Here is a 57,671-nt window from a genome sequence, read left to right on the forward strand (position 1 = left end):
GTTCTTCTCCCATATCCCAATCCGCCGTTTCTTCTTCTTTCGTGAACAGCCGGGTAAAGATGCCCCCATCTCTATAAAAAGTCGACTGGCCAAATCTGTTCCGGGATAAGTCAGGTCGATTAATATGAGGACCGGCTATACTATAGGTAGAAGCTGCTTCCCCAGTCATTAGTTTCGTGTCAGTAGCCTTTGCATTTGTATCGTAGCAGTAAAGAATTCCGATTGTTGCTCGATATGCAGATTTTAAATATCTAGTATCATGCAATTCTTCATAAACTTTCAGACATGCTGCAGCGGTCACTCCACCCCATAAAGAATGAATCATATAAGATAATGCCTCCCACCAGCGATCAGGGCTTTGGGCGCGGAAATCATTTGAAAAGCCAATATTCGCAAGTACTAATTCCCCATATTTTTTGGCTCCTTCAATATGATGCGTACTTGCTAAAGCCCCTGCCGCAGGACCAAATCCAGCATTATCAAAGAAATGCTCAGTTACCGCAGCTTTATAAGTTATGCTATCATTCGCTACCTTCTGTGCGATCTTTGACCATAAAGAACTAATTTCATTATATTTATCTATTAATCTTCGTCTTTTAAGTTCAGCCATTAAGTCATCAATGTATAAGAAAAATACCCCTAACATCTCTGCTTCTTCTTTTCCTCTAAGCTTATGATGCAAATCGGGATTAACCCGTAAAGAGAACACATCGGCAGCCCAGGCTAAATAAGTGTCCGGATGATGGTACTGTAAAATGTTTTCCTCAAACTGTGAAAGAAGATAAAATACATGGGCAATGTATTCGAAATCCATGCAACGGTAAAAATCACCATATAAATAGCTTGGATTTGTGAAGTCACCATTTTTAAACCACTTTTGACGAATATAATTGACACAGCTTGCTTCAACCTTTTGAACTTCTTTAACATTCGTATGACCTAATAAATTATTTTTCAGCACTAAACTTAATTTCCCTAAAGATTCCCCCTGTTTGGAAATAGGAGAGTAGCTATATGGGACATCGCTGTTTTGCCCATTGAACAATACATCGCTAATATAATGGGAGCGATTTTCGATTGTTTTTCTAATTGGTTCCATTACATTTAGGATAACGCTATCATATTTCTCGTTATTTATTTCAATTATGATCCTATGTTCTCCAGGTGTTGTGAATATAAGGTCCGCATAATAGCTATTTTCTTTATGATTCATTTTTCTAAATATATTTTCCCTTTTTCCCTTGCCGGATGCATCCAAATAATCGATATACGCATCTGTCAAATACTGATTTTTCGATAGCTTAAAAGCGAGTTTATAATGTTGGTCAATGATGGCAAGTGGTTCGAAATCAAAAATTGGATGTCCGTAATTTTTTTGCCCAATATCATAAAAATCATTTTGATTTTCAAAAGACTGAAACGCATATTCCCATTCTTTTTCACTTAAACCTGAAAGAGTGAATCCCTTTTTTTCATATAACCAATCGGCATTAACAAAATCCTTTGGATATCCCCCCGCTAAAATTAACTGATGAAACAACATTCCATCCAGTGAAGGGGAAACGCTTTCAAAGAATCGGTTTGTATACGCACAATAAGTTCCTACTGATAAAGTGTGCCCTTTCGTTTGGTACATTCCTAAATGAGGTGCCTCATTGCTTCTACGAACGCACGCCAACTTAGAATAGTGTTTTGAAATCGAAGGAAATATAGCAGCAGAATGATTTGTTTGTAAATTGAGATCATTGTTACGGTACATTAAATAAGAAAAAGAAGACCAGATCGCAAAATCTGTAATATTCAATTCTTTTGCTGTACGATTTTTCATTGTGATATTCCATACGAGACGATCCTCTGATTGCGATAGATCATACTTCATGATGACTTCAATTTGTTCAAACACATAAGTAACTGTAGCTTGTACATCCTCTTCTGTTATCGTCGGGATCATATCTGTACTCGTTAAAATTTTTCCATCCATTTTTAGATAGAAATTCCCAAACAATTTCTCCTTTTCGTCATATCCGCTGTCTTCAAGATAGGATGAATCCATCACCCAATTCATTTTGTGTATATCTTCTTTTAAAACTAAATTTGTCAAATTTCCACACGGCGACACTTGCAATCTAAATTGTTTATTTTCCATAAAAAAGACTTCCTTTTTAACAATTTGATAAATGAAAACGGTTAATTTAATGTCCCTAATTAGGTATAATTAGAAGGAAAGAACGCTAACCTTAAGGTTTACTAAAGTGTAGCAGACAATAAAAAGAATAGGAATAAAGGAATCCAATCATTTTTTAAGATATTTCACACGATTTAACATTTAGATGAAGAATAAAGGGAAGACTTGAGCCTCCCTTTATAGCGAGGAATGCTCTCCTAAAACTTGAGCGCTTGATAAGTTAAAGATTTGTGTTTGGAGTGAAATTTTAGAATGAATGATAGGTGATTCGTATGGAAATTGTGTCAATTGCTGTCCCCCCTTTCCCAATTTTTATTGAAGGAAATATTGCAAAATTCAGGAAAGGTACGATGCATCCGAATAGAAGTGATTTGGAGTATTTCGATGTTATTTTTGTAAAAAAGGGAAAACTTTACTTAACAGAAGATGGTAGACATTTTACGGTAAATAAGAACGAGATGTTAGTATTACTTCCTATGAAGCACCATTTTGCGACACGGCCGACCGATGAAGAAACAGAATTTTATTGGCTGCATTTCTATACAAATAGTTACTATATAGAAGGAGATGAACCAAGAAAGTTAACATCAAACATTCCGATTCCATCTTTACACTTTCACAATCACACCTATACCCTGCAGTTACAAAAGAAGTGTAAATTAGTAGATTATAAGGAGATTTATAAAAAAATCGATCAGCTTTTACTAGCTACAACGAATGAAAATGAAGAATTGTCCTTTTGGGATATACAGACTAGTTTTTTCTCCCTCATTAATCTATTAGAGTATCAAGGGATGGCGAAGGACAACGGTTATATGATTTCCCAAAATGTGGCCCAATTTATTAGAGAAAATTATCATACACCTATAACAAACATGATGTTGGTAAAACAGTTTAATATTCATGAAAATACTATTGCTAAGTATATGAAGAGATTTTATAAAGTAACGGCACTTGAATATTTAAATACGTATCGTCTAGAGCAAGCACGAATTTTACTGTTAAAAACAGATGATTCTGTCCAATCTATCGCGGAGAAATGTGGCTTCAGTTTTGGATCCTATTTTTCAAGCGCCTTTAAAAAAGCTTACGGTATTTCTCCACTTCATTATCGCAAGAAACATATGAGGAGAACAAAGGGGGCTCATTAAGACAGTTTTCCGTTACGCATCTAAATGGAGGCTTTATTTCCGCGGCAATCTCAAGAAAGCTATGGCAAGTAGCCACAGCTTTCTTTACTTTCTCCAGATTTTCCACCATCCAAGGCCTTTTTCTAACTATGAAGCTGGAGACAAATGCAGCATAAATTGGCATACAAAGCTTGTGCAAACTAGAGCATTCACGTTAAATTAACAGTTAGTAATTAGAAATTTATCCCAATAAAAAAAGACAAGTTCCAACCTGTCTCGTATGCAAAACTATTCCTTTTTATATTTCCTCTTGAAACTGCGTTTAATAACATCAAAAAACCCTAATGATTGGACCATATGACTCGGATCAACATATTCACGAATCGCTCGCAAAACTTTTTTTGGATCTTTAGAAGAAAATGTATACGTCCCATTTCGTTTAGTTCGAATAGCATAACGTGGAATCCATTTCCCTTTGAACATGACTGAAGCGATCACGTAATCAACTTCTTCCCAAGGAATTTGGATATACTTACGTGCATCCCGATTATTGTAGAATTCAAATCCTTTGTCTCCGATCATGATTTTACCATAATCTGTAAGACCCATATGTGAAGTTGCATCAATAACTAAATCGACTTTTGTATTGATTGATTGAACCATTTAAACTACTCCATTTCTTTTAATAATAATATTATACGGCGTTTTATCACGCTAAGCAAAAAGTTCGAGCATGATCTTTAACATTATCCTAAACCGATTAAGTGTCTGAAATACTAGCTAATAATAGGCGCTAGATAAATAATTTAATCTTTGAAAAAACCTAGGCTATAAAGCCTAGGCAAGAGTCTTATTCATTACATTAAGTGTATTAAGTGGAAGACGATACCAACCACGAACAATCCAAGGATCATAATGATTGGAGAAACTTTCTTTTTAAGCAACCACATACAAAGAAGTGTTAACAACAATCCAGCTAAACCAGGGATTAAGCTATCCAAGTTGTTTTGTAAAGTAGTTACTTTCGTTGGTTCTAATGAAAGACCCGCAGCTTGTTGTTCCAACGCAGTTTTAATGCCTTGCGCTCCTGAAGGTAATTTATCCCAGTCAATATAAGCACCTTTGTCAAGTTTAACTGAAGATACAGTTGGCGTGAATTTTACAGATACCCACCGGTTAACTAATGAACCAAGGATGAACATCCCCAGTATTGAGGCACCTTTCGTAATATCTTGAAGTAATCCGCCAGATAAGTCATCAGTAATTTTAGAACCAGCTTTGTAACCAAATTCTTGCGTATACCACATGAATCCCATACGAATGATATTCCATAAAACGAAGTAAATAATTGGTCCGAGTATGTTACCAGTCATAGCAAGTGAAGCCGCTAATGCACCAAGGATTGGTTTAACCGTGAACCAGAAAACTGGATCCCCAATACCTGCTAAAGGCCCCATCATACCGACTTTAACCCCTTGAATTGCTACATCATCAACTGGTGCACCATTAGCACGTTCTTCTTCAAGTGCTAAAGTAACACCAATAATAGGTGAAGCTACATATGGGTGAGTGTTAAAGAACTCTAAATGCCGCTTTAGTGCAGCTGCACGATCTTCTTTTGTTTTGTACAATCTTTTGATTGCCGGAATCATTGAAAATGCCCAACCACCGTTTTGCATACGTTCATAGTTCCAAGAACCTTGAATAAAAGTTGAACGCCACCAAACAGAAATACGATCTTTTCTAGATAATTTCAATTCTTGTGCCATTTTCTGTCCGCCTCCTTCTTAGTAATTATCAATAATATCGCCTAGTGGATCACCGGTATTTCCGCCTCCACCGTTACCTGAACCGCCTTGTTTAGAAAGCGCTAAATAGATAAGTGCAAGAGCCACACCGATAGCACCTAGACCGATAAGTGTAATTTGTGAAACAGTCGCTAATACGAAACCAATTGCGAAGAATGGCCATACTTCTCTTGTAGCCATCATGTTTATAACCATTGCATAACCAACAGCTACAACCATTCCCCCACCGATTGCCAATCCATCTGTTAACCAACCTGGCATAGACTCAAGCAAACCTCTAACCGGACCTGCACCAATTGCTAAAATTAATGCAGCTGGGATTGCAATACGTAAACCTTGCATACAGATAGCAACGATGTGCCATAGTTCAACTTTTCTAATGTTTCCTTCTCTAGCTGCGGCATCCATAAAGTGTACGAATGCTGTTGCAATTGTACGGCAGATGATTGTTAATAATAAACCTGCAACTGCAAGCGGAACAGCAATCGCAATTGCCGAAGATACACCAGCTTTACCTGCCCCACTTAAAACTAAAATAATAGCGGATGCAACTGATGCTAAAGCAGCATCCGGTGCTACGGCAGCACCGATGTTTGCCCAACCTAAAGCGATCATTTGAAGCGTACCGCCTAAGATAAGACATGGTACTAAATTTCCTGTAACTAAGCCGATTAACGTACAAGCAATGATTGGTTGGTGGAAGTGGAATTCATCCAAAATTCCTTCCATACCAGCTAAAAATGCTACGATAAAGACTAATATCATTTGAATAATATTCAAGTCCATGATTATTAATCCTCCCTTTCTTCTTAATAATTAAGGTTATTTTTGTTTGTTTAACTCCTCTTGAGCCTTCTTGATAATTTCGTCCATGTCGCCTTTTGAATCGTTTGGAACTTTACGTACATCAAAGTTCAAACCAAGTTTCTTTAACTTTGCGAAAGTATCAATATCATTTTGGTCAAAAGCCAACACCTTATTTGGTTGAACTTTACCAGGTGAGTGGGCCATAGAACCAACGTTGATTGTCTTCAATGGAACGCCACCTTCAACCGCTCTAAGCGCATCTTGCGGATTTTCGAAAAGAAGCAACGCGCGCTGGCCGCCGAAGTGTTTATCATCTTTTGCAAGTTCGATCATTTTATTGACCGGAACAACGTGTGCCTTTACACCTGGAGGAGCAGCTTGTTGGATCAATTTCTTACGAAGCTCATCCTTAGCTACTGCATCAGATACAACAATAATACGTGTAGGCTGTGTAGTTTTTGTCCAAGCAGTCGCTACTTGCCCGTGAAGTAATCGTGAGTCAATACGTGCTAACACATATTCAAATTTACCAGGGACGCCTGCATTTGATGGCTGAGCAGCAACCGCAGCAGATGTTTTTGCTGGTTCTAATTCTTCAGGTCTTACTTTAACCCCTTCTTTAGCTGGGCCCAAAATTTGAGCAGCAATTTCATGGGCTGTATTCATTGAGAAACGTGATGCAAAAGCTTCAATCAGCATTGGTAAGTTCATACCAGCTACAATTGCCCATTTATCTTTGTGTTCTTCAAACAAGCTATTGGCCTGATTGAAAGGGGTTCCACCCCAAAGATCAACTAAGAATAAGACTTCGTCTTGGTTATCGAAAGAGGCAATTGCTTCTTTCATTTTTGCCTTTACATCATCAGGTCCTTCACTTGGCATCAATGTAACGGCTTTCACATTTTCTTGTTCTCCAAAGATCATCGTTCCAGATTGCAAGATACCTTTGGCAAATTCACCGTGACTAGCAATGATAATTCCTACCATCTCTTTACCTCCTATCATTATTGTTACAGCTTAAAATAATATAAATAAGTTCTAAAAAACCTGTAACCAAACTTAAAGCATCTTTTCTTTTTTGATCAGTTGTATTAGATCAGTCTTTCGATCTGTAGGCACTTGGCGGATTTCCAACTCGATTCCTAAATCGGCTAACTTCACAAAGGATTGAACGTCCTCATTGTTCATAGAAATAAAATTAGTGACCATCTTTTTTCCTTCACAAAAGCGCATGCCGCCGATGTTGACCGCTTTCAAATCAACACCCGCTTCAACCACTTCTAGTACATCTTTTGGTGAAGCAAACAATAGCATAATCTTCATTCCATCAAACAGTTGATTTCGATAGACTTCAAGCAGTTGTTGCTTAGTAATTACGTGTGATTTGATGCTTGGTGGTGTAGCTTGTTTTAATAAAAACTTTCGCAACTCATCATGGGCGACTTCATCACTGACTACTAAAATTCGTTCGATTCCTGTTGTTTTTGACCAAGCGGTAGCAACTTGACCATGAATCAATCGATCATCAATGCGAGTAAGTCGTATATCCATCCCCAACCGACCACCTCCTACTAAACAAGACTTAGATGCTAAAAGACTTGTGATACATTTGACACAGTAAGACTTTTTTTGTAGTCACTTATACTTATGCAAATATCGTGCCAAAACAAACTGTATTGAAAGCGCTGATTTTATTAGTTTTTCAACGATACACAAAAAAGATACACAAAAAAATACAGTATCATGTATCATTTTGTGTATCATTGAAAAATGATTTCTTTATAACTTTAGTAATTGATGAAATCTGTTCTTTCTAGGCCTTTTTACACGACTAATATACTTTCCAAAATTTAGCCGATACTTTAAAAAAGATTGTGTATCTAGCCTTCATAATAATGAGCACCCTGAATATCAAAATTCCCTATAAAAAACCTCATTTACTTATGATACGGTTCGACGCGATTAATTAAATGAGGCTTTCCAGGTTTGTATATATTACTCTATTGTTTTTTTACCGCCTCAATTTTTTAAATAACAAATATATAGGCATCAATAAAACAGCTACTCTACTAGTCTCTTTTAAGAATTTATAAACTTAAAATAACTACTTCTAAAGGCATGGTAGCCTCTATTTGTGAGTCACAAATAGAGGCTGCCAATCATCCAATTGAAACTTTATTCTAATGTCCCTTCGACATTTTTAAATTGGTTGTCAAACATTTGGTAATATCTACCTTGAAGCTTCATTAAGTCCTCATGACTGCCTTTTTCAATAATTTCCCCATCATCGATCACCATAATCGTATCGGCGTCACGAATCGTATTTAGACGGTGGGCAATAATGAAGCTCGTGCGGTTTTTCATAATCGAAAGCAAAGCATCCTGTATATGAAGTTCTGTCCGTGTATCAATGCTACTCGTGGCCTCATCCAATATAAGTAAGGCCGGTTTTGCCAAGAATACCCTAGCAATGGCTAATAGCTGCCGCTGCCCCTGGCTAAGGTTACCGCCGTTCTCCGACAGTACGGTATCATATCTATTTGGCATCCGATTGATAAAAACATCCGCATGTGCCATTCGCGCCGCTTCTTCGACCTCATCATCCGTTGCATCCGGATTTCCGTATTTTATATTCTCCTTGATGGTCCCTGAAAATAAATATGTGTCCTGTAGAACAAAACCGAAGCTTCTTCTTAGGCTGTCTCTAGTAAACTCGCGTATATCCACACCGTCAATTAAGATTCTTCCTTCCGTTACATCGTAAAATCGGGTCAGCAGATTTACAATTGTTGTTTTTCCGGCACCTGTAGGACCGACTAGCGCTGTACTCGTACCTGGCTTTGACTCAAATCGGATATTTTTTAATATCGGTACATCCGCTCGGTACCCAAAGCTGACATTTTCAAAGACAACATGGCCTTTTGGATTTTCAAGCGCCACAGCATTCTCCGTATCTTGCGGCTCTTCTTTTTCATCAATAATTTCAAAGACCCGTTCGGCCCCGGCAACCCCTGATTGAAGGACGTTAAAAATATTCGCTAAATTATTGAGCGGCTGCACAAACTGCCTTGAATACGTCAGGAAACTCGCGATAATACCAACTGTAATCATACTTTTTATGGCGAGAACCCCGCCGACAACCGCGACCATTGCAAAGCCGAAGTTGTTAATCACGTTCATAAGCGGCATCAGAAACCCGGTCCATATTTGCGCCTTAAGGCCGACCTGAAGCAATGATTTGTTCACTTCTTCAAACTCTTTGATTGCCTTTTCTTCATGGTTAAATGCCTTTACAACCTCAATGCCCGAAATCGTTTCTTCTATATGCCCATTTAACCGTCCAAGTTCCACCTGATTATTTTTAAACAAAACCGATGTTCTACGTGCAATCGTCCGGGTCAGCAAAAATACGAGCGGAACTGTAGCCAGACTTGCAATCGTTAAAACAGGGCTTAAAATGATCATCATGATGAACGTGCCAATAAGGACAATTACCCCTGACATTAATTGCGTCGTAGATTGGGAAATGGTATTGCTGACGTTATCGATATCATTTGACAGGCGGCTCATGAGTTCACCATGGGTTCTCGAGTCGAAAAAAGCAATAGGGAGTTTTTGCAGTTTTTGAAAAAGATGACTGCGCAGGTTTTTCACGATGCGCTGCGAGACTCCGGCCATCAGCCAGCCCTGTAAAAAGGTTAAGACGGCATCCGCAATATAAGCCCCCGCAAGAACGAGAATCATGATTTCGAGGAGATTAAAGTTAACCTTACTGCCTAATGACATGACATCGATGGCCCTGCCAATGAAAAAGGGAATGCACAGCGTAATAATGGAGTCAATCAAAATAAATATAAGGATCATTGCCAATAGGTTTCTTTCTCTGCCAAAATAGGCCCAAAGCCTTTTTAATGTTTCTTTGAAATTTTTTGGCTTTTCGGCAGGCCCTCGGAATCGCGCCGCTCCGCCCCCAGCTGGACGTCCCATCCGTAAAAATTGCGACGCTTGTACTTGGTTTTCTTTATTCCCGCTCGTTTGTACAGTTTGGTCTGCCATATTACAACACTTCCTTACCCATTTGCGATTGGTAAATTTCTTGATAGACCTGGCAGTTCTTTAGAAGGTCACTATGCGTACCCAAACCGACAACTTCCCCCTGATCCATCACAATAATTTTATCTGTATCTATCACTGAGGTAATGCGCTGAGCAATAAGGAGACAAGTAAGCCCCTTAGCATATTTCTTCAACCCTTCTTTTATCCTTATTTCAGTCGCAACATCAACGGCACTTGTACTATCATCAAGAATAAGGATTTCTGGGTTCCTAACCAAAGCCCTTGCAATAGACAAGCGCTGCTTCTGCCCTCCGGAAAAGTTGACGCCGCCCTGGCCAATTCTTGTTTGATAGCCCTCCGGTGTGGATTGAATGAAATCATCGGCCTCAGCCAGCTTAGCCGCGAGTTTGACATCGTCCATTTCTGCCTGATCATTTCCCCATCTGATATTTTCAAACACACTTCCAGTAAAGAGAATATTTTTCTGCGGAACAATCGCAATTTTTTCACGTAGATCATGGGGATTTAAATGTTGGACATCCAATCCGTTGATTTTAATTCTACCGCCAGTGACATCGTAAAAACGAGGAATGAGGTTCACGAGCGTGCTTTTCCCTGCTCCTGTTGACCCGATAATGCCAACTGTTTCACCAGGGTAAATACTAAAATTGACGTTTTTCAAAACCGCATCTTGTTCTCTTCCAGTATAAGAGAACGTGACATTTTCAAAATCAATCCGTCCCTTTTCATCGTTTTTTTCAGGATTCTTGTTATTCCACGTGACTTTATCTTGGGTGACAAACACTTCCCCGATACGGGAGGTTGAAGCCCTTGCCCGAACAAACATATTAAACACCATTGAGATCATCATGAGAGAGGCCGAAATTTGTGTCATATAGTTAATAAAGGCAATAATATGGCCAACATGCATCGTTCCATTGTTTACACTTAAGCCACCTAACCATAAGATGACGATTATTCCAAAGTTGACCGTAAGCAGGATCGCTGAGCTGAAGATGGACATAATCCGGATGGACGAAGTAGATCGCTGCTGCAGGTGCTCATTGGCTGAATTAAACTTTCCTACTTCAAATTGGAACCTATTGAAAGCCTTTACTACACGGACACCAGACAAGTATTCCCTCATCATGCCGTTCACGCGGTCAAGTGCTTGCTGGACTCTCATAAACAATGGAAATCCTAGCCTCATGTTCACAAGTATCAAGATTAAAACAATCGGCACGACCACAGCCAAGATAACAGAAAGCTGGGGATCCAGCCGGACTGCCATAATCAAAGCACCGAGTGCCAAAAGCGGTGCTTTTATAAACATTCTCATTAAACCATTGATAAAATTCTGCACCTGCGTGACGTCATTAGTAAGCCTTGTAATGAGAGAAGCTCTGTCGAATTTATCAATACTTTTGAAAGAGAGCATCTGGATTTTCTGAAATAGATCCGAACGCAGCTCTGCACCAAAGTTTTGTGAAACAATGCTTGCTAGAGTGCTCCTTAGTGAGGCTGCAATCGCCCCGCATCCTGTAATCAGCAGCATCAACCAACCTAACTTCAATACGTACTGCAGGTTATTTGAGGCCACTCCAATATCAATGATTTTGGACATAATTGTGGGTTGCATTAAATCACAGAGTGCTTCACACATTAAAAAGAAAACAGCCGTAAAAAAAAGCTTCCAATACTTTTTTGCATACTTTCTTAAAAAATGCATTTATAATTCCACCTTTAGAACTTCAGTAGATTGCCTCATTTTTCATTATTATTTTCATTTTTGTTGAAGAATGACGCTCTTCCTAATCCATTTACTTATTTTGATCTGACACATCCCTTAAATTTTCAGCCAATTGTTGAAGATATCCAATGAACGTATCTTGCTCATCCTCCGAAAACTTATTTAATCCACTGGCTAACTGTTGCAGGTATGCTGCTCTTACCTCTTTGATAATTGTTTCTCCTTTTTCTGTAAGAGAAACAATTTTCACACGGGCATCATGGGCTGAGGTACCACGCTCTACATATCCCCATTTTTCAAGTCGATCAATCATCTGTGAGACAGTACTCATATTTACGTTAAAATGATCGGCAAGATTCCCCATCGTGCAGTGCTCTGATTTGCCTACATGACACAACAACGTCCATTGCAGTCGAGTAATCTTCTTATCTCCATTTATTAACCGGCCTTCTCGAAGGTGCCGGTTAATAAACCGCCAATGCGTGAGAAACTGTTCAATCTTGCTATCGTCAATCATAGAACCCCTCCAATAAAATTACTTTATTTAGTTTACTAAACTATTTTAGGAACGTAAAGATAAAAGAAGTTAAAGGACAATAAAATTAAAACCTCATAATACGGTCCGTATCATCTTTTAGGCGAAAAATCCAGGGCATTATAAACAAGGTGTCCTGAATGCTTAAATAAAATGATTCCATGAGTTATTTAGTCGCAAGCTTCAGCCATCTTTGTATGCTAATATGCTTCTTTGTTTAAACAGAGGACTTGATTCCTATCTCTGCTTAAAACTATGCAAAATCCCCCATAAAAGCCTTATGTCCACACACTTTCCCATCGGATTTCTCTCGACAGCTGCACGAGCCTGCCTGTGCAACGCTCCTCACCAAGAAGGTCATTCTCCCGCTCCCCGTTGTGCGATTAATGCCAAAAATCCGCCGTTACTTGTGATACGGTTCTCCGTAACGAATCTAAATGAGGTTATAAAACCATGAATATATTTTATTTTTCATTTAAAGTTCTACTTTACCACAGTCAAAACTAATACCTGTTTCATTTTATTTGCCATTTTTCAACGCTGAGTCTTTTACTTTTGAGTAAATAATTTTGGTGTCTAAAAAAGTTTTAAAAATTCTTTTGCTGCTTTTGATAAGTAACTATTCTTCCTCCAAATTACTTTGGGTTCAGATATTAAGGTCTGATGCTTTAGCTGAATTACTCTCAAACCTCCCAATGAATGGAGAGATAATAACGAGAGCGGTAAGATCGTTGCACCAAACCCAGATGAAACGAGACCAAGTAACATAATTAAATCCTGACATTCACACAGTATATTTGGTTCTAAATCTAACCGTTGAAATTCATTGACAATTTGTCCATACGCACCTAAACCATAGTTTGGTCGCAGAAGAATCAATGGTAAATCGATTATTTCCTCTAACCTGCATTGTTCTGATCCATTCCATGTCCATTTTTCAGGCAAAACAAGCACATATGGGTCACTTTCCAATGTCATTTGAGAGATGCTTTTTTCTGTTATTGGACTATTTGTTATCGCAATCTCAATCTGACGTTTAGATAACATTTTTATGAGATGAATCGTTTCACCTTCCCATACTTTGAAAGTCAGACCAGGATTTTTCTCACGAATATCTACCACCTTGGAAAGAATTAGAGATGCACAATAAAGATTGGATCCCACAGATAAAATCCCACTGGCGTCTTTCCTCAATTCTTGAACTTCAGCCATTGTTTCATCAAGCTTATTTAAAAGTTCTTTTGCTCGAAGAAGTAATCTTTCCCCCTCCAAAGTTAAATTAAGACTTTTGTTATCTCGATCAAATAAAATGACGCCTAGCTCTTCTTCCATTTGTTTGAGCTGTCTGCTCAAAGGGGGTTGAGCAATATTTAATTTCTTTGCAGCGGTCGTGATCTTACCCTCTTCTGCTATAGTGACAAAATATTTTAACTGTCGAATATCCAAAATGAACCTCCATCATACCTAAATTATATAGTGAAAAGATAAAACAGATATTTTAAGTATTGATAAATTCAGTATACACTAAGATGTAGTTTAATTCATAAGTTGAAGGAGTGTAACTTTGTTGTTCAAAAAAAATATCATACAATTTCCAAAGCTTTTATCGGTTGGAAATATATCGAATGGATTTGTGGCCTGGCTTTTTGGTTCAGCAGGACCATTATTAATTGTTTTACAAGCTGCTGCAAAAGGTCATTTGTCTGGTAGCATAACTAGCTCATGGATTTTCGCCATTTATGGAATGGGGGGACTCCTAACGCTCATCGTCTCCTTATATTATGGGCAACCCATAGGCTATGCCTTTTCAATACCTGGAGCCATTCTTGTCGGCTCAAGCTTAACCCATTATTCTTTCAACCAAGTGGTTGGTGCTTATATTATAACCGGGATCCTTATTTTTCTTTTAGGATTATCTGGCCTTGTTACAAAATTGATGAAGGTTTTGCCTATGCCCGTTATGATGGGGATGGTGTCAGGCGTCTTACTTCCTTTCGGAACTGAAATGATCGGATCGGTTGTGAAAAATCCTTTACTCAACGGAATCCCGTTACTTGTTTTTCTTGTTCTTTCTTTTTTCTTACGATTTTCGAAAAAGTTTCCTCCTATATTGGGGGCGATCATTGCAGCAATTCTTTGTCTTAAATTTTTGCCGAATGTTTCTGTACAGTCTCTCCATATAACAATGGGCATTCCCCATTTTATCATCCCATCATTTAGTTTTTCCGTTGTAGGGGAACTTGTCATTCCATTACTCTTAACGGTTATTGCTATTCAAAATGCCCAGGGGATTGCTATGTTAGAGACCCATGGCTATCGTCCACCGATCAGTGCCATGACCAATTGGAGCGGAATTGGTACCATTATAAATGCTTTTTTTGGGGGCCACCCAGCCTGTGTTGCAGGTCCCATGACAGGCTTACTTATTAATAAAGAATCTGGCAAACTTGAACATAGGTATGTCGCTGCTATTGTGTTAGGAGTATTATCTTGTCTATTAGCTCTATTCTCTCCAATAGCTTCGCAAATTCCACATGTCATTCCTGCCTCATTAATTCAATTACTAGGTGGCGTCGCCATGATTAGTGTACTGGTTGACTCTTTGAAAATGAGTTTCTCCGGTCCATTCAAATCAGGTGCACTTTTTTCCTTTATAATCACAATCTCTGGGATCTCTATTCTCCATATCGGAGCGGCATTCTGGGGTCTGGTTGGGGGTACCTTGGCCACCGTGTTCTTGGATAAACAAGATTTTTATAGATCCGAATCAAGTGACCAAAACAATGAAACTAACTTAAGTGAAACTTTTTGCAAGGACAAAATTTCCTAACGCCGTTTCTTTAGACCTCGGATATATCTCATGACAAAATAAATGATACCTAGACATACTGCAGTCCAGGTATCATTTATTTCTTTGTATAGAATAAAAACCTCATTTACTTATGGTACGGTTCACCGTAACAAATCTAAATGAGGTTTTTCTAAAATTTATTCTCCCCATTAATATATGCTTCTAACAAACCAAATCCACTGAAACGTGATTGACTATTCAAATCTTCAACTAAGTGCTTTAAAGCTTCTATAAACTTTTCTTTGTCTCCTCCGCACACTTCTAGAACATCCCAACTTTCATTTGAATAGCCATCTATTAAAAATTGAATTAAGTGGTTTCTATCATCCTTAAATCCAAATCTACCACTAAAGTAACCCCTACTATCTAAATAACGGCTCTTGATACAACGTAAAAATTCAAAAGTATCGTAATAAATTGTATATTCCTGGTCATCAAACATTAATTGTCCTTCTATAAATATCTCTTTCATGTACGGATAAATTAAAACCTCTTCCATGGGTAAAAAGAATCCACGTTCTGATTTAATGTAATCTAATAAACCGTGAAGACCTCTACTTGGAGAAGTAAAACTTAAAAAATCTAGTCTATTTTTAATTCTATCTCTAACTCTAGGTAACTTAAATGTTCTATCTAATAGATTATAATTCCCACTCTTGACCAAGGAAATTCCTATGCTATACAAGGCTATTTGCAAGGGGATTTGTTGTAAATTCAATAATAATACAATGCCATCATGCTTGTTTATTGCGGTTAATCTCTCAAGTGTTTCAATAAGTAATTGTTCTTGCTCGGTTGTCTTTACATAATAAGAAAGTATTGAAAGCAAGATGGAAAGCTGTTTTGATTTCTCTTTAATTTCTTCTACTTTTTGTTCCAAGTATTCTTTAGAAATCTCTTCTCTAGTATTAATTTTATTAATATACTCTACTAGTTTTACTGTTTCATCGGTAATCATTTCTCTTATTTCGATTTCATTTTTATTCGCTATATAACCTTTTAACCGTTTTAATTTCACTTGGAGATTATCAAGATTTACTTTTTTAACCTTAGAAATACTAATTACATTTTCACTTAATTCTCTGAAAAAGTGGTCTGCACCTGCACTATCAATAATAACGGAAGCATCTCTAAATTTTATTATTTCCTGTGCTTTCTCACCAACCTCATTGGAAAATGAATGCCAATACCAAGAATATCTACGTCCTTTTACACTTTTAATTGTATCTCTCAAAGCCGTATCCCATTCAGCAGACCAACCCGAAATTATTAAGCCATACTCATCGAATACCCTTTTTAGAAGCACTGTTAAGGGCTCAGAATAATTTTCTAATTCATCTGAAATATTTTTAAACCTTGTATCCCTATAATCTCCATGAATTTTTAAGACTGTACAATCTGCATGAGCTAAAGGCTTCATTCCTTCTATATCCAAGTCATGGTAAAGTGTTTGATATTGGACGTTTACTTCATCTAATGCTTGTTCGAGTAAGCGGTCAAAGTTTGTTGTAACTACCACTTTTATGTAACCTTGTTTAACTAATTCTGCTATTGCCCGATGTGCTTCTGTTGGTAGCTTTCTATTTTCTTCTAAGTCTTTTTCAGTTGGTTCAAAAAACTCTTTTAATAGTCCATTACGTTCTGAAGATGTTTTTGCTAACATACCAATTACCTCATCATAAAGAGGTGCTTTTCCAAATTTCTTTTCATACCATTTGATTCCATCAGGCTCTTCTGCTCCATGTAATAGCATTATTCTCCTGCATAACTCTTTAAGCACACCCCACCCTGTAGGAATCCCAGCCGAATAGGATATACCTGAGCCAAGTAATAAGGCATAAACACCTCTATTTGCCTCAACTGAAAAAGATAATGACATTAATCTCTCATCCATCATAACTTCCCCCAAATATTTCTACTTTTAGCTAACCATAACCAAATTATACCAATTATGACTTTAATCGTTTCTCTCTACAAAATCCCACGCTCTTTTAAAATTTTGAGACTTAAATACTTCTCAATTGTATTTTTAATAACCCTTGAATTTGTTAAGTTTTTTAGTTCTACAGCAAGTCCTTCCAACATATCTTCTTTGTCGGCTGATGACAATATATCCTTTTCCTCTTGTGGTAGACTTTCAATAGATTCATTGAATCGACTCACTAATAATGAATATTTATCCTCATAGCTTAACCCTTCAAACCGAATACATTCGGTAATTCTAGAAAAGATAGCAGAACCTACACTCTTTTCAATTTCATCTTTCGTGGAGTAGTTAGATGTACAAATAAAAATTGCATTGTCAACTTTGGCTGTATAATTCCTATCCACTATTTTACCTTCGTCAAATAGTTCATAAAATGCACTGTACAAATTAGGGTGTACTTTATCAAACTCATCAAATAATACAACATTGGTTTCCCTATAAAGTAAATTCTTCGCCAAACTATCCTCTTGTGGGTCTGAGCCAAATAAAAATCTGTAGGCATGTTCCGTTTGATACATTGATAATTGAAATCTTTTTATATTATCATTTGCATATATGGCCTCGGATATTATTTTAGCTGTTTCTGTTTTTCCCACTCCAGGAGGACCATAAAACATAATGACTATTGGTTTGTTACTGTGCCGAACTCTTGATACATTAATGACAGGCAGCAAAACATTTAGTACATGTTCTTGTCCGATAATCCTCTCTTGATATAGTTTTTTTAGTTCTATTAGTTTCTCTACAGCAAGCTTTCCGTAATCATGGTACTTTACTTCCACAACATGATTTCTTTGAAGTGATTCAACGATATTATTGGGGGGATTTTGGAAGTAAATATTTTCACATTCAACGTTCCTAAATAAGAGCATTATATTATTGATTAAATTTGTCGTCATAGATGCATACTCTTGTCTATAACAAACAATCGTGTTGTAAGAATATTCATTGGGAGTCCATGATGAATCTTCTGTTCTAATAGTAAAAGAACGTTCCACTTCAACAACTTGCATCATTACTTCATTCATTGTGGTATATGAATGTTCTTCAATAAATTCATTAAAAGCATTATCTGGACCATAAAAAATTTTAACTTTCATTATTAGCAACTCCAGCCAATATAACATCATAGACACTTAACATTTCTTCATTAACCTCTTGTTCAGTTTTGGAACCATCACTTCTTTCTCTTTCAACGAGGTTTTCAAAAGCACTATTATTATCAGTAGCCCTTTTTTCCCCGAACTCTGATTCCCATTCTAATTCTTTTTCTGTACATTCTCCTACTTTTATACCTACAATAGTAAGATTCATCTTTGTTAAGTCATTTAGTCTATAGTTATTTCTCAAAGCATTAAAATTAAATCTAAATACCTTTTTTTCCTCAACTGAGATTAACTCGTAATATCCCTTCGCATCATTAAATATTTGGTCTAATGCTCCAAGCTGAATAGGCATATCATTTCCAAATGACTCTTCTTTAATTACCTTAAGCATTGGTGATATTACTTTTAGAAATGTAACAGAATTAGGAACAAAGGATAATCTTACTCTTTCAAAAACACCAAATTCCGTTGGTAAATTCTCTTGTTTCTCCTTATATACATCATCGATAAAATTTGATAATACAGTACTACTTAGAGTTTCGCTGACTTTACTATCTCCATTTTTATTGTAGGATGCACTTCCAGCAATTCTCCCTTTTATTCCAAATAAAGAGTCAACTATTAATGATAGTATTTTAGGGTCAGATGAAGCCTCAATTCCAACTTCACCTGCAATATTTTTTACACGTTGAATAATATCAGAAGATACTTTGTCATAACGTCCACCATGTTTTGCTTCTAAATAATCCATTGCTGAACCCTCATCAAAGTAGACGACTTTTAGCAAATGGCGTTTATTAACGTCTTTCCTTTTCAAATGTATCCCTCCATACAGAGTTTGTAATCCTAAAACAAACACACTAAAAGAACGTATATTCCCATTATATATTAACTTTTAAAATAATGTAATTGAATGTCCTCATCATTCATTATACCTATCCTTAATATTGTAAGACTTTTGAGAATTACTTCTTCTTTAAACTCAATCTCCATTTCGTTTATCATTAGTTGATTTAACTCTTCAGTATCTTCCAAAATTATCATTGCTTGATAGTATGGTAGTATAAAGTCCTCTACTTTTTCACCATTGCTTAGATATTCATACAAATCCCAAAACTCTGTTTCTAAATAATCCGCTATATCCTTCTGTATTTCCGATTTCAGAGCTAATAATTCCCTTAACTGCTGGATTTTTTTCATATTATTGACCTCCATACTGTTTCTTTGAGCCTTCTGTTACCATACAAACAACAATACCGACTACAGTTCCTAATAAGAAATATGGCAATATAATCACCTCCTTTCATTCTTTTAATCCCTTATTCTTAAAATCTTTTAAGCTCGCAATTTATCATCCTTAAAGCCTTTTTTAGCTAGTGCATAAATAGTTAATCCAAATACAACTCCTGCCTTAAATAAATCAATTGGTGACATATGCTCACCTCCTTTACCGTAAAATCACGCACGAAAAAGAGTCGACAGCTCTTTAAAAGATAACCTCCCCGACTTTTTTCCATGTTTAGTTTCCCTGTAAAATCCATCCACCAACGGCTTTACACTAAACTAATAGGCTTAACAAGTTCACCTTCTTTCAACAGACCAATTCCAATATTCTCGATTCCCTGTTTGTCCTGTAATAAATAAACAACATTCGATGCACCGCCATCATAGAATAATATCCAAAATTTTAGTTCCCCCTTAAATTCATTTGGGATTCTCGCCTTAAGCTCCTCGTTCCTTATATCATCTGCCGGCAAGACCCTAACATCTGCTTTCCAATCTTTCCAGGCTAAGTGTGGATGGTGTTCCTCTATGTAGTTCCTAAATATGTTAATAATGCTCATACTTTGTTCGCTCCTTTTTATAAATCGATAAGAATAGAAAAAGAAGAAGATAAATCATCGTCATCAGATGATTTATCTTCTTCTTGTTTAGTGAAGTGTCTTACCACTTCGTTATTTAACTGTATTTGTATTGAATCAATATTACGGTTATCAGCAATTGTAACCTTATTGATGAGCAGATGTAGAAGCTGTTTTCTTTGTTCACCTGTAATAGACTGCTTATAAGATTCTGTAAAACTCTGCATCACTTGTTTGACCATTTTAAAAGTTACTTCTTTCTTAGCACTTTGTCCTAACTGTTGTTCTATTGGAGCAATTCGCTCATCCAATAGCTTTTTTTCTTCATCTAATTTATCTAGACGACTTTTTAAATCTATTTTATTTAGTATCCCATCTTCATATAATCCTAGAACTTTATCTTTTTTGGATTGTATGGCTTCTAAAGACCGCTTCAATATTGCATACTCTCTTTGGAGCGGTTCTGAGATGGTACGATAACCCTTATTAACTTTTTTAACAACATCATTAATAAGAGCATCACTACTTGCAAATTTCGCTATCTTATTTAACACATATTCATCTGCATATTCCGTTCTAACTCCATTAGAATGGCAAGCTGATGTCCCTTTATTTTTCCATTCTCCACAGACATAATATTCTAGAACCCGCTTGCTACCGTCCTTTCTTTTATTAGTTGTTCTTCCTAAAACCATACCCGCTCCGCAAACAGGACATTTCATAATACCTGTGAGTGGGAACTCTCCACTATGAACCCTATTTGGTGTCTTACTCCTACTTTTCAGTATAGATTGAGCTTTTTGCCATGTTTCTTCAGATATAATTGCTTTATGATGTCCCTTCTCAATAACTGGTTCTGGGTTAATATTATTTCTTCTTTGTTCATTCCAATCTCGCCTTACATTGTAACGAATAAAACCGATATAGATAGGATTTGTAAGAATGGTCTTAATAGCATTAATAGAAAATAGGTTACCTTTCTTGCTACGATGCCTTTCTTTGTTAACTGTATTGGCAATTGACTTATATCCATGACCTTCCGTATAAAGCCCAAAAATCCTTCTTACCGTTGCAGCTTCTTTTTCATTAACAACAAGTCTTGTTAGAGTTCTCTTTCTATTATCACCTTGAACTTGTTCAGAATCGTAGCCTAAGACTTGTCCACCATTCCACGAACCTTCTTTAGCTCTAGCTATCATGCCCATTTTGACGTTCTCTGCAATGTTATCCCTCTCAAATTCTGCAATAACTGCCATCATATTGAATTGTAGTTTTCCAGCTGATGTTTCCGTTTCGTACTGTTCTGAGTAAGACCTAAATACAATGTTCTTTTGCTTTAGGAATTCTACTATCTTCAACATATCTAATATATTTCTTGCTAGTCTATTAGACTTCCAAACCAGTACAATATCAAATAATTTCTCTTTTGCATCATCAAGTAGTTGTTGAAGGGATGCTCGTCCTTTAATAGACTTTCCACTAATCCCTCGGTCTGCATATTCCTTATATACTACATACCCTTCACGCTCACAATATTGACTTAATAGCCTTGTTTGCTCATCAATACTATAGCCTTCTTCTGCCTGTTCAGTTGTAGAAACACGAGCGTAAATAGCGACTCTTTTCTGTATTCTAGCTTGACTCACTTGGTCAAGCTGTTCTAACAAATTCACTGCAGGATTCTGCATTTGATTCACCACCTTTCATTCTTTCTCCTCTTGTCATTATTAAACGAGCAAAAGACGACAATGAAATATCCCTTTTACATGAAAGATGTTCATGTTCCAGTAATGCTGCCATCCATTGAAAATGTAATCTACCTTCAGGAGTTGAAGTATCAAATGGCTCCGTAGCCGAACATAATTCCACATCATGTTGGTCTAAATATTGTTTAATAGTTAACAGGTTTGTCATTTTTGGAGTTAAACTAAACAAATCCCACACTAACACCACATCAATTAAACCTAAAGATACATCGGTCAGTAATTGCTTAAGTGACAATCTACCCTCAATAGCATTACCATGACATCCAACATCAGAGTATACCTGTTGGATTTCATAGCCCATTCGCTCATATTTTTCTTTTAACACTTGAATATCACGATAAAGTCTATGTCCCTCAGGTTGTTCGATTGCAGTGTTTCGAGTATAGATGACAATTCTAACCTCTTTTTGATTACTTTCCGTCATTATGCTTCTCCTCCTTTTTCATTTGAACAAGTTGTCCAATAGTTCGTCACCATTTCCGCTAATATATCTAGTAATATGCTATATTGATATTCCGTCGATTCTTGTTCCATAATGTTTCCCCCTGAACAATCAATAAAATAATATATATTTTTAAGCCTGATTAACTTTTGGTTAGGGGGCAAAGGGAAGAAAAAAGGCAAAAAAAATAAACCGTCTAAAAAATAGATGATTTAATCCCAAAAAAAAAATTAAATTTTACTTCCCCTTGCCACTTTCACCCCTAACTAAAATTTTTTATAGAAATATTAACTACATACTCATAGCCATTAATCCTTTTTTGATTCAAGGCAATCCCTTTACTATCTAATACATTTTCAAAGTCTTTAAAGAAGCGTTGTCTACTTCTTAATGCTGAACTATCCATTCCTTGTTCTTGACTCCATTTCTGAAAAGCTTCATACAATGATGGTCTTCTAATTTTTGAACCTGTTTCTATCTCTACGGATGATTCAAAGAAATGTAACACTGGGTTTTGAGCTAATCGGTATTTAGTCATTTCATCTTCAATCACTTTTGAATGACTAAAAATATATTCCTGTTTCTTTAAACGATTCAATCCCTCAATCGCCCAATTAAAAATTCCAGGTAATTCTTCTTTTAGCTCCTCTAATAAATTTCTGTTACGTTCTGCTTCTGTAAATGTTCGCTTAAACGGTACAATCAGAAATTTACGGAAATAACCTTGTGTTAAATCCGTTGTGTCGGGTAACTCATTCCCCAAAAAAAGCAAACGACATTTCGACTTATAATTCACAATAGGTGAGCGGTATTTGATATTAATTGTAATGCCGTCACCACTAACAATCGATTTAAATGCTTCTGTATTTAACCTCGAACCTTGCATTTCATTCTCCGCTGCAATGTTTAACGTCTTCCCTATGATGCCTTCTAAGCCAAAGTTATTACTAAACTGCGCTAATGGTACACTACTTACATTTTCTGAACCTACTAGAATAGATACTAGGTTTGCAAGCACACTCTTACCATTAGCACCTCGACCATAGTAATACACTGCTTTTTCGCACTTGGTTTCTGTTGTTAGCCAGTAACCTAGTAGTTCTTGGTGGACTTTTATCAGTTCTTCATCATCATTTGCGATGTCTTTTATAAACTGTAAAAACTTTGGACAAGTTGCGTTTTCATTAAAACTAATAGGAACTCTAACTGTTGATAAAAACTTAGAGTGATGTTCCTCTAACTTATGAGTTTTTAAGTTATACATACCGTTCTCTAGGTTAATCCAGTCATCATCTAGATTCAGCTCTTCAATATAATAAGCTTCACGTTGAATCGCTTGGATGGCTTCTTTTTCATAACCGCTTCTCCAGCTATTTGCGTAACCCTCATTCATAAGTGTGCGTACAATTTTTCCCAATTGAACACTATTACATTCCTGATAATAGCCTCCACGATTGTAAACATAAAGTATGCCATGTTGGTCACAGCAGGTAACAACTCTTTGCAAGAAGTAATCAGCAAATAAGTTCGCATTAAAATGAAATTTTTCTTTTTTTTCGTCATAGCAAAAGCCTGTTTGAATAGCCTTTGAAATACGAATTACATCTAAAATCTCAGCACGAATTTTTTTGATACGCTCAGATTCTTCATACTTTCCTTTGTTAATATCTTTTTCACAAAAAGAAGAGTTTGCTAATAAACAATTTACTATGTCCTGTGTGTTATAACCTTTGATACCTCTAATTGCATTAAAGAAATCGCTAGCTGTTGAATCCTCATTTAAACTGGTTAGCGTTTCTTTTAATTGCTTATGCTTCTCCATGATATACATTTTTTTTATTGTAAATGGCTTAATCACTTCATTCATCATCACTTACCTCCAAAGAATCAATCATGATTTTTCTATACATGTTTAAATTTTGATGAATATTTATTACATGGCATGTACCTTTTTCACCAACAAAATTTTCAAACTCATTATCAGGAGCCAATTCGATGAATTTAGCAAACTGTTGAATAAATTCCTGATACCTTTTACCAAAGTTCATATTGTCATCGTATGAGAACACTTGCTCCTCTTCAAAACTTTCAAATTCATTTGATAATAAGAATGTGAACTTAACAAAATTGTAATTATTAGATTTTGCTCTAAATGTAGTATACTTTGTTATTTCAAAATCATAAGAAATCGAACTTACCTCTTGCTCATCTGAAACAAGGTCCATATGATTAACACTAGACCTTTTCAGTTCAACTATTTTTCTTAATCTTTCAGCACTGCAATTATACATTGACTCCACCTCATTATAATTTTTTATGAGTCCCCAAGCGTTCACGCCCGGTTCCACCGTTAAAGTTAATAGCACCATTATCAAAGTTGATTTTTCAATCGTTCGCTATCATACTTCAAAAGGTCCCTAATAGATTGTTCGGAGTTCGCGTTTTTTGTTATGCGAATTCAAATTATTAAACATCTAAAAATTTATAAAGGGGCTTCTGTTAGCCCCTTCTCTAGATAAATTCATCAGGAAACATGGGATAATATTTTTCTATATTAAGAGCCATTATGAATTCTCCTTAGCAGAATCTATAATAGAATTATCCATTTCTTTAGACAGTAAAATCTTTAAAAATTGGTTTTTTCTATAATACTCCTCTAAATACAACTCTTCTGATATATCCCTTTCACCTTCACTTAAATTGAGCTCTTTCAAATCACAAAGCTTTAGTTCACCTAGTTGGCTTAACATGTTTTCTTCTATTAATTTTTTATCTTCTTCTCCTAATTCAGAAATAAGTAGTTCATGAGGAATAAACCATATTGCATGAACTTCATCGTGGTATACATACAAATGACAAGGTGGATATTTTAAATTTTTAAAATCACTTGCAATATAATTCTTAAAAGAATTCCAATCCTTTTCATTTGCTGCTCTTTCACTTAATAGTGGATGGTAAGAGAATATCGCAAAAATGTTTTCCAAATCATAATTTTTACTTATAAATGCTCGATAACTTTCAATAAACTCCAAATCCCATTTTGTATTTCTTCTTAAATTCACCATTACTTTATCAACGCTTGAATAGTTGCTCATATTCTTGTTCCTCCTTTTCTATAGCCTATAAAAGCAATCTTTGGAAAGACAGTATCACATCTTCCAAGCATGCTTATACTATATGGCTACCTAATAGATTGTTCATTCAAAATCATTATAGTTATGCGAATACCAAATTGTAATTTTAAAATGAACACATTATACTTAAATAAAACTATTTTGGGAGTAAATAAAGTGATTTCTTTAGACAAAAAAAGAGATGTTTTTATCCTTTGGTTTATAAAACGTCATACTAAGAGAGAAATAAGTAGATTAATAAATATGAGCAGAGGAACAGTTGATAAGATTATTAAGGAGTGTCAACAAAGGATTCGTGAGCTTAATGTATCATTTGAAGCAGACCTATTGAGCCATATTGATGAAATTGTTGTTGCTCCTTCAATAGAAAGAAAGCGTAAACCCTATAAATTAAACGCAGAAACCATATCCTTTATAAAAGAACTGGTAATTAATAACGAAAAACTGATTAGTATAGATTCTGAAGATGGCAAGTCCACAAAAGAAATTTTTGAGTATTTCCAGAAGCAAAAAAAAGAGAAGCCTAATCTTATTACAGACTTCTCTCTGGATTACTTTTATAAAAAAGTGAGAGAAATTAAAGACGAAATCCATGAAAAAGGTATCTGAAATTCTAATAATCGCTAGGGAACAACATTATCTGCTTATCAGATTCATCAATAATCCAAACTGTAATATCCTTTATACTTAACACACCTTGTTCTATTATTATTTCTTGCTTAATGGCTGGCTGTTCTTGCTGATTGATTATCTTTACATTGTTACCGTCACTTTTAATTTCAAATAATTGTAAATAATCCATTGTATCTTTTCTTTTAATTGCAATTGAGTCCAGCAGCTCCCACAGGAGAACTTGTATTTCTATATTTAATTCTACATTTATTGCTCTTGTCACATACCGAGGCTTACCTTGTTTAGCCATTTTAATTTCCCCCCTCATTTAACAATTCCTTATACACCCTTACCCCATTTTTCAGACAAACTAAAAAGAGTGAATTATTGGTTTCTGCTTCTAAGGCAATTCCAATAATCCACTCTGACTCTTCATTATATATATACGTGTGAAATAAAACTGGATTCGATAATATTTGCAACACATCCTCTGAAATGAGTTCCTCATCTAGTTCCTCATGATATAGAAGTACCGTTTCCTCTCCTACCGCATTTAATTCAACTGCTACACCAAATTTCTCTTCCATAAAATCTTTCAATTGCTCGATATCAAACATGGAGTGACTCCTTTCAAATATAATATTATTAGCTCACCTTATGGCTATCGTCATACGGTACTAATTTCCACTGCCTTTTCAGAGCAGGATAGAGAGGATGGAAACCTTTTCTACCAAAATTCGCTTCTATTTGAAGAATGTTTGCTCTCTTGTCTAGTAATATGGCTAAAATCATGTTTAACCGTTCAACAGCTTTCTTATTTGTCTCTACTCCTTTTCCAACCGCAATAATGACATCATCTACTCTTGCGATAGCTTCTTGAATACATTTCAAGTTTTCAATAACGGACTCTTTCGTTTCATTTCCATCAATAGATGGAAACAAATTTACAATATCGACAACACCGTATTCCAATTTAGAAAGGTTATTAATGACATACATCGTTGTTTGGTCTTGCACAATTTCATCTGCTTGACCTGCGTTTTTCATGATGACAAGTGCTTTTTTCCTGTCCTTGTCCCACTCTTTCCTAATAAGATACTTGTTTTTCATTTCGTCATCATAAGTGACTTCTGTTTTTATCGTGCTTTTTGTTATTTTCACTGGTTTTTTCTCCTTTCAGATTATTCCCTTTTCCTTCAAAGAAATAAATGATTCATCGCCCACGATGATGTGGTCAAGAACGTCTATGCCTATGATTTTGCCTGCTTCTGCTAATCTCTTTGTAACCTCAATATCTTCTTTACTTGGTTCTGGCACCCCTGATGGATGATTGTGTCCAACAATTATTGACGCAGCATTACTTAAAATTGCTGATTTCATCACCTCTCTAGGGTGTACTACACTAGCGTTTAAGCTGCCTATGTGACAGACATTAATCGACACTGGCTGATTCTTGGTATCAAGTGAAGCAACAATAAAATGCTCTCGGTCCTTATCTGAAAGGAACAACTGCATTAATTCATAACCATCTTTAGGTGACATAACTGACCTTTCTTTATAAAGTAAGCTAGATTCCTTTACTAATTTTAATGAAACGACATTTACTCGCTTAGCTGGCGCCTCTCTTACTTCCTCTAAAAATTTGATTTGTTCAAACATACTATATTCCTCCTAATAAATTTAAAAGCCATATCCCCTTATACAAGGGGATATAGCTTTATATTTGTATACAACTTCAAATAAATAATATATATTCATAATTGATATTAAGACGCTTGCAAAAAATAACAAAATTACTTTTTCTCTATTCCTAAAAAAGAAGTGGTTTTTCGACAAAATGATAATTTTTTTACCAAATGAATAAAAAAAGAAGGATTAAAGCATGAATATAGAGAAAGAGTCTTAGCGAGGAGGTATTATTTGATGTCACACAAATTAATGTTTGTAGCTAGACCTAGCAATTGGGAGTTTATCAAAGATAAATTTGATTTCTGGCCTTTAAAACTAAAAGATGCACGATTAATTGATAGGTACGCAAATATTGATGATGAAGTATTAGTATATCTTTCACAAAAAAGTGCAATAACAGGTTTATTAAAAATCAGAGAAAAGCCTAAAAGACTAGATTCTCCATTATCCTTTACCAACAATGAATATGAATACTACTTGCCAATAACCTACAGCAAAATACTTACTGAAGATTTAAGTATTCCTCTTAGACCATTAATCTCAGAACTAGAACTTACAAAAATGAGACAAGATAATTGGGGGGCTGTTCTCCAAAAAGCAGTAGTCAAAATTAAAGAAAAGGACTTTGAACTATTATACTCAAAAATCATCTCGTAATAACCTTGCCCAAAATATGATACACCCACTAAAAATTATCCCAATACAACATAATTATTACAAGTGAAGGCATGTAAGACTAGGGGAAAGAAAATGAATAACTTTGGGTTTCTGTCCTTCCCTTAGTCACAATCCTTTTAAGGTACTTTCCTTATTATCCACAGAATCTCCCTATAAACAATTTACAAGTTCACACTGTTTAATCTAATCCCCCAAAAAATAAAACTTACAGGCAGGTAATAAAAGCTTAATTTTAGCTAAGTGGCAACATAATAAGCCATTTTGCTAATGTAAGGCGTTTTAAAATTACTCTTAACTATATATTATTTATATGACTTTAAATTAATAACAGTTATTAATCTAAAGAATAATAGGGAAAATGGGAAAACAAGGTAAGGAGGTTATACTCTTTAAAAAAAATGTCGAATAGGTTAAACTAAATAGTACTATCTTTGAGTTAATCTTATCTACAAGGTTAGACTTTCAAAGAAGGAGGTAATAATTTGAGCAAAATTTTAGTAAGTGAACAAAGAAATTATATGGTTAAAACTGTAGCTGAAGCTAAGGAAATTTCTACAGTGTTTTTGAGTAGTGAAGGTATAAACGATGTCGAATTCGGTTTACCAGAGATTGATGATAGATATGATATATGGAGAGTACCGCTATTAAGTAGTAACAATACTCTTCTTGGCCATGTTATTATAAATGCTAAAAATGGAGAAATTGATAAGAAAAAGACAACAAAAAAAGAAGTTATTGACTCTAGATTAATCTTTTCTGGTCAAAAAGAAGAAAAAAAAGTTAAAAGTAAAAAAGGTAAGTATCCTATTTCACCTCTTCCAAACATGATACTTAAAGGGGATAGTCGGGAGGTCTTGGATACTTTACCTGAAGAATCTGTTGATTTGATTTTCACTTCACCTCCATACTATAATGCTCGAACTGAATATAGCGATTATGCAACTTATGAAGAATATCTTGAAGTAATTCGAGAAGTCATCCGAAAAAGTGCAAAAGTCTTAGTCGAAGGGCGATTTTTTGTTATGAATGTTTCCCCTGTACTTATTCCACGTGCGAGTAGAAGTGAAGCATCAAAAAGAATTGCTGTACCTTTTGATATGCACAGATTATTTATTGAAGAAGGTTTCGAGTTTGTGGATGATATTATTTGGCAAAAACCTGAAGGGGCAGGATGGGCAAGCGGAAGAGGACGACGTTTTGCCGCAGACAGAAATCCATTACAGTATAAGCCTGTTCCTGTGACTGAGAATATACTTGTTTATAGGAAAAAATCTGATAAATTAATTGACTGGTTTATTCGTAGACATCCTAATCAGGAATTGGTACAAGAATCTAAAGTCGGTGATGACTATGAGAAAACAAACATTTGGTATATTAGTCCAGCTAGAGATAAGAGACATAGAGCTATTTTCCCAAAGGAACTTGCTAGAAGAGTGATACAATACTATTCATTTAAAAATGATGTAGTTTTAGACCCTTTTGGAGGAATTGGTACAACTGGAAAAGCAGCGGCTGACTTAGAACGCAGATTTGTCTTGATTGAGAAGGAAGAAGAATATGTTGAAGCTACAGTTAACGATTTAAGACAATTATATTTTGATATATTTGATGATATCGAAATAAGACGATAAAAGCAGGTTAATCCCTGCTTTTTTTTAAAAACTATGCTTATCTTTTCTTCAGAAAAACGCAAGTTGTGACTTAACACAGCTTGCGTTTTCCCTTACTCTTCAACAACAATTTTTTGTACAAATTGAGCAAGATTTATTTTATCCAATCCTTCCTCAATCCATTTATGAACTTCCTCATCAGCTAAATCAGTTAAAACCCCACCCGTACCCAAACATTCATTTAGGTATCTTGAAAAGTGTTTTATCCAAAGTTCATCTTTCATCTCTACTGCATATCCTGCGATACTTTCAGCGATAGAACTCATATGACTGTTACTTCCTATAGTATCAACTATCACTATAGTTTTAGTTAAATGGTCTACTTTTCCAATTTCACTTTCACTTCTAAATCGAGTCATCTTATCAGTAGCAATTTCTGGGTTCCCTTTACCAATAAAGCCAATATCTATACGAACAGCTTTTCGGTTGTAGACCACTGTAGCATCGATTTCTCTCTCTTCTTCTTCTGATGAGGACAACCAAAATAGCTTTTGTGAAGGGTCAACAGTTTCTGGTACTTTAGAACAATATTCAAATCCAAATAGGGTAAGGGATGCACCTAAAATCAACTTTTCAAAGAGTTTTCCACTCATTGACTTTGACGACCCTCGAACAGTTAAAGTTTGAGCTCCTATTGCTGTAAAGAGATTGTTTAAGAAATTCCAATCCACGTTTATCTCTTTTCCATTAATTGAAAGGGTCCCTTCAATATTACCAAAATTGTTTTCTAACAGTGGTACGACTTCTTCAAACGTATTTGTTAATTTATTTATATAATCGGTTAAATTTTCACGACCTCGGACAATATTGTCCAATCCTTTCTTTGTAAGACCCATTAACCATAAAGGAAGCAAACGTTGATTATCATTTCCAGATAATTGTAAAGATTTACCCAAGAAATCCAAGTAATTGTCCGTATTATTTTCTTCATGTTCTAAATCGAATAATAACTTAAAAATTGCGGCATTTGATATTATTATCCTATTTCTAGTCATGAATTCTGTAATGTCTCGAACATTTCCACCGCAAAGAACATTAAATACTAATGACCTTATACCTTCTTCTCCCAAAGCTTCTATAATGTCTTTGCTGGAAGAACGCATTAATTTTTGACCATCACTATGGTACATATCATAAAGATTTTCATGTTTTTTTAAGTATTTCTTAAACCGTTCATATTCCTTAGTATCAACTAATTCCTCCATACTAACTTCTAAATCCTTTGCTAGTACTTCCAGCTGTTGATTGGTAGGAATTCTCTTACCATTTAATATTTTACTTACAATACTACTGTCTAAAGATAAATCACTTTGATTTATCTTTTTTTCCTCAAGTAATTTTTCAATATTAATACGTAATGCTAAAAGGTTTAAATTGTTCATAAAAAAATAACCCCCTAAATTCAATTTTTTTAACCAAGTTACATCTTTTTGACAATATTAATATATCATTAATAAAGTTATAGTGTCAATATTTTTAACCAAGTTATATTTTTTTGAATTCAGAGGGTAAAAAAACCTCATTTACTTATGATACGGTTCACCGCGATTAATCCGAAAGGCACGATAGATTTGTTCTACTAGAATAAGTCTCATCAATTGGTGCGGGAAGGTCATTTTCGAGAAAGAGAGGCTTTCATTTCCTCTTTTCAGGACTTCTGGGCTAAGCCCGAGAGAACCGCCGATAATAAAAGCGATTTTGCTTTTTCCATAAGTAGCAAGATGATCAATTGTTTCAGCAAGTTGCTCTGATGTTTTCATTTGCCCTTCAATTGCTAATGTAATCACATATGTATCAGCACTAATTTTTGCTAAAATGCGTTCGCCCTCTTTTTGCTTTACTTGTATCATTTCTGCTTCGCTTAAAATTTCTGGAGCTTTTTCATCTGCCACTTCTATCATTTCAACTTTGGCATATGCAGATAATCTTTTTAAATACTCTTCAATTCCTTGTTTTAAATATTTTTCTTTAAGCTTTCCTACTGAAATAATTGAGATATTCACAAGTTACACCCACCTTATAAACAAGATACTAACAGCACTTATCCACATATCCACAAAAACTATCCACATTTTGTATAGGAATATTCGTTCCCCACCATATATATGTCCCTATTTTTCTACAATCCACAAGCTGTAGATATTGTTTTTTTCTTATAATTCGACAAAATGCTGCAATTTTATTTACTATTTTCTCTTTATCTCTGCGAATTTAAAATATTCTAACATTATGTATAAAGTTATTCACAATTAAATCTTACCAATTTATATTAAACTTATCCACATGTCAACATGACGATCATTTCCTTTTGTGGAAAAGTTTTTTATCCAAAGCGCTGTTCAACATTAAAAACACCCCAAAAGTTAGATGTTTGATCTAGCTTTCGGGGTGCAATGCACATCAGCGAGCCTTCTTTTTTTATTAATTCGTACCAGAAGCCGTTGTTAATGTAAGTGTAAAGGTTTTTGATTTTCCGCTTCGATATACCTTCACTTGAATTTTATCCCCTGGCTTTTTATTTTCATATAAATATTTTCTTAATGAAATAATATCACTAATTTTATGCCCATCTAGTTGATAAATGACATCTAGTTCTTTTAAACCTGCTTTTGCAGCTGGTGAATTAGATGTAACAGATGCGATCATGACACCATCAGTTACATTTTTCGGAAGTTTTAATGTCTCCTGTTGATGGTAGGCAGGGACGTCTGAAACATTCTGTAATTCTACCCCCATTGCCGGACGTTCAATTTTCCCTTTTGTTTCTAACTCATTAATAACTGTTTTCGCACTGTTAATTGGTATAGAGAAACCAATTCCTTCAACCGATTCTTGGGAAATCTTCATTGAGTTAATCCCTACAACTTGACCTGCAATATTAATTAATGCGCCACCGCTATTACCAGGGTTAATGGCTGCATCTGTTTGGATAACTTCTTCTTGCCAATCTTCTGTACCATCTTCATTCAAATCAACTGGAACAGTACGATTAAGCCCTGAAACAATCCCTTGTGTAACAGATCCAGAGAATTGCTCGCCTAATGGATTTCCGATTGCAATGACAGATTCGCCAAGTTTTAATGTATCTGAATTACCAAACTGCGCAACAGTATCTACATCTTTGCCATCAATTTGTAGCACCGCTAAATCTGTCCATACATCACCACCAACTAGCTTAGCTGGAAGCTTTTTGCCTGTCGATAATGTTACTTCTAGTGAATCTGCGCCTTCAATAACATGATAATTTGTGACAATATACGCTTTGTCACCAGTTTTTTTATAAATGATTCCTGAACCAGATCCTTCTTCTTGTGAAGATGAAGAAGATGATGAGCCTGAATCGTCTCCATATATATCAGATGTTGACCAAACACTTTGTTTTTGAATATTTGCAACACCTACTACAGCTTTTTCCGTTTTAGCAACTGCCTTTGTAATATCTGTCGAAACATTCAATGAAACATTTTTAGCAGTAGTAGAGGTGTTATTTGTACCAATATTATTGGATGTGCTTGTATCAGAGACAGATGAACTCGTATCATAGTTTTTCAAAACACTTGGGAAAGCAAAAGTAACGATGAGTGCCCCAACGATTACACCAACTAAGCCAGTAATAAAATAACCTAATTTACCGCCTCTTTTATTAGGTTGATGTCTCCCTTCTTGATGATTTTCATCGTAATACCCCATTACACACCATCCTTCCTGTAAAAATACAGTTAATGATTAGTTTACCAATTACTGCTTTATTATAATCAGTGATTATTAAAATTTCCTAAAAAAATATTAAGAGTTCCCAATAATTTTATTCTTCAATAACTTATATGTACTTTATATAAGGATGAATCAAAGAATGATTTAAACTGCTGTAAGTATCGTTGGAGTTTTTGGATCTGTGTCATACAATTGAAAGGTTTCACCAACGCCTAATCCTTGCGATTGTAAAGTTTGTGTTACAGACATTCGTGCTAACTCTTTCATATTATTATCTTTACTTAGATGTGCCAAATATATACGTTTGGTCTGATCACCAATGACATCACTCATTGCAAGCGCGGCATCTTCATTCGAAACATGACCAACATCACTTAATATCCGCTGTTTAATACTCCAAGGATATCGTCCCATGCGGAGCATTTCCACATCATGATTACTTTCAAAAACAAAGACATCGGCGTTTGAAATAATGCCTTTCATCCGATCACTAACATAGCCTGTATCCGTAATAATGACTAATTTTTTTCCCTCATAATGGAAAACATAAAACATCGGTTCAATAGCATCATGAGAAACGCCAAAGGATTCTATTTGCAATCCTCCAAACGTCTTCACAGCTTCCATTTCAAATGTAAATTTTAGATCTGTAGGAATTTCTCCAATTAATCCTGCCATTGCTGACCATGTTTTTTGATTTGCAAAAATCGGCAACTGATATTTCCGTGCAAGTACGCCAATTCCCTTAATATGATCACTATGTTCATGAGTAACGAGAATTCCATTTAAGTTGGCAACATTACGGTCAATTTGTTGAAACAACAGCTCCATTTGTTTTCCGCTTAAGCCTGCATCAACTAAAAAAGCCTGCTGTTCTGTTTCTACATAAACCGCATTTCCTGTGCTCCCGCTGGCTAGAACACTAAAATGCATAGACATACTGACTCACTTCCATTATTCATTATTATCAATCTTATTTACTTGCCCTTCAAACGCATTAACGAAAAGATGTTCTGTTTTTCCTCCATGCTGCACGACAAAATGCCATGTTGGAACTAATACTTGAAGTTTAGGCACCCTTGTATAGTAGCCTAGATCTGTATCTACGACTTTACTATTAGGTTTGATCATCCCTTTTTTATATAAAGTTTCTAATGCCTTAATTGCTGATAATGTCTCTTCTGCTTCTTTATATTTCGTTATCTTTGTTAAATACGTTTGGTCATATCCAATCATTTCATTTTTATCGTTTAAATAGACGATCAACTGTGCACTACTGTTTTGAAAAATTCGTTTATTTTCATAAGTTTGATAGAATATTACTTGATTTAATGTTTTATTATAGCTCCAATACTTATACTGATTGCCATTCAAAACATTTTCCTCTACAACAGCTTCTAATTGACCTTCCTTTAAAGATTTTCCGAGTTTAATTGGCTTATCAAACGTCGAACTGATCATCGTTTTATTTACAATAGATGCTTGCTGATTCTTTAATTTTTTTATATCTTTATCCGTAAATTGCTTTTGACTCGCACTAATATAAGGACGTTTTGATCTTCCCTTTGGTAAATTATTATACGAAATTCCTGCTTCTTTTAAGCTCTGTTCTTCTGTTGGGTTATCAAAGATAGCATATTGATTTTTTGTATGTTTATAGCCAAACACGATAGCCAAAAATATATCTAGTATGAGGAAGACAACGATAAACATTGTTTTCGTTTTACTCCAATCCATCTTTATCTCCCCCTCCTAAAACCTTCCAGACGCCATTATAGCAATAGTACCATGCCGGCTTAAATGAGAGTATATCAGAACTGTCCCCGTCTTTCTTCAAAGAATATCCTAAGGCAATATCTTCAACATTATTCATATTAATAGAAGAGTCATTTTTTAATTCGCTTATGACTTGCGTAGCAGACTTGAGTTTCACTGTATTTGATTTCATCGGCAAATCTACAGATAACAAATAATATGGACGTACATATTTATAGATTTCATTTTCTCCCCAATATTCTTGGATATCTGCCATGCCATCTTCATTAAAAACAGGATAGCCATCTTTAAATAGCCGAAATGTAACTTCATGTTCTTTTTCGTTCATCTCGAAATATTGAAATTGGTCAGTCCACCCGCTATGCTGATTAATAAAATCAATTGATTTCATGAATAAATGGTCATCTACATGATTAAGTTCATTATTTTCAGCGGGATTTACAAAAGAAAACACTTTATGGTCATCATCTGTCCGCAACAAACTTGTCCCATTTGTATATTCATCCGCTACTTTTTTAACAAAACTTGGGTCACGGAACAATACCTTTTTAAATTTATCGATTTCAATATCCGTAATCGCATAATTATATTGATTCATAACGGGTGTATTTGTAGGCAAGAACACTTTTTTATTATTTTTTATCGTATAGGCAGCATATGGATCATATACATCCAAGTTTTGATTTAAATGAGTGAGGAAGACTTGAATTTTTTTCTGGTCTGTACTTGCTTCAAATACTTTATTCGTTTTTGACGAAATAAAATAGATACGATTGACTAATTTTGATCCCTTTTTAAGTTCCACCACGATATGATCAAAATTAGCATTTGGAATTTTTTTGTTTGTAAAATGAAAAACATTTTGATAAACATTAAAAGGAATATCATCAGGGAACTCCAGTACTAACCTTTGATTACTCATTATCAAGTAATTGATTTCATTGTGAGATAAGCGTTTCGTACTGATAATATCAAAATTCCATGACTCTAATTCTTTCATAATTCGGTTGACTTCACCATTTTGGACAGTACCATATGCCATATTATTTTGATGGTATACAGATTTATCTGGCAAAACAATTTGCGAAACCTTTTTTTCCTTAGAAATTGAAATATTGGATAAATCATTTAAATTTAGCCATTCATAATTTGGCTGATTGTTCCAAATCAGCCAAGTTAAAAAAATGCTGAGACAGACAAGTACACTTAATATCGTCGTTTTGATTGTCTCTAATTTCATGACCACTCATCCTCTTGTGTACGCTCATATGGAAGGGTGAAGTATATCGTTGTTCCTTTGCCTTCTTGACTGCTGGCCCATATACGTCCACCATGTAATTCAACCATTTCTTTTGCAATCGCAAGTCCCAGGCCAGTTCCGCCCATTTTTCTACTACGAGCTTTATCGACACGATAAAAACGTTCAAAAATCTTCTTCACGTTTTCCTTTGGAATTCCTACACCTTGGTCTGAAATACTTACTTCTATTCTTTCATCAAACTCTTTTACTCTAAACGTGATTTGACCACCTTCAGGAGAATACTTCAATGCATTTGAAATAATGTTGTATAGCACTTGTGTTAATTTGTCCTCATCAATCTCAACAAATAATTCTGTTTTTGGCAACTTGCGTTTAAATGTAACATTTTGCTCTTTCGTCATTTCAAAACGGTCAATAATATGCTGGAAAAATTCAGTAAAATTAACCATTTCTTTATTCAAGTGCCCATCTTTACTATCAAGTTTTGATAATTTAAGTAAATCATTCACAAGTCGAATCATTCTCTCTGTCTCATTTTGTGTGACACTTAAAAACTGAGGAGCAATTTGTTCATCTTTCCATGCTCCATCAGCCAAAGCCTCCAAATAACTTCTCATAGTTGTTAATGGAGTTCTAAGCTCATGCGAAACATTTGCTACAAATTCTCTTCGTTCCATATCAATTTTTTCTTGTTCGGTAATATCATGGAGAACTGTAATTAATCCACTAACAAATCCTGCTTCATTTTGTATTGCAGAAAAATTCGCTCTTAAAATATATGGTTCCTCTTTTGTACTAAAATCTAAAATGATTGAATCCTGTTCTGTTAATAAATCCTCAAAACAATGCTCATCTTCCACTTTCAGTACAGATACAAGCGGTTGAGACAATACTGTTTCACGTGAAACATCTAGCAATTCTTCCGCAGGGTCATTTATTAGAATAACTCTCCCTCTACGGTCTGTTGCAATTACCCCATCTGTCATATGCGTAAGAATTGAAGCAAATTTCCGCCTTTCACCCTCGGTATTTGCCTGTGCCTCTTGTAATTTTTTCGTCATATGATTAAAGGAAATTGCAAGTTGCCCAATTTCATCATTGCCCTTTACTTTAACTTTACGCGAAAAGTTCCCTCTTGCCATTGCAATTGCTTGTCTACGCATTTCTGAAATCGGCCTAGAAATTGTCCGGGAAATAATAATACCGAGTAAAGCTGTAATAAATAACGCGATTACTGTTCCAGTCATAAAGATCTGATTAATCGCCTGGACTTGTCGATATACAGACTCAATCTTTGATACTAGATAGACAATACCGATCACATCACCGTTTGATTTAATCGGGGAGGCCAATACCCACATACGATCCCCTGTTTGCTTGTCTAAATATATTTCATCTTCTTTCTCACCGGTTTCGAGCGCTGTTTTAACAATTTTTTCAGAAGTTTTTTGACCAACAATCCCTTGATTATTAGAAGTTCCTAAAATAACCCCACTGTGACCATCAATTAGGCGAATCTCCGATACATCTGAACTATTGAAGTCTGATAGTACCTTCCTAATTTCACTCGTAACATCTTCTGCTTGATTTTGCTTTTTCGTTAATAAATCTTGAATACTGTATTCAAGAACATTTACCTGGTCATAGATGGATTTCTTAAAATTACTTTCTAATTGATCTTCCAATTTATTGATAAAGTAGACCCCAATAATCTCCATAGCGACAATGATTAATAGGATATAAATGATCACAATTTTAAAATGGATTGATTGAAAAAAATTAACTTTCTTCATTTATTTACTCCTGTTCAGGGTTGCGTAAATAGTATCCTACACCTCTCCTAGTTACAATCCATTCAGGATGGCTAGGATTATCTTCTACCTTTTCTCTTAATCTTCTTACGGTTACATCCACCGTTCTTACATCACCATAATAGTCATAGCCCCACACAGTCTCAAGAAGATGTTCTCGGGTCATAACTTGCCCAATATGTTTAGCTAAATAATGGAGGAGTTCAAACTCACGATGAGTCAATTCAATCGTTTCCCCGCGCTTCGAAACAATATATGCATCAGGATGAATTACTAAGGAACCCACTGTAATCTCGTTTGATTCCTCTTCCTCATTAGCCATTGCTGCAACCTGTTGGTGACGGCGTAAATTAGCCTTAACACGCGCAATCAATTCCCTGGCGCTAAAAGGTTTTGTTACATAATCATCCGCTCCGAGCTCCAATCCTAATACTTTATCAATTTCTGAATCTTTTGCTGTTACCATAATAATGGGCATTTCATATTTTTTCCGAACTTCACGACAAACTTCCATGCCATCACGCTTTGGTAACATAATATCCAAAATAATTAAATCAGGCTCAACCTCTTCTACCATTTCTAATGCTTCTTCCCCATCATAAGCACAATAGACGGTATATCCTTCTTTCGTTAAATTAAACTGCAAAATATTTGCAATTGGTTTTTCATCATCTACTACTAATATTTTCTTATCCATAAAAATGCTCCTTCTTGTTTTACAATAACTCTCTATTTCAGATAAATATTTATTTCACTGTTTATAATTACAACGAAAACTATTCTACTTCAACGTAAAATAAACCTCTTTAAAATTTAACATTTTCAAATATATTCTAATACTATATCTCATTACGTTCTATGTAATATAGCTTTTGCAAAATCCATAAGCACTAACAGGAAAGCCTCTAGAAATTTCTAGAGGCAGACATCTCAATCTTCATTCAAATAAAATACGTGCTTATCGATTCCTAATTATTATTTTAACGTAATAATAACTTGTTTGTCCATTTGAAATATCTAGTAATGGAACCGTCATCTTTTTATATTTAACGGATATATCAATATTTTATACAAATAGTAATGCTTTAAAAGGTAAGTAAATGATGGTTTACCATTTTGTTAAAGACATTTATCTTAGCTTAAAGAGCCAATAAGTACTCTACTGAAATGTTCCGCTGTTTTAGATATGCGCCGGTCTTTAGGCCAGACAAGAGCTGTTTCAGACTTTAAAAGTGGGGTAATTTCAGCATTTATTAGAGTACCTTTAGGTCTTAACTCAATTGCTGATTTTGGAACAATCGCAATACCTACGGCTGAATCAACCAGTGTAAGTAAAGCGGCAACATCCGGAGATTCACAGATGATTTTAGGATTAAAATGAAAGTTTTGGCAGGACTCAACGAATATTTCAAATAAACCTTTTCCTCCTTGTCCATGCAATACCATAAGAGGATAATGCTTAAGTTCTTTTATATGAATTGTACTTCCTTGTATAACATTCCAACCATTTGGCTGTACAGCAACAAGTGGCTCAGTATTCAAATTTACAATATTCAAATTTTCTGATTCTATAGGTAATCTTGTAATCCCTAAATCTACTGTTTTTGTTTGTAACAGTTCTTCCACCCGATGCGAATCCCCTTCCCACAGTTGAAACGTAACTCGCGGATAGATCTGTTGAAAAGTCTGAATTGCCTTTGGCAGATATGATACACAAGACATAACAGTTCCAATAGAAAGATTCCCGGCAATTCCATTTTCCTGTTCTTTTATCTCTAACATCATACCGTCTACCGAATTTAAGATTTCTTTTGCACGGTGATAACAAGTTCGTCCAGCTGCAGTCAGTTCAATAGTTTTAGTATTTCTCCGTATTAAAGTCACACCCAATTCTTCTTCTAACGCCTTCAATTGGAGACTAAGTGGCGGTTGTGCCATATGCAGCTTTTTTGCTGCTCGGGTTATTTGTCCTTCTTCTACTATTGTCACAAAATAAAGGAGCTTTCGTAAATCCATTTTCAATTGATCCTCTTTTATTTATTAAAAAAACATATACATAATATATATTATATATATTTTACATATAAAATATCAAGGTGTAGAGTAAATATCGTAATCATAGCCATATGAAATCGGATATAAGCTTTTGTATCCAAATTAAATCATTCAAAGAGGTGGTCTGTCTATGGTCTACAGAGATTTACGCTCCTTTCTTAAAAAGCTCGAAGAGGAAGGACAGCTTATCCACGTTACTCAGCAAGTAAATCCCGAACCTGATCTTGGTTCAGCAGCACGTGCTGTCAATAATCTTGGAGATCAATCTCCTGCTTTATTATTTCATAACATTCATGGATACCGGACAGAAAAAGTAGTATTGAATGTTATTGGATCGTGGCCAAACCATGCATTGATGATGGGGTTGCCGAAGAATACCCCAGTAAAAGAACAGTTTCATGAATTTGCACGTCGATGGAATCATTATCCTGTCCAAGTCGAAAGAGTAGATACAGCACCTTTTCATGCCAATAAAATAACAGAGGATATTAACTTATTTGATGTTCTACCCCTATTTCGCTTAAATAGTAAAGACTCTGGATGTTTTATTGATAAAGCCTGTGTAATTAGCAGAGATTTAGACGATCCAGAAAACTTTGGAAAGCAAAATGTCGGAATTTACCGACTTCAAGTAAAAGGGAAAGACAAGCTCGGTATTCAGCCGATTCCTACACACGACATTGGCATCCATTTAAGAATTGCCGAAGAACGTGGAGAAAATCTCCCCGTAACGATTGCTATTGGAAATGACCCGGTTATTACAACTATTTCGGGCTCACCGTTAACCTATGAGCAATCAGAATATGAAATGGCTGGTGCAATTCAAGGGGAGCCATACCGAATTGTACGTTCTAAACATTCTAACTTAGATGTACCATGGGGAGCAGAGGTGGTCCTAGAAGGGGAAATTATCGCAGGGGAACGGGAGTTTGAAGGCCCATTTGGGGAATTTACTGGTAGCTATTCCGATGCGCGCCTTCAACCAATCATTAAAATTAAAGCGATTTACCACCGAGACAATCCGATATTTGAGCATTTATACTTAGGTGTTTCCTGGACTGAAATGGATTATATGACAAGTATCAATACTTGTGTCCCTCTCTATCAACAGTTAAAAGAGGCATTTCCTGAAGTCCAAGCAGTCAACGCGATGTATACTCAGGGATTAGTTGCAATTATATCAACAAAAACACGATTTGGTGGTTTTGCCAAAGCAATTGGAATGCGTGCAATGACCACACCACATGGACTTGGATATTGCAAACTCGTAATTGTCGTAGATGATTTTATTGACCCTTTTAACTTACCCCAAGTAATGTGGGCTCTCTCAACCCGAGTAGCGCCGGACCAAGATTTGATTATGATACCTAATGCATCAGTTTTATCACTTGATCCAAGTTCACAGCCACCAGGAATTACACATAAACTCATTATTGATGCAACAACACCTAAAGCGCCTGAGAGTCGCAGTAATTTTGCTCCATCTGTGGAAGCACCTCGAGATACAAAAAAATGGGAAAACATTTTAAAAAACTTAATTAAAAAATAAGGAGTGAATAACATTGCCTACATGTCCTCGCTGTAATTCAAAAAAAGCTCAGGTCTTGTGTGAGTCGCCAGAAAAAGGATGTTGGATTATGTACTCATGCCCAATCTGTACGTTTACATGGAGATCAACTGAACCGGAGACCATTAAAAATCCGATATTATATGATCCAAGATTCAGGGTCGACCCAAATAAGATGAAAGACTATCAAGTACATCCTGAAATTGCAAAAAGAAGGAAATAAGTCCTTATGGAAGGGGGCTACAATGAAATTAATTGTTGCAATGACTGGAGCTTCTGGAAATATATTAGGACTTCGACTACTGGAAAAGTTAAAAAAATGTAATTTGGAGATCCACCTAGTCATTTCTGAATAGGCAGAGAAAAATATAGATTAGAATGTCTTATTATAACTGACGATACTTACTAGGAGACTAAACTTCTAACAAACTCATAATGCAAGCATAGCAATATGAACACTAAGCAGAAGAGGTCGTAGGTTATAAAAAAAAGCACTACGAGAGACTAAGTCATCGCAGTGCTTTTTAATAATGGCTCGGGACGGAATCGAACCGCCGACACAAGGATTTTCAGTCCTTTGCTCTACCGACTGAGCTACCGAGCCAAAAATCCATTTGATACTTATGTAAGAATAAGATATCAACAAAAAATATGTAAAATGGCGGTCCCGACGGGAATCGAACCCGCGATCTCCTGCGTGACAGGCAGGCGTGATAACCGCTACACTACGGGACCAATGTTATATTTGTCATATTTCGTAACAACAAAAACAATATTATCATAAGATCTTAATACATTGCAACATTTTTCTACATTTTTTTTAAAAGTTTATTAAAAAAGAAATATTTTTCGTCATAATCGTTTTTGTAAAAGACCTCTTTATGAGCAGGTCATAGTGGCCAATTAAAAAAGGATTAAGATCATGGGACCTTAATCCTTCAGGATAACATTATACGCGCCATACACTTTGAACGACATTTGTTTGTGAACGGTCTGGACCGACAGAGAAAATTGAAACTGGAATTCCTGTCAGTTGAGAAACTCTTTCAAGATAATGACGTGCATTTTCTGGAAGATCATCTAATGAACGGCATCCGGTAATGTCTTCTGTCCAACCTGGAAGTTCTTCATAAACAGGTTCACATTCTGCTAGTACTTTAAGACTAGCCGGGAATTCTTCAGTTGTTTGACCTTTATAACGATAAGCAATACAAATTTTTAATGTATCAATCCCTGTTAATACATCTAATAAGTTAAGTGATAAATCGGTGATCCCGCTAACACGGCGAGCATGGCGAACTACGACACTATCAAACCAGCCAACACGACGAGCTCTTCCAGTCGTAGTACCATATTCATGGCCAACTTCACGAATTTGATCGCCAATTTCATCTAATAATTCTGTAGGGAACGGGCCATCACCGACACGTGTTGTATATGCTTTTGCAATACCTACAACATGGTTAATTTTGGACGGTCCAACACCAGAGCCAATTGTCACTCCACCAGCAACAGGGTTAGAAGAAGTAACAAATGGGTATGTACCTTGGTCAATATCAAGCATTACACCTTGAGCACCTTCAAATAAAACGCGGCGTCCGGCATCTAATGCATCATTTAATACAACAGAGGTGTCACATACGTATTGTTTAAATTGTTGTCCATATTCATAGTATGGTTCTAAAATTTCTTCTAATGTAAATCCGTCTGTCTCATAAATTTTTTCAAACAAACGATTTTTTTCTTCTAAGTTACGTGTCAGTTTTTCTTTAAATTCGTCATAATCTAATAAATCCGCAATACGGATACCTACTCGAGCTGCTTTATCCATATATGCAGGTCCGATTCCTTTTTTCGTCGTACCAATTTTATGATCACCTTTACGTGCTTCTTCCACTTCATCTAATTTTAAATGATAAGGAAGGATTACGTGTGCGCGATTGCTGATACGTAAGTTATCTGTAGAAATGCCTTTATCGTGAAGATATTTTAACTCTTCTACAAGTGCCTTTGGATCTACAACCATACCATTTCCGATTACACTAATTTTTTCTTTATAGAAAATCCCTGAAGGAATCAAATGCAATTTATAAGTGACACCATCAAAACGGATTGTATGCCCTGCATTATTCCCACCTTGATAACGGGCAATAACCTCTGCATTCTCAGAAAGGAAGTCTGTAATTTTTCCTTTCCCCTCATCTCCCCATTGTGTCCCTACTACGACAACTGATGACATTCTGTGCACCTCCGCAAATTTTTGCAAATTCATCATTTCTATTTACATTTTAACAGTGTTAAAAAAGAATATCAATGAAAATCCGAACATTTATCATTATATTTGATATATTTATTCGTTAATTAAGTTGGTAAATTTTTTTGACATAGAACACAAGGCTATAAAAAAAGAGACCTTTTTATTATGGTCTCTCCCTGTTACTTTATGCAGGAACTGGAGCATCATCAAATCTTCTCTCCAAGTTAACAAACTTATTATATTCTTTCACGAATGCCAGTTGAACAGTGCCTACTGGACCATTACGCTGCTTCGCAATAATGATTTCAATAATATTTTTATTCTCTGTATCTTGCTCATAATAATCTTCACGATATAAGAATGCTACAATATCCGCATCTTGCTCAATACTTCCAGATTCACGAATGTCACTCATCATTGGTCGCTTATCTTGCCGCTGCTCTACACTACGTGATAGCTGTGATAAGGCAATAACAGGCACTTCCAATTCCCTCGCTAATGCCTTTAATGACCTCGAAATCTCAGAAACTTCCTGCTGTCTATTTTCTTTTGAATTTGCGCTTCCTTGTATTAATTGCAAATAGTCAATTACAATCATACCTAGGCCTTGTTCTTGCTTTAGACGACGGCACTTAGAACGGATTTCACTAATCCGAATCCCTGGAGTATCATCTATGAAAATACCTGAATTTGATAGACTCCCCATTGCCATAGTCAATTTTCTCCAGTCCTCATCGGTCAAAGAACCTGTACGGAGTCTTTGCGCGTCAATATTTCCTTCCGCACAAAGCATACGCATTACAAGCTGCTCAGCACCCATTTCCAGACTGAAAATAGCAACATTCTCTCCGGCTTTCGTTCCAACATTTTGTGCAATATTTAAGGCAAATGCCGTTTTTCCTACTGACGGACGCGCTGCAACAATAATTAGATCATTTCTTTGAAAACCTGCTGTCATTCTATCAAGTTCATTAAATCCAGTTGGAATACCGGTTATATCTCCTTTACGATTGTGCAATAATTCAATATTATCATATGTGTTCACGAGAACATCTTTAATATGTTGGAAGTCTCCGGCATTTTTTCGTTGCGCTACTTCCATGATACTTCTTTCAGCATCATCTAGCAGTTCATCGACGCTGTCTTCTCTCGTATATCCCTCTTGCGCAATATTCGTCGCAGTGCGGATTAAACGGCGCAACAATGATTTTTCTGCTACAATTTGAGCATAATAGCCGATATTTGCAGCTGTCGGTACACTCGTTGCTAGTTCACTTAAATAAGAAACTCCCCCAACATCTTCTAATTGCTGCGTTACAGACAGCTCCTCCGCAACTGTAACTAAATCGACCGCTTTACCAGCATCATTTAGCTTGAAAAAGATCTGGAAAATTTTCTGATGTGCACTTCGATAAAAATCTTCAGGCACCAATACTTCTGAAGCAGTAATGAACGAAGAAGGTTCTAAAAAAATCGCACCAAGTACCGCTTGTTCTGCTTCAATATTTTGAGGTGGAATGCGATCTATTATTTCACTCATATAAACCCTCCCATTCTTTTTATAAAAAATATGGAGTTATTCCCCATAAGCTAGTTTTATATATTTTTATTCATACAAAAAATGTGATCATAATAATCGATCACATTTTTGTTGTTGTCCATGCTGAATATAAATCTATTGTAACATGAGACCCATTAAATTGTAGCTGGGAAATTTAGCTTTCTTCTGAAACATGTACGTTCAATGTTGCAGTTACGTCTGAGTGAAGCTTTACGGGTACTTTTGTATATCCAAGAGCACGAATAGCATCTTCTAACTCAATTTTTCTCTTATCAATTTTAATGTTATGAGCTTTTTTTAGTTCTTCCGCAATTTGTTTGCTCGTAATAGAACCGAATAGACGTCCATCTTGTCCAGATTTTGCCTTCAATTCAACTGTTAAAGATTCTAGTTTTTCCTTTAACCTTTTTGATTCTTCAAGCTCTTCCTGCGCAAGTTTCTGCTCTTTTTTCTTCTGAGCTTCTACATTTTTTAAATTTGCTGGTGTTGCTTCAATTGCTGCGCCTTGTTTAAATAGAAAATTATGCGCATACCCATCTGCAACATTTTTAATTTCACCTTTTTTTCCTTTTCCTTTAACATCTTTCAAGAATATGACTTTCATGATTCTTTACTCCCTTCCAAATATTCTCCTATCACTTTAAGCAACTGTGCTTCAGCTTGATCAACAGTAATATTTTTTAATTGTGTAGCCGCATTTGATAAATGTCCGCCGCCATTCATTGCTTCCATAACGACTTGGACATTGATGCTCCCCAACGATCTAGCACTAATGCCAATTTCATCATCACTTTTTCTCGCGATCACAAAAGAAGCGTCGACACCATTCATCGTCAACATCGTATCTGCTGTTTGAGCCATTAAAACAGAATTATATTTAGCATCTTCTTTCCCCTTTGCAATGGCAATTCCACTGAAAGGAAATTTCACTGTTTCAATTAACTTAGAACGCTGAATAAATGATCGTAAATCTTCTTTTAGAAACTTTTGCACCAATACAGTATCTGCTCCTTGAGCACGCAAATATGATGCTGCATCAAAAGTTCTAGATCCTGTTCGTAATGTAAAGCTTTTTGTGTCTACTATTATACCAGCAAGGAGGGCAGTTGCTTCAAGCATATTGATTTTTCCATTCTTTGGCTGGTATTCCATTAATTCAGTGACTAACTCTGCAGTAGAAGAGGCATATGGCTCCATATAAACAAGCAATGGATTTTTAATAAAATCTTCTCCGCGGCGATGATGATCAATCACTATGATATTTTCAATTCTTCTTACTAATCGTTCATCAATAACAAGGGAAGGCTTATGCGTATCTACAACGACAAGCAACGTATTATCTGTTGCCATTTCTAAAGCTTCATCAGGAGAAATAAAATGTGCATAAAGTTCTGGGTATTGCTTAATTTCGTCTAATAGACGCTGCACACTCGTATCAATTTCTGATGAATTTAATATGATATAACTTTCCTTTTGATTCATTTCTGCAACTTTTCGAATTCCGATAGCGGCTCCAATAGCATCCATATCAGGATACTTATGCCCCATAATCATCACTTTATCTTTTTCTAGCATGATCTCTCTTAACGCATGAGAGATTACTCTAGCCCTTACTCTCGTTCGTTTTTCGACTGGATTTGTTTTTCCACCGTAAAATTTTACTTTCCCGTTAGCTTTTTTAATTGCAACTTGGTCACCGCCTCGTCCAAGGGCAATGTCCAAACTTGATTGGGCTAATTCACCCAATTCTGGTAAAGAAGAGGTTCCAGCACCTACCCCAATGCTAAGGGTTAACGGAATATTCTTTTTCGCAGTAACTTCCCGTACTTCATCTAATATAGTAAACTTATCTCCCTCTAAATCGTGAAGAATACGCTCATTAAATACAGCAATAAATTTATCGGATGAAATACGTTTGAAGAATATTCCTTTAGCTGTCGTCCATTTATTTAAAATAGACGTTACTAAGCTATTAAGGGTCGTTGTTGTCTGGTCATCTAATCCTTGCGTAACTTCATCATAATTATCTAGAAAAATGATTGCAATAACAGATTGTTCTTCCTCATATAGTTTTTCAATTTCCAATTGTTCAGTAATATCAAAGAAGTAGATAAGACGTTCTTCTAGCTTTAAAACGACTCTATATTTTCTTTCATATAATGCAACAGTTTCAGAATCAACCTCTTGCTTAATTAAAGGTACTAGCGTTTCACATACGTCATATAACGAACGCCCTACTAATGTATCTTCATTAAAACAGGAGGCAAGGAAAGGATTCGTCCACTCAATTGAATAATCTTCTTCATTATACAGCATAATTCCAATCGGCATTTCCATTAATGCCTCTTCACCTACTCGCTTTACACGATAAGATAAAGTTGAAATATACTTTTCTATTTCTTCATTTGATTTTTGCTCAAGATAAAATGCGAAATAAAACAGTGCCCCTAATAATAGCAGTCCAATCGCTGTAATCCACCAATAATAAAAGAAAACAATTGCTAGTAAAATGAGTGATACAGCAATTAAACCGTATAGAGGATACCTCATTAATCGCTTATTGTAAGAAGGCATTTTTTCAGCTCCTATATAAGAAACTTCCTATTTTTTTATATTTCTTTACAGTACCCTTAAACATCCCTGTTCACCCATGCTCTCAAATTAAATCCTAAATCAATGATTCCTAACATGATTACGGCATAAAGGAGCGGAGAATATATGAGTGTGATGATTACAATAAAGACTAGTATCGCTTTTGGCCACTTTTTTATATAACCATAATAACAAATAAGTGAAAATCCTTGTAGTATCATCAATATTAAAAAGATAAACAGAATATTTAACAATGCAGTAGATAAAAACCCATGTAGATATTTACCGAAAAATAAAGATAGTATTAAAAAAGTGAGAAAGTACCATTGAAAATTTTTTGGTAAATTAAACTCTCGAAAGGGTTTCCATTTAGGGACACGAATGCCAAATCTTTTTGCGATCGGGTAGTTTATTAGCATAAGTATGAAAATGGCAAAAAAGGATTCGAGCAATAACAATGATGGCAAAAGAGTATGAACCATATATATCAAGGTTTTTGACATTTCATTTAAGCGATCGTAGGCTTGTTGCTGTCCAAACGCTTTCATCATATTTCGAGACTGATTTATCGATTGTTGAAGTCTTGTTAACTCTTCATCCAAATAATTAATATGGAAAAATTTGATCGCAATTAAAATACCAACAACTGTATCAATTAAAAATGTGGCACTTGCTGCTATGTATGTAATGAATTTGGACTTTTCAAGTCGTATACAATATCCAATTACAAGACCTGTCGTTCCCATAATGACTGTTATTGGAATAGAAGTGACTGTTCCAAATAATAACGATACGAATATACTCACAATAAAAAAAAGAAGAGAATATTTTAAAGGATATTTCGCTCCATATATGAGAAAAGGCAGTATGAGAAAAAGTATAGATACTCCACCAATAATCGGCACATAAAGGAATACAAGCATAAGTACAGCAAAAATTGCTGCAAGCATAGCTCCTTCAGTTAACATTCTTGTCTTTTTCACTTCGTCTCTCCCTTCAATAATGAATGATGTTAAGTTTCCTATATTTTAACACATTCAAAGTTTGAAACAAAAATACTTATTTATTCATTATAAAAAAGCAGCAAGGATAACCTCACTGCTTTTAACGATCTTATTTATCTTCTGCAACATAAGGCAATAATGCCATTTGACGAGAACGTTTAATAGCAATTGTTAATTTACGTTGATATTTAGCGCTCGTACCAGTTACACGACGAGGAAGAATTTTCCCACGTTCAGAGATGAATTTTTTCAATAAATCTACATCTTTATAGTCAATGTGTGTAATTCCGTTTGCTGTGAAATAACACACTTTACGACGTTTACGTCCGCCTCTGCGTCCACCTGCCATTTTCATTTCCCTCCTTAATTAACTAATTTTTAGTTATGCAATGTTTAGAATGGAAGATCATCATCAGAGATGTCAATCGGCTGCCCATCATTTGAAAATGGATCTTCATCAAACTTAGAATAATTCGGGTTAGGCTGATTCTGGTTCTGATTCGGATTAAACGAAGGCTGACTTCCTTGACCACCATAAAAATCATTCCCGCCGCGGTCTTGGTTAGCATTCCTAGGCTCTAAGAATTGGACGCTTTCTGCCACTACTTCAGTCACATAAACACGTCTACCATCTTGACCTTCATAATTACGTGTTTGGATACGGCCGTCAACGCCAGCTAAACTACCTTTTTTCAAGAAGTTTGCTACATTTTCAGCTTGTTTTCTCCAGACTACGCAGTTAATAAAGTCCGCCTGTCTTTCCCCTTGCTGATTCGAGAACGTACGATTCACAGCAAGCGTAAATGTAGCAACCGGAACCCCATTTGGAGTATACCGTAAGTCAGGATCTTTCGTTAATCTACCTACTAGAACAACACGGTTCATCATCAGAATCAACCCCTCTCATATTCGAATACGTTTCACGTGAAACAGTTTTATTTAAATAGTATTATTTTTCATCTTTAATAACGATGTGACGGATAATATCTCCGCTAATCTTTGCAAGACGGTCAAATTCTTGAACCGCTTCAGGGTTTGCATTTACATTGATGATATGATAGTAACCATCACGGAAGTCTTGGATTTCATACGCAAGACGACGCTTACCCCACTCTTTAGATTCGATGATTTCCGCACCTTGAGATGTTAACACGTTATCAAAACGTTCAACTAAAGCTTTTTTAGCTTCATCCTCAATATTTGGACGGATAATGTACATAACTTCATACTTTCTCATCTTAGTGTCACCTCCTTATGGACTATGCGGCCCTGTAATAGGGCAAGGAGCAATGTATTTTTTCGTTCATTACTCACAAGTCGTAAGTATATCATAAGTATATAGTAAATGCAATGATGCTAGACTTCCTTCTTATACTTTTCATTCTAATGCGCGGCTCTCTCTTAAATAGTTGTCTCTATTAAGAAGGATATTTTTCTTTTCTTATGAAAGCTGTTTTAAAAGGTTAGCCATTTCAATTGCACCAATAGCTGCATCCCAACCTTTATTTCCTGCCTTAGTACCTGCTCTTTCAATTGCCTGCTCAATGGTATCTGTTGTTAGCACTCCAAAAATGACAGGAACTTCAGTTTGTAAGCTAGCTTGGGCAACTCCCTTTGTAGCCTCATTACTCACAAAATCAAAATGAGCTGTAGCACCACGGATAACAGTTCCTAATGCAAGTACAGCATCATATTTTCCGGATGATGCCATTTTTTTCGCAATTAACGGTATTTCAAATGCCCCTGGTACCCACGCAATTTCAATATTTTCACTTTCAACACCATGCCGGCTAAGGGCATCCTCAGCTCCGCTCAGTAATTTACTTGTAATAAATTCATTAAAACGAGAAACAACAATACCAATTTTCAAACCTGTTCCAACTAATTTTCCTTCATAAACTTTTGCCATTTTTTTCTCCTCCTAAATGTGTAATAAATGTCCCATTTTTTCTACTTTTGTTCGTAAATATTGTTCATTTTCTTTTTTTGCTTCAATTTCAATCGGTACACGCTCGGAAATTTCAATTCCATAGTTCTCTAATCCAGAAATTTTTTCGGGATTATTTGTTAGTAATCGCAGTTTTCGAACGCCAAGGTCTTGTAACATTTGTGCGCTAATTAAATAATCGCGCATATCAGCAGGGAAACCAAGCTCATGATTTGCCTCAACGGTGTCTAGGCCCTGTTCCTGAAGCTTATATGCTTTTAATTTATTGATTAAGCCAATGCCTCTTCCTTCTTGCCTCATATACAAAAGAACACCTTTTCCTTCTTTTTCAATTGTTGTTAAGGCAGCAGCTAATTGCGGTCCACAGTCACAGCGATGTGAACCAAATACATCTCCTGTCAAACATTCAGAATGTACTCTAACGAGTATTGGTTCATTGCTACTAATGTCTCCTTTAATAAGGGCAACATGTTCTTTCCCTGAAAGAACTTCTGTATAGCCAATTGCTTTAAAATCCCCAAAATCTGTCGGCAGCTTAATTTCTACTTCTCTTTGTACTAATTTCTCATGTTTTCTGCGATATTCAATCAAAGATTCGATCGTAATTATTTTTAGCTGATGGCGTTTAGCTATTTCCTGTAATTGCGGAAGCTTAGCCATTGTCCCATCTTCATTCATAATTTCACAAATGACCCCAACTTGTTTCATGCCTGCAAGCTTAGCCAAATCTAATGCTGCTTCAGTATGCCCGGGACGGTTTAACACCCCACCTTTTTTTCCGATGAGTGGGAAAATATGACCTGGACGGTGGAAATCTTCAGGGACTGATTCGTCTTTTACCATTTCTTGAATGGTCGTCGCCCGTTCAAATGCACTAATCCCTGTAGTTGTTGTCCGATGATCAATGCTAATTGTAAAAGCCGTTCCATGCGAATCTGTATTTTGTTGTGTCATCATATTAAGATCAAGCTGCGTTGCTTTTTCTTCTGAGACAGGAACACAAATTAAGCCTCTTCCTTCTTTTGCCATAAAATTAATCATCTCTGGAGAGACCCTTTCTCCTAACCCGATCAAATCGCCTTCATTCTCGCGATTTTCATCGTCCACTACGATTACTACTTTACCTGCCTTTAAATCCTCTACTGCTTCTTCAATTGTATGAAGCACTTTTTACCACCTCTTAAAAATTGATTGTTAAGAAATAAATCCACTTTTCCTCAATAAGTCCATTGTATGTGTTGATGGATCATTATTCGATTCAGTCGATAAATGAATCATTTTCCCAACGTATTTTGCTAACACATCACTTTCTATATTGACCTTTTCCCCTATGCCTTTACTTGCAATAATTGACTCATCCTGTGTATGTGGAATTAAAGAAATTGTAAGACTATTCTCTTTTACATCAAAAATTGTCAGGGAGGTACCATCAATAGCGATTGAACCTTTTGTAATTAAATAAGGGATAAGATGTTTAGGGACATCTATTGAAACGTAGAGAGCATTCTCAACTCTCTTCTTTGCTACAATCGTGCCTACTCCATCAACATGCCCTGTTACAAAATGCCCGCCAAATCTACCATTTGCACTCATTGCCCTTTCTAGATTGACCTTACTGTTAGTGGACAAAGAAGCGAGCGTCGTATCGTAAAATGTCTCAGGCATCACATCTACTGTAAACTCGTTAACAGTATAAGAAGTAACGGTTAAACATACACCATTAACAGCAATGCTGTCACCCACATGCACATCCTTTAATACTTTTGTTGCTTGTATCACCAGTTGAAGAGAGGAGGAACCTCTTCGGATTCTTTTCAAAACCCCAATTTCTTCAATAATGCCTGTAAACATATTTAGTTCCCTTCCTTCTGAACTGTTGCCGTAATTTTTATATCCCGGCCAATCATCTCTACTTTTTCAAATAAGAGTGGCAAAGCATCCTTCATTAAACTGAGGCCAAGACCACCAAATGAAGTTGCAGCTGTTTTCCCCCCAATAATTTTTGGGGCCATATATAAGATTAGTTGTTGGAATGCCTGCTCTTGTAAAAAGGAGCCGTTTACTTCCGCTCCGCCTTCTACAAGAAGCGTCATAATATTTCTTTCCCCAAGCTCTTTTAGTACTTGAGCAATTGATATTGATGTTTCCTGTAGTCTAATCACTTCAGCTCCTAAAGATTGTAATAGTTGCTCTTTTTCTATAGGGGCATCACCGCCGCAAAATATAATAGCGGGTGCTTCTCCATTTAGCACATTTGCTTCTAATGGAGTACGCAAATGTGTATCTAATATTACTCGAATTGGATTTTTTCCGCCTTGGGGCAATCTGACGGTGAGAAGAGGGTTATCATTGAGTACTGTATTAATACCTACAAGTATTGCGTCATGCTTATTTCTGATTTCATGAACATCCATACGGGCTTGTTCACTTGTAATCCATTTACTATCATTTGTATAGGCTGCAATTTTACCATCTGTTGTAACGGCGGTTTTAATCGTAACAAATGGTCGTTTCGTTTGAATAAAATGGAAAAAGGGTCGATATAATGTGTCGGCAGCTTCTTTATTGATGCCAACTTCAACCTCAACTCCAGCATTGCGTAGCTTTTCTATTCCCCTCCCACTAACAAGAGGATTTGGATCTAATGTTGCGACATATACCTTTCTTACTCCTTTTTCAATAAGAAAATCAGCGCACGGAGCTGTTCTCCCATGATGAGCGCATGGTTCAAGCGTTACATATACATCTGAACCAAAAGCATTCTCTCCAGCCATTTCAACGGCAATTCTTTCAGCATGTCGCTCTCCTGCCTTTAAATGTGCACCGATGCCGACAATTCTGCCATTTTTTATGACAACACTACCAACAGGAGGATTTGGAGAAGTTTGTCCAGCAACATTTTCCGCTAAATTTAGCGCCATGCTCATAAATTCTTCTTTTGACAACTCATCATCCCTCCGATAGTTCATTCCGCCTTTTTTAACAACAGCCAACAAAAAACCCCACACATTTGTGCGGGGCTATATCATGACAAATAAGCGTAAAAGCAGTATTACTTTTTAACGCATACCTATTCTTCTCCCATCCAGACTTTCACTGTCGGCTTTGGTTTTTCACCAAATCCACCACATCAAATAGACGTGGGTCACGGGCTTAGAGATATTCTCATCACCGCCGGTCGGGAATTTCACCCAGCCCCGAAGAATCATATTCGATTAATAAAAATATATCATAAGTATTCCGAAAAATCATCTATTTTAAACTTTTTGTGACTAAATATAAGCAAGATTGTTTTTGAGGACAGTTGATGTTTATTCCATGATTTTTACCTTTTGCGGGAGTCTCCACCTTCCACTTCAATCAAATTCATCATGAAACTTTAAGAAAATACATCTTCTTTCTTAGCTGAAAAAACAACAAGATTTACGAAAACAGCCAATAAAAAAGAATCAAGCATTCCATCCATTACTGAATAAAATGTTTGATCCCCGAATTTACTTTTATATTAAACGTTAAATCTAAAGTGCATAATATCTCCATCTTGGACGATATAATCTTTTCCCTCTAATCGGACTTTTCCTGCTTCACGCGCTGCAACCATCGTTCCATTTGCAATAAGATCGTCATAGGAAACTGTCTCTGCACGAATAAACCCTTTCTCAAAGTCCGTATGAATAATACCTGCACATTGCGGAGCTTTCATTCCCTTTTTAAATGTCCAAGCCCGAACTTCTTGCTCACCAGCTGTGAAATAAGTTGCTAAGCCAAGTAAACTGTAAGCCGCTTTAATTAATTGGTCGAGCCCTGACTCCTCGATACCAAGTTCAGACAAGAACATTGCCTTTTCATCATCATCAAGTTCAGCAATTTCCTCTTCAATGCGCGCACAAATAACAATCACTTCTGCTCCTTCTTGTGCTGCATAATCACGGACTTGCTGTACATATTGGTTTGAAGACGTATCTTGGACTTCGTCTTCCCCAACATTTGCAACATAAAGAATTGGTTTGCTTGTTAAAAGCTGGAATCCCTTCACAATTTTAGTTTGCTCATCTGTTAATTCAACAGAACGCGCTGGCTTGTCAGATTCAAATGCATCTTTTAATTTTACTAATACTTCATATTCCGCAACAGCATCTTTATCTTTTTGTTTTGCTAACTTTTCAACACGCCCGATGCGCTTTTCGACTGTTTCCAAGTCAGCTAAAATAAGCTCTAAATTAATTGTTTCAATATCATCGATTGGATTTACTTTTCCAGATACATGCGTAATATTTTCATCTTCAAAACAACGGACAACATGACAGATTGCATCTACTTGGCGAATATGAGATAAAAATTTATTTCCTAATCCTTCACCTTTACTTGCCCCTTTGACAATTCCAGCAATGTCTGTGAATTCAAAAGTAGTAGGAATTGTTTTTTTAGGATTATATAATTCTGATAGTTTATTTAAACGCAAATCTGGAACTTCAACCATTCCCACATTCGGATCAATTGTACAGAACGGATAATTTGCAGATTCTGCTCCAGCTTTTGTAATTGCATTAAACAATGTGGATTTACCGACATTCGGCAACCCAACAATTCCAGCCGTTAGCGCCATTTATGGTCACTCTCCTAATCATCTAGTAAATATCTATTATTTTACAAAGTTCATTATATAAAACGAATTTAAAACCTTTCACAATTATAGAGATTTCATCAAAAAAAGACAACCCATTTGACGATTTAAGAATCCAAATACTCCATAGTCAAATTTGGATTAAGATACCTCGCCATACCTGTTTTTGTTTTGTTAAATCCTAAGTTTCGATAAAAATCTTCATTACCCGTTGTTGCGATTAGATGGATACAGGAGATATCCTTCAGCTGATTCAACAAATCCTCTACAATTCTTTTCCCGACACCACTTTTCTGGAAATCAGGATGGACAACAACATCATAAATGGCGGCATTAAAAACCCCGTCTGACATTGCCCTTCCAAAACCAATGATATGCTGATCCCTTAATGCAACACATATTACATTGCTAGCTGTAAAAACTTGTTGAATAATCTTTTGATTATGCCTTTTCCATCCAACTAAATGATAAATTTCTTCCATTTCGGCCAAATTCAAATGTTCACAATCACGGAGTAATTGAACGTTCATATCGCACCTCGTTAACAATAAATACGATCTTATTCTTCGTGCTTAACTAAAATTTTCTTCAATTTACGAGCGAATTCCCTGCGCGGAAGCATAACACTGTGCCCACAGCCTTCACATTTGATACGAATATCAGCACCCATTCGAATAATCTTCCAGCGATTTGTTCCACAAGGATGCTGCTTTTTCATTTCAATGATATCATTAAGACCAAAATTTTTATCTTCCATCATGATCCCCCTTATAAATTTGATGATATGGCTGATCACCACGTGAATATGTAACCATCTTCGGATAAGGTGCTTGAATATGATGTTCATCTAACACTTTTTTAATTTCTTTATTTAAGCTTCTGGCAATTTCCCAGTGTGCCATTGGCAGCGTCTCAGCAGCAATTCGCAATGTAACATGAGATGTACCTAATGTTTGAACGCCTAACACTTGCGGTTCCCCAATCACTTCATCATGTTGCTCGGCAAAAGAAATTAAAAATTCTTGTATTGCTTGTTCAGCACGATCAATATTTTCTTCATAAGGAATATGGACATCCACTACAGCGATACTATTATGAATAGAGAAATTTGTTACTTCTGTAATGTTACCATTTGGGATAATGTATAATTCTCCGGTCCAATTTTTAATTTTCGTTGTACGTAAACCAATTTCCTCCACTACACCTTGATTTTTACCGATGGAAACATAGTCACCAACAGAAAACTGATCTTCAAAAATGATAAAAAAGCCCGATATGATATCTTTAACTAAACTTTGCGCTCCAAAACCAACAGCTAAGCCAACAATACCTGCCCCAGCTAGTAGCCCTTGGACATTAATCGTTAATAAAGAAAGGACCGTAACAATCGCAACAAAGCCAACAATATAAGTCAATGCGTTATTCAATAATCT

The 57,671-nt window shown here is 35.8% G+C and carries 56 protein-coding genes, 2 tRNA genes and 1 riboswitch (2 of these 59 only partly in view); of the genes, 7 read left to right on the forward strand and 51 right to left on the reverse strand.

What is annotated here, in order from left to right:
* Positions 1 to 2,146: the 5' portion of a hypothetical protein gene (locus G4D61_RS01030; RefSeq protein ID WP_035355346.1), read on the reverse strand. It extends 254 nt beyond the left edge of the window; the window shows 2,146 of its 2,400 coding nt (coding positions 1–2,146); it begins with the start codon at positions 2,144 to 2,146; its stop codon lies beyond the left edge, outside the window.
* Positions 2,147 to 2,457: 311 nt separating this feature from the next.
* Here G4D61_RS01030 and G4D61_RS01035 point away from each other — a divergent pair, with 311 nt between their 5' ends.
* Entirely contained in the window at positions 2,458 to 3,336 is an 879-nt protein-coding gene (locus G4D61_RS01035) for an AraC family transcriptional regulator (RefSeq protein WP_163173010.1), read from the forward strand.
* Positions 3,337 to 3,603: 267 nt separating this feature from the next.
* Here G4D61_RS01035 and G4D61_RS01040 read toward each other — a convergent pair whose 3' ends face one another.
* The 9 genes from G4D61_RS01040 to G4D61_RS01080 form a co-directional block, all read right to left on the reverse strand.
* Entirely contained in the window at positions 3,604 to 3,978 is a 375-nt protein-coding gene (locus G4D61_RS01040; RefSeq protein ID WP_025727363.1) for a DUF956 family protein, read from the reverse strand.
* A gap of 194 nt (positions 3,979 to 4,172) precedes the next feature.
* The gene (locus G4D61_RS01045) at positions 4,173 to 5,084 is read right to left on the reverse strand and encodes a PTS system mannose/fructose/sorbose family transporter subunit IID (RefSeq protein WP_025727362.1); all 912 of its coding nucleotides are present in this window, start codon (positions 5,082 to 5,084) and stop codon (positions 4,173 to 4,175) included.
* A gap of 18 nt (positions 5,085 to 5,102) precedes the next feature.
* On the reverse strand, positions 5,103 to 5,909 hold the full coding sequence (locus G4D61_RS01050) for a PTS mannose/fructose/sorbose transporter subunit IIC (RefSeq protein WP_025727361.1): 807 nt from the start codon (positions 5,907 to 5,909) through the stop codon (positions 5,103 to 5,105).
* A gap of 36 nt (positions 5,910 to 5,945) precedes the next feature.
* On the reverse strand, positions 5,946 to 6,917 hold the full coding sequence (locus G4D61_RS01055; RefSeq protein WP_035355349.1) for a mannose/fructose/sorbose PTS transporter subunit IIA: 972 nt from the start codon (positions 6,915 to 6,917) through the stop codon (positions 5,946 to 5,948).
* Between the two features lie 72 nt (positions 6,918 to 6,989).
* Positions 6,990 to 7,481 carry a PTS sugar transporter subunit IIB gene (locus tag G4D61_RS01060; RefSeq protein WP_235425158.1) on the reverse strand — a complete coding sequence of 164 codons (492 nt, stop codon included), beginning with the start codon at positions 7,479 to 7,481 and terminating at the stop codon, positions 6,990 to 6,992.
* A 624-nt stretch (positions 7,482 to 8,105) separates the two neighbouring features.
* Positions 8,106 to 9,917 (reverse strand): ABC transporter ATP-binding protein, encoded by a 1,812-nt coding sequence (locus G4D61_RS01065; protein ID WP_235425159.1) that lies wholly within the window; start codon positions 9,915 to 9,917, stop codon positions 8,106 to 8,108.
* A gap of 70 nt (positions 9,918 to 9,987) precedes the next feature.
* The gene (locus tag G4D61_RS01070) at positions 9,988 to 11,715 is read right to left on the reverse strand and encodes an ABC transporter ATP-binding protein (RefSeq protein WP_163173012.1); all 1,728 of its coding nucleotides are present in this window, start codon (positions 11,713 to 11,715) and stop codon (positions 9,988 to 9,990) included.
* Positions 11,716 to 11,806: 91 nt separating this feature from the next.
* A complete protein-coding gene (locus tag G4D61_RS01075; RefSeq protein WP_205603173.1) occupies positions 11,807 to 12,253 on the reverse strand; it encodes a MarR family winged helix-turn-helix transcriptional regulator in 447 nt (148 codons plus the stop codon).
* A 594-nt stretch (positions 12,254 to 12,847) separates the two neighbouring features.
* A complete protein-coding gene (locus G4D61_RS01080) occupies positions 12,848 to 13,717 on the reverse strand; it encodes a LysR family transcriptional regulator (protein ID WP_035355360.1) in 870 nt (289 codons plus the stop codon).
* A 121-nt stretch (positions 13,718 to 13,838) separates the two neighbouring features.
* Between G4D61_RS01080 and G4D61_RS01085 the strand changes: the two genes are divergently transcribed.
* Positions 13,839 to 15,101: a benzoate/H(+) symporter BenE family transporter gene (locus tag G4D61_RS01085; RefSeq protein ID WP_052137923.1), complete on the forward strand. Its 1,263-nt coding sequence runs from the start codon at positions 13,839 to 13,841 to the stop codon at positions 15,099 to 15,101.
* A 151-nt stretch (positions 15,102 to 15,252) separates the two neighbouring features.
* Here G4D61_RS01085 and G4D61_RS01090 read toward each other — a convergent pair whose 3' ends face one another.
* From G4D61_RS01090 to G4D61_RS01135, 10 genes are all read right to left on the reverse strand, one after another.
* Positions 15,253 to 17,016, reverse strand: a complete 1,764-nt coding sequence (locus G4D61_RS01090; protein WP_163173014.1) for an SIR2 family protein — start codon at positions 17,014 to 17,016, stop codon at positions 15,253 to 15,255.
* A gap of 77 nt (positions 17,017 to 17,093) precedes the next feature.
* A complete protein-coding gene (locus G4D61_RS01095; RefSeq protein ID WP_163173016.1) occupies positions 17,094 to 18,209 on the reverse strand; it encodes an AAA family ATPase in 1,116 nt (371 codons plus the stop codon).
* Positions 18,199 to 19,032 carry a DUF6414 family protein gene (locus tag G4D61_RS01100; protein WP_163173018.1) on the reverse strand — a complete coding sequence of 278 codons (834 nt, stop codon included), beginning with the start codon at positions 19,030 to 19,032 and terminating at the stop codon, positions 18,199 to 18,201. Before G4D61_RS01100 ends, G4D61_RS01095 begins: the two co-directional genes overlap by 11 nt.
* A 71-nt stretch (positions 19,033 to 19,103) precedes the next feature.
* Complete coding sequence (locus tag G4D61_RS01105) at positions 19,104 to 19,415, reverse strand: hypothetical protein (RefSeq protein ID WP_163173019.1); 312 nt, start codon at positions 19,413 to 19,415, stop codon at positions 19,104 to 19,106.
* A 353-nt stretch (positions 19,416 to 19,768) separates the two neighbouring features.
* Positions 19,769 to 20,059: a hypothetical protein gene (locus tag G4D61_RS01110; RefSeq protein WP_163173021.1), complete on the reverse strand. Its 291-nt coding sequence runs from the start codon at positions 20,057 to 20,059 to the stop codon at positions 19,769 to 19,771.
* A gap of 17 nt (positions 20,060 to 20,076) precedes the next feature.
* Positions 20,077 to 21,765, reverse strand: a complete 1,689-nt coding sequence (locus G4D61_RS01115; protein ID WP_163173023.1) for a recombinase family protein — start codon at positions 21,763 to 21,765, stop codon at positions 20,077 to 20,079.
* Positions 21,728 to 22,267 carry a recombinase family protein gene (locus G4D61_RS01120; protein WP_163173025.1) on the reverse strand — a complete coding sequence of 180 codons (540 nt, stop codon included), beginning with the start codon at positions 22,265 to 22,267 and terminating at the stop codon, positions 21,728 to 21,730. Before G4D61_RS01120 ends, G4D61_RS01115 begins: the two co-directional genes overlap by 38 nt.
* A 280-nt stretch (positions 22,268 to 22,547) precedes the next feature.
* Entirely contained in the window at positions 22,548 to 24,152 is a 1,605-nt protein-coding gene (locus G4D61_RS01125) for a DNA primase family protein (RefSeq protein WP_235929295.1), read from the reverse strand.
* Positions 24,145 to 24,621: a hypothetical protein gene (locus G4D61_RS01130; RefSeq protein WP_163173027.1), complete on the reverse strand. Its 477-nt coding sequence runs from the start codon at positions 24,619 to 24,621 to the stop codon at positions 24,145 to 24,147. Before G4D61_RS01130 ends, G4D61_RS01125 begins: the two co-directional genes overlap by 8 nt.
* 228 nt (positions 24,622 to 24,849) lie before the next feature.
* On the reverse strand, positions 24,850 to 25,380 hold the full coding sequence (locus tag G4D61_RS01135) for a hypothetical protein (protein WP_163173029.1): 531 nt from the start codon (positions 25,378 to 25,380) through the stop codon (positions 24,850 to 24,852).
* Between the two features lie 195 nt (positions 25,381 to 25,575).
* Here G4D61_RS01135 and G4D61_RS01140 point away from each other — a divergent pair, with 195 nt between their 5' ends.
* Positions 25,576 to 26,028 (forward strand): RNA polymerase sigma factor, encoded by a 453-nt coding sequence (locus G4D61_RS01140; protein ID WP_163173031.1) that lies wholly within the window; start codon positions 25,576 to 25,578, stop codon positions 26,026 to 26,028.
* Positions 26,029 to 26,032: 4 nt separating this feature from the next.
* Here G4D61_RS01140 and G4D61_RS01145 read toward each other — a convergent pair whose 3' ends face one another.
* The 4 genes from G4D61_RS01145 to radC are packed head-to-tail and all read right to left on the reverse strand — an operon-like array spanning position 26,033 to position 27,690.
* Complete coding sequence (locus G4D61_RS01145) at positions 26,033 to 26,341, reverse strand: DUF960 family protein (protein WP_163173033.1); 309 nt, start codon at positions 26,339 to 26,341, stop codon at positions 26,033 to 26,035.
* Between the two features lies 1 nt (position 26,342).
* A complete protein-coding gene (locus G4D61_RS01150) occupies positions 26,343 to 26,648 on the reverse strand; it encodes a hypothetical protein (protein ID WP_163173035.1) in 306 nt (101 codons plus the stop codon).
* Positions 26,649 to 26,676: 28 nt separating this feature from the next.
* Entirely contained in the window at positions 26,677 to 27,192 is a 516-nt protein-coding gene (locus G4D61_RS01155; protein WP_163173037.1) for a DUF1643 domain-containing protein, read from the reverse strand.
* A gap of 15 nt (positions 27,193 to 27,207) precedes the next feature.
* Complete coding sequence (gene radC, locus G4D61_RS01160) at positions 27,208 to 27,690, reverse strand: RadC family protein (protein ID WP_163173039.1); 483 nt, start codon at positions 27,688 to 27,690, stop codon at positions 27,208 to 27,210.
* Between the two features lie 264 nt (positions 27,691 to 27,954).
* Between radC and G4D61_RS01165 the strand changes: the two genes are divergently transcribed.
* Entirely contained in the window at positions 27,955 to 28,377 is a 423-nt protein-coding gene (locus G4D61_RS01165) for an EVE domain-containing protein (protein ID WP_163173041.1), read from the forward strand.
* Between the two features lie 503 nt (positions 28,378 to 28,880).
* Positions 28,881 to 30,029, forward strand: coding sequence for a DNA-methyltransferase (locus tag G4D61_RS01170; RefSeq protein WP_163173043.1), 1,149 nt, complete (start codon positions 28,881 to 28,883; stop codon positions 30,027 to 30,029).
* A gap of 92 nt (positions 30,030 to 30,121) precedes the next feature.
* Here G4D61_RS01170 and G4D61_RS01175 read toward each other — a convergent pair whose 3' ends face one another.
* The 9 genes from G4D61_RS01175 to G4D61_RS01215 all read right to left on the reverse strand — a co-directional run bounded on the left by G4D61_RS01175 (position 30,122) and on the right by G4D61_RS01215 (position 40,646).
* Positions 30,122 to 31,450, reverse strand: coding sequence for a CfrBI family restriction endonuclease (locus tag G4D61_RS01175; RefSeq protein ID WP_163173045.1), 1,329 nt, complete (start codon positions 31,448 to 31,450; stop codon positions 30,122 to 30,124).
* Between the two features lie 141 nt (positions 31,451 to 31,591).
* Positions 31,592 to 32,071, reverse strand: coding sequence for a 23S rRNA (pseudouridine(1915)-N(3))-methyltransferase RlmH (gene rlmH / locus G4D61_RS01180; protein ID WP_025731572.1), 480 nt, complete (start codon positions 32,069 to 32,071; stop codon positions 31,592 to 31,594).
* Between the two features lie 418 nt (positions 32,072 to 32,489).
* On the reverse strand, positions 32,490 to 33,758 hold the full coding sequence (locus G4D61_RS01185; protein WP_025731571.1) for a S1C family serine protease: 1,269 nt from the start codon (positions 33,756 to 33,758) through the stop codon (positions 32,490 to 32,492).
* 168 nt (positions 33,759 to 33,926) lie between these two features.
* Entirely contained in the window at positions 33,927 to 34,721 is a 795-nt protein-coding gene (locus tag G4D61_RS01190) for an exodeoxyribonuclease YycJ (protein ID WP_025731570.1), read from the reverse strand.
* Between the two features lie 15 nt (positions 34,722 to 34,736).
* Positions 34,737 to 35,519 carry a two-component system regulatory protein YycI gene (locus G4D61_RS01195; protein WP_025731569.1) on the reverse strand — a complete coding sequence of 261 codons (783 nt, stop codon included), beginning with the start codon at positions 35,517 to 35,519 and terminating at the stop codon, positions 34,737 to 34,739.
* A complete protein-coding gene (locus G4D61_RS01200; RefSeq protein WP_163173047.1) occupies positions 35,506 to 36,798 on the reverse strand; it encodes a YycH family regulatory protein in 1,293 nt (430 codons plus the stop codon). Before G4D61_RS01200 ends, G4D61_RS01195 begins: the two co-directional genes overlap by 14 nt.
* On the reverse strand, positions 36,795 to 38,612 hold the full coding sequence (gene walK / locus G4D61_RS01205; protein ID WP_025731567.1) for a cell wall metabolism sensor histidine kinase WalK: 1,818 nt from the start codon (positions 38,610 to 38,612) through the stop codon (positions 36,795 to 36,797). Before walK ends, G4D61_RS01200 begins: the two co-directional genes overlap by 4 nt.
* Positions 38,613 to 38,616: 4 nt before the next feature.
* Positions 38,617 to 39,327, reverse strand: a complete 711-nt coding sequence (yycF, locus tag G4D61_RS01210) for a response regulator YycF (protein WP_025731566.1) — start codon at positions 39,325 to 39,327, stop codon at positions 38,617 to 38,619.
* A gap of 437 nt (positions 39,328 to 39,764) precedes the next feature.
* Positions 39,765 to 40,646, reverse strand: a complete 882-nt coding sequence (locus tag G4D61_RS01215; protein ID WP_025731565.1) for a LysR family transcriptional regulator — start codon at positions 40,644 to 40,646, stop codon at positions 39,765 to 39,767.
* Between the two features lie 169 nt (positions 40,647 to 40,815).
* On the opposite strand from G4D61_RS01215, the gene G4D61_RS01220 reads away from it, so the two are divergent.
* Positions 40,816 to 42,234 (forward strand): non-oxidative hydroxyarylic acid decarboxylases subunit C, encoded by a 1,419-nt coding sequence (locus tag G4D61_RS01220; RefSeq protein ID WP_025731564.1) that lies wholly within the window; start codon positions 40,816 to 40,818, stop codon positions 42,232 to 42,234.
* A 13-nt stretch (positions 42,235 to 42,247) separates the two neighbouring features.
* The gene (locus G4D61_RS18030; RefSeq protein ID WP_035355014.1) at positions 42,248 to 42,475 is read left to right on the forward strand and encodes a non-oxidative hydroxyarylic acid decarboxylases subunit D; all 228 of its coding nucleotides are present in this window, start codon (positions 42,248 to 42,250) and stop codon (positions 42,473 to 42,475) included.
* Between the two features lie 308 nt (positions 42,476 to 42,783).
* Here the strand turns inward: G4D61_RS18030 and G4D61_RS01230 are convergent.
* From G4D61_RS01230 to G4D61_RS01315, 18 genes are all read right to left on the reverse strand, one after another.
* Positions 42,784 to 42,856 (reverse strand) — tRNA-Phe (locus tag G4D61_RS01230).
* Positions 42,857 to 42,911: 55 nt separating this feature from the next.
* A tRNA-Asp gene (locus tag G4D61_RS01235) sits at positions 42,912 to 42,987 on the reverse strand.
* A 214-nt stretch (positions 42,988 to 43,201) separates the two neighbouring features.
* A complete protein-coding gene (locus tag G4D61_RS01240; RefSeq protein ID WP_163173049.1) occupies positions 43,202 to 44,491 on the reverse strand; it encodes an adenylosuccinate synthase in 1,290 nt (429 codons plus the stop codon).
* A 202-nt stretch (positions 44,492 to 44,693) separates the two neighbouring features.
* Positions 44,694 to 46,049: a replicative DNA helicase gene (gene dnaB / locus G4D61_RS01245; RefSeq protein WP_035355017.1), complete on the reverse strand. Its 1,356-nt coding sequence runs from the start codon at positions 46,047 to 46,049 to the stop codon at positions 44,694 to 44,696.
* A 175-nt stretch (positions 46,050 to 46,224) separates the two neighbouring features.
* Positions 46,225 to 46,674: a 50S ribosomal protein L9 gene (gene rplI, locus G4D61_RS01250; protein ID WP_025730941.1), complete on the reverse strand. Its 450-nt coding sequence runs from the start codon at positions 46,672 to 46,674 to the stop codon at positions 46,225 to 46,227.
* Positions 46,671 to 48,644, reverse strand: coding sequence for a DHH family phosphoesterase (locus G4D61_RS01255; protein WP_025730940.1), 1,974 nt, complete (start codon positions 48,642 to 48,644; stop codon positions 46,671 to 46,673). Before G4D61_RS01255 ends, rplI begins: the two co-directional genes overlap by 4 nt.
* A gap of 56 nt (positions 48,645 to 48,700) precedes the next feature.
* Positions 48,701 to 49,645, reverse strand: coding sequence for a YybS family protein (locus tag G4D61_RS01260; protein WP_163173051.1), 945 nt, complete (start codon positions 49,643 to 49,645; stop codon positions 48,701 to 48,703).
* A 130-nt stretch (positions 49,646 to 49,775) separates the two neighbouring features.
* Complete coding sequence (rpsR, locus tag G4D61_RS01265; protein ID WP_025730938.1) at positions 49,776 to 50,015, reverse strand: 30S ribosomal protein S18; 240 nt, start codon at positions 50,013 to 50,015, stop codon at positions 49,776 to 49,778.
* Between the two features lie 44 nt (positions 50,016 to 50,059).
* Complete coding sequence (gene ssb / locus G4D61_RS01270) at positions 50,060 to 50,554, reverse strand: single-stranded DNA-binding protein (protein WP_025730937.1); 495 nt, start codon at positions 50,552 to 50,554, stop codon at positions 50,060 to 50,062.
* 61 nt (positions 50,555 to 50,615) lie between these two features.
* Positions 50,616 to 50,903 (reverse strand): 30S ribosomal protein S6, encoded by a 288-nt coding sequence (rpsF, locus tag G4D61_RS01275; RefSeq protein ID WP_025730936.1) that lies wholly within the window; start codon positions 50,901 to 50,903, stop codon positions 50,616 to 50,618.
* A 204-nt stretch (positions 50,904 to 51,107) separates the two neighbouring features.
* A complete protein-coding gene (gene ribH, locus G4D61_RS01280; protein WP_163173053.1) occupies positions 51,108 to 51,575 on the reverse strand; it encodes a 6,7-dimethyl-8-ribityllumazine synthase in 468 nt (155 codons plus the stop codon).
* 12 nt (positions 51,576 to 51,587) lie between these two features.
* Positions 51,588 to 52,781 (reverse strand): bifunctional 3,4-dihydroxy-2-butanone-4-phosphate synthase/GTP cyclohydrolase II, encoded by a 1,194-nt coding sequence (locus G4D61_RS01285; RefSeq protein WP_163173055.1) that lies wholly within the window; start codon positions 52,779 to 52,781, stop codon positions 51,588 to 51,590.
* A 27-nt stretch (positions 52,782 to 52,808) separates the two neighbouring features.
* Positions 52,809 to 53,465, reverse strand: a complete 657-nt coding sequence (gene ribE / locus G4D61_RS01290; protein WP_163173057.1) for a riboflavin synthase — start codon at positions 53,463 to 53,465, stop codon at positions 52,809 to 52,811.
* Between the two features lie 2 nt (positions 53,466 to 53,467).
* Complete coding sequence (gene ribD, locus G4D61_RS01295; RefSeq protein WP_306304303.1) at positions 53,468 to 54,607, reverse strand: bifunctional diaminohydroxyphosphoribosylaminopyrimidine deaminase/5-amino-6-(5-phosphoribosylamino)uracil reductase RibD; 1,140 nt, start codon at positions 54,605 to 54,607, stop codon at positions 53,468 to 53,470.
* 76 nt (positions 54,608 to 54,683) lie between these two features.
* A riboswitch (FMN riboswitch) is annotated at positions 54,684 to 54,823 on the reverse strand.
* Between the two features lie 296 nt (positions 54,824 to 55,119).
* The gene (gene ychF / locus G4D61_RS01300) at positions 55,120 to 56,220 is read right to left on the reverse strand and encodes a redox-regulated ATPase YchF (RefSeq protein ID WP_025730931.1); all 1,101 of its coding nucleotides are present in this window, start codon (positions 56,218 to 56,220) and stop codon (positions 55,120 to 55,122) included.
* 125 nt (positions 56,221 to 56,345) lie between these two features.
* A complete protein-coding gene (locus G4D61_RS01305) occupies positions 56,346 to 56,768 on the reverse strand; it encodes a GNAT family N-acetyltransferase (RefSeq protein WP_025730930.1) in 423 nt (140 codons plus the stop codon).
* A 29-nt stretch (positions 56,769 to 56,797) separates the two neighbouring features.
* Entirely contained in the window at positions 56,798 to 56,995 is a 198-nt protein-coding gene (locus G4D61_RS01310) for a DUF951 domain-containing protein (protein WP_035355027.1), read from the reverse strand.
* A protein-coding gene (locus tag G4D61_RS01315; RefSeq protein WP_025730928.1) for a mechanosensitive ion channel family protein crosses the window boundary here: on the reverse strand, positions 56,985 to 57,671 show its 3' portion. It continues 216 nt past the right edge of the window; 687 of the gene's 903 nt are visible here — the last part of the coding sequence; the start codon falls outside the window, past its right edge; its stop codon occupies positions 56,985 to 56,987. The genes G4D61_RS01310 and G4D61_RS01315 overlap by 11 nt, the downstream gene beginning before the upstream one ends.

The sequence above is a fragment of the Heyndrickxia ginsengihumi genome, assembly GCF_011008565.1.
GTDB lineage: Bacteria > Bacillota > Bacilli > Bacillales > Bacillaceae_C > Weizmannia > Weizmannia ginsengihumi.

Excerpts from the sequence above, each read along its gene's own strand:
- G4D61_RS01035 (WP_163173010.1), top strand. The coding sequence starts at position 2,458 with ATGGAAATTGTGTCAATTGCTGTCCCCCCTTTCCCAATTTTTATTGAA.
- G4D61_RS01040 (WP_025727363.1), bottom strand. The coding sequence starts at position 3,978 with ATGGTTCAATCAATCAATACAAAAGTCGATTTAGTTATTGATGCAACT.
- G4D61_RS01045 (WP_025727362.1), bottom strand. The coding sequence starts at position 5,084 with ATGGCACAAGAATTGAAATTATCTAGAAAAGATCGTATTTCTGTTTGG.
- G4D61_RS01050 (WP_025727361.1), bottom strand. The coding sequence starts at position 5,909 with ATGGACTTGAATATTATTCAAATGATATTAGTCTTTATCGTAGCATTT.
- G4D61_RS01055 (WP_035355349.1), bottom strand. The coding sequence starts at position 6,917 with ATGGTAGGAATTATCATTGCTAGTCACGGTGAATTTGCCAAAGGTATC.
- G4D61_RS01060 (WP_235425158.1), bottom strand. The coding sequence starts at position 7,481 with ATGGATATACGACTTACTCGCATTGATGATCGATTGATTCATGGTCAA.
- G4D61_RS01065 (WP_235425159.1), bottom strand. The coding sequence starts at position 9,917 with ATGGGACGTCCAGCTGGGGGCGGAGCGGCGCGATTCCGAGGGCCTGCC.
- G4D61_RS01070 (WP_163173012.1), bottom strand. The coding sequence starts at position 11,715 with ATGCATTTTTTAAGAAAGTATGCAAAAAAGTATTGGAAGCTTTTTTTT.
- G4D61_RS01075 (WP_205603173.1), bottom strand. The coding sequence starts at position 12,253 with ATGATTGACGATAGCAAGATTGAACAGTTTCTCACGCATTGGCGGTTT.
- G4D61_RS01090 (WP_163173014.1), bottom strand. The coding sequence starts at position 17,016 with ATGGATGAGAGATTAATGTCATTATCTTTTTCAGTTGAGGCAAATAGA.
- G4D61_RS01095 (WP_163173016.1), bottom strand. The coding sequence starts at position 18,209 with ATGAAAGTTAAAATTTTTTATGGTCCAGATAATGCTTTTAATGAATTT.
- G4D61_RS01105 (WP_163173019.1), bottom strand. The coding sequence starts at position 19,415 with ATGAAAAAAATCCAGCAGTTAAGGGAATTATTAGCTCTGAAATCGGAA.
- G4D61_RS01110 (WP_163173021.1), bottom strand. The coding sequence starts at position 20,059 with ATGAGCATTATTAACATATTTAGGAACTACATAGAGGAACACCATCCA.
- G4D61_RS01115 (WP_163173023.1), bottom strand. The coding sequence starts at position 21,765 with ATGCAGAATCCTGCAGTGAATTTGTTAGAACAGCTTGACCAAGTGAGT.
- G4D61_RS01120 (WP_163173025.1), bottom strand. The coding sequence starts at position 22,267 with ATGACGGAAAGTAATCAAAAAGAGGTTAGAATTGTCATCTATACTCGA.
- G4D61_RS01125 (WP_235929295.1), bottom strand. The coding sequence starts at position 24,152 with ATGAATGAAGTGATTAAGCCATTTACAATAAAAAAAATGTATATCATG.
- G4D61_RS01135 (WP_163173029.1), bottom strand. The coding sequence starts at position 25,380 with ATGAGCAACTATTCAAGCGTTGATAAAGTAATGGTGAATTTAAGAAGA.
- G4D61_RS01145 (WP_163173033.1), bottom strand. The coding sequence starts at position 26,341 with ATGGCTAAACAAGGTAAGCCTCGGTATGTGACAAGAGCAATAAATGTA.
- G4D61_RS01150 (WP_163173035.1), bottom strand. The coding sequence starts at position 26,648 with ATGTTTGATATCGAGCAATTGAAAGATTTTATGGAAGAGAAATTTGGT.
- radC (WP_163173039.1), bottom strand. The coding sequence starts at position 27,690 with ATGTTTGAACAAATCAAATTTTTAGAGGAAGTAAGAGAGGCGCCAGCT.
- G4D61_RS01165 (WP_163173041.1), top strand. The coding sequence starts at position 27,955 with ATGTCACACAAATTAATGTTTGTAGCTAGACCTAGCAATTGGGAGTTT.
- G4D61_RS01175 (WP_163173045.1), bottom strand. The coding sequence starts at position 31,450 with ATGAACAATTTAAACCTTTTAGCATTACGTATTAATATTGAAAAATTA.
- G4D61_RS01185 (WP_025731571.1), bottom strand. The coding sequence starts at position 33,758 with ATGGGGTATTACGATGAAAATCATCAAGAAGGGAGACATCAACCTAAT.
- G4D61_RS01190 (WP_025731570.1), bottom strand. The coding sequence starts at position 34,721 with ATGTCTATGCATTTTAGTGTTCTAGCCAGCGGGAGCACAGGAAATGCG.
- G4D61_RS01195 (WP_025731569.1), bottom strand. The coding sequence starts at position 35,519 with ATGGATTGGAGTAAAACGAAAACAATGTTTATCGTTGTCTTCCTCATA.
- G4D61_RS01200 (WP_163173047.1), bottom strand. The coding sequence starts at position 36,798 with ATGAAATTAGAGACAATCAAAACGACGATATTAAGTGTACTTGTCTGT.
- walK (WP_025731567.1), bottom strand. The coding sequence starts at position 38,612 with ATGAAGAAAGTTAATTTTTTTCAATCAATCCATTTTAAAATTGTGATC.
- yycF (WP_025731566.1), bottom strand. The coding sequence starts at position 39,327 with ATGGATAAGAAAATATTAGTAGTAGATGATGAAAAACCAATTGCAAAT.
- G4D61_RS01215 (WP_025731565.1), bottom strand. The coding sequence starts at position 40,646 with ATGGATTTACGAAAGCTCCTTTATTTTGTGACAATAGTAGAAGAAGGA.
- G4D61_RS01220 (WP_025731564.1), top strand. The coding sequence starts at position 40,816 with ATGGTCTACAGAGATTTACGCTCCTTTCTTAAAAAGCTCGAAGAGGAA.
- G4D61_RS01240 (WP_163173049.1), bottom strand. The coding sequence starts at position 44,491 with ATGTCATCAGTTGTCGTAGTAGGGACACAATGGGGAGATGAGGGGAAA.
- dnaB (WP_035355017.1), bottom strand. The coding sequence starts at position 46,049 with ATGAGTGAAATAATAGATCGCATTCCACCTCAAAATATTGAAGCAGAA.
- rplI (WP_025730941.1), bottom strand. The coding sequence starts at position 46,674 with ATGAAAGTCATATTCTTGAAAGATGTTAAAGGAAAAGGAAAAAAAGGT.
- G4D61_RS01255 (WP_025730940.1), bottom strand. The coding sequence starts at position 48,644 with ATGCCTTCTTACAATAAGCGATTAATGAGGTATCCTCTATACGGTTTA.
- rpsR (WP_025730938.1), bottom strand. The coding sequence starts at position 50,015 with ATGGCAGGTGGACGCAGAGGCGGACGTAAACGTCGTAAAGTGTGTTAT.
- ssb (WP_025730937.1), bottom strand. The coding sequence starts at position 50,554 with ATGATGAACCGTGTTGTTCTAGTAGGTAGATTAACGAAAGATCCTGAC.
- rpsF (WP_025730936.1), bottom strand. The coding sequence starts at position 50,903 with ATGAGAAAGTATGAAGTTATGTACATTATCCGTCCAAATATTGAGGAT.
- ribH (WP_163173053.1), bottom strand. The coding sequence starts at position 51,575 with ATGGCAAAAGTTTATGAAGGAAAATTAGTTGGAACAGGTTTGAAAATT.
- ribE (WP_163173057.1), bottom strand. The coding sequence starts at position 53,465 with ATGTTTACAGGCATTATTGAAGAAATTGGGGTTTTGAAAAGAATCCGA.
- ychF (WP_025730931.1), bottom strand. The coding sequence starts at position 56,220 with ATGGCGCTAACGGCTGGAATTGTTGGGTTGCCGAATGTCGGTAAATCC.
- G4D61_RS01305 (WP_025730930.1), bottom strand. The coding sequence starts at position 56,768 with ATGAACGTTCAATTACTCCGTGATTGTGAACATTTGAATTTGGCCGAA.
- G4D61_RS01310 (WP_035355027.1), bottom strand. The coding sequence starts at position 56,995 with ATGGAAGATAAAAATTTTGGTCTTAATGATATCATTGAAATGAAAAAG.